This window comes from Nonomuraea sp. NPDC005501 (assembly GCF_040605905.1).
Taxonomy (GTDB): Bacteria; Actinomycetota; Actinomycetes; order Streptosporangiales; family Streptosporangiaceae; genus Nonomuraea.
In genome coordinates this window covers 1-56,240 of record NZ_JBEXDT010000038.1, presented here as the reverse complement: position 1 = coordinate 56,240, position 56,240 = coordinate 1, and the positions used below count along the sequence as shown (strand labels likewise).

Below are 56,240 nucleotides of genomic sequence, written 5' to 3'. Positions count from 1 at the left end.
ATGCCCACCACGGTATCCGGCGGGTGGCCCGGTCGCTCACACGGAGTGGCGTAGGCGCTCCGCGCCCCTCCTCCGCTTAACATATGCGAAACAATCGGGACACCGAGCGGAAACGGCCGCGACCTAGCGTCGGCCTGATAGCCAGGTCCCCAGGGAGGTTCGAGAGTGTTCAACTCCGCCGACGACGTCCTGAAGTTCATCAGCGACGAAGGGGTGCAGTTCGTCGATGTCAGGTTCACCGACCTGCCGGGGACGACGCACCACTTCACCTTCCCGGTAGAGAACTTCAGCGCGAGCGTCTTCACCGACGGGCTCATGTTCGACGGCTCGTCCATCCGCGGCTTCCAGGCCATCCACGAGTCGGACATGCTGCTGCTGCCCGACCCGTCCAGCGCCGTGCTCGACCCGTTCCGCCAGCACAAGACGCTGAACCTCAACTTCTTCGTGCACGACCCGCTGACCGGCGAGGCCTACAGCCGCGACCCGCGCAACGTCGCCCGCAAGGCCGAGGAGTACCTCAAGGGCACCGGCATCGCCGACACGGTCTACTTCGGCCCCGAGGCGGAGTTCTACATCTTCGACGACGTCCGCTTCGAGACGAAGCAGAACGCCGGCTACTACTACATCGACTCCATCGAGGGCGCCTGGAACACCGGCAAGGCCACCGAGGGCGGCAACCTCGGCTACAAGCCGCGCTACAAGGGCGGCTACTTCCCGGTCCCGCCGATGGACCACTTCACCGACCTGCGCTCCGAGATGGTCCGCAACCTCATCGAGTGCGGCATCGACGTCGAGATGCAGCACCACGAGGTGGGCACCGCCGGCCAGGCCGAGATCGACTTCAAGTTCGGCACGCTGCTCAAGACGGCCGACAACCTGATGCTCTACAAGTACATCATCAAGAGCACGGCCCTGGAGTTCGGCCACACGGTCACGTTCATGCCCAAGCCGCTCTACGGTGACAACGGCTCCGGCATGCACTGCCACCAGTCGCTGTGGAAGGACGGCTCGCCGCTGTTCTACGACGAGGTCGGCTACGCCGGCCTGTCCGACACGGCCCGCTACTACATCGGCGGCCTGCTCCGCCACGCGCCGTCGCTGCTGGCCTTCACCAACCCGACGGTCAACTCCTACCACCGCCTGGTGCCCGGCTACGAGGCCCCGGTCAACCTGGTCTACAGCCAGCGCAACCGGTCCGCCTGCGTCCGCATCCCGATCACCGGCTCCAACCCGAAGGCCAAGCGCATCGAGTTCCGGGTGCCCGACCCGTCGTGCAACCCGTACTTCGCGTTCGCCGCCATGCTCATGGCCGGCCTCGACGGCATCCGCAACAAGATCGAGCCGCCGGAGCCGGTGGACAAGGACCTGTACGAGCTCCCGCCGGAGGAGGCCCGCCAGGTGCCCCAGGTGCCGGGCTCCCTGCCCGAGGTGCTCGCGGCCCTGGAGGCCGACCACGACTACCTCCTGGAGGGCGGCGTGTTCACACCCGACCTCATCGAGACGTGGGTGGCGTACAAGCGGGAGAACGAGGTCGACCCGATCCGCCTGCGCCCGCACCCGCACGAGTTCGAGCTGTACTACGACGTGTGACCGGTTGAGCCCGTGGCAAGGTCCTGAACCTTGCCACGGGGTTTTCGCGTCGCGGCGCCTTCCTAGCGGCCCCCGGTGGCGGGGAGGGAGTCCAGTTCGTCCGCTCGGCGGAGGTCCTTGGGGCGGCCCAGCGCACGGCGCATCCGGATCAGGTCCCGGCGGGAGACGTAGTGAACCTCCAGGCCGCCCGGGTCGACCGCGGTGATCGCGCGATCGAGCAGCTCCCGGACCGGGAGGGTCCCCCAGGGCAGCGCCGGGGTGCAGCAGTCGCCGCCGGCTCCGGGTGAGGTGAACGGGACTTTGGGGCGGAGAAGGGCGTCCGGGCGAGGTGCCACGAGGGTGCCCGACTCGTCGGTGAGCCGGGCGCCGACGGAGTCGAAGGCGGCCGCCAGGGCCGGGGCGTGGGCCGGCGCGCCGTCCCAGAGCAGGTCCAGATCGCCGGTCAGTTCGGCGGACCCATGCATGATGCCGGCGACCTGCCCGATGACCACAGCCCGGACGCCGTTCCGGTGGAAGGCCTCAAGCAGAGGGAAGGGGTCGAACCCCAGGGCGCCGTCCGTGTTGATCGTGCCGAGGACGTCATCAGCGGCCTCGGGGCCCAGGCCGATGGCTGTCCGGTCGCGAGCCAGTTCACGAGTGCGGCGGGCAGCGGTGCGGAGCCGTTCCAGCGGTTCGTCGATCATCTGATCCATGCAACACCGGCTGCGCCCCCGGCGCACGCGGATTCTCCTAGCGGTGGGAGCGGATGCCGGTGAGGCGGCGCAGCACGTCCCACCAGAACGGGGCGCCGAACAGCAACGCCACGTACGTCATGAGGTAGCCCGGCCAGTGGCTGGGCGTGGTGAGCCGGTCCCACCAGGTGCCGCCGTTCCAGTGGACGGCAGGGTCGCCCTCCTCGGGGATCGACAGGCTGACCAGGGCGTGGTCGAAGACCTTGACCAGGGCCGGCTGGCTGAGGGTGTCGGTGATGCAGGGCACCGGGTTCGAGCGCTCGCACTGCGCCTTGAGCTCGCCGTACGCGTCGGGACCGGACTCGGCCACGGCCGTCACGGAGGCGCGGAAGGCGTTGTCGCGCAGCAGCGTCTTGGCGTACTCCAGCCCGTCCATGGTGAACACCAGCGTCACCAGCAGGCCGAGCGCGGCCACCACCCACTTGACGTAGCGCCGGTACAGCATCGACAGCCGCTGCATCTCGCCGTCGAACCAGTTCTCCACCCCGGCCCGGAACCGCTCCATGTCGCGCTGCGCGCTCTCCCACACGCCCTTGAGGTGGCCGTGGAGCGGGCTGCCCATGGCCTTCAGCTTCTCCAGCAGCCCCTCAACGCCGCCGTCCTCGGCCGCCGCCAGCTCCATCAGCGCGGCGGCGAAGCGGCCCGGCGGCAGGTTGGCGATGCTGGTGCGGCCCTGCTTGGGATGGTCGATCTCGCGGACCCGCTGGTAGAGAAGGTTGATCATGGCGTCCTCGGCCTTGGTCTCCTTCGCGGGCAGCTCGCCGGCCTCGGCCGGCGCGGGCTGGTCGCTGTGCACCGGACGCGGGTCCCGGGTGAACGGCAGCACGGCGAACACCTCCCGCACGCTGGCGGGCAGCCAGCTCCTGCCGTCCTTGTCGCTGCCGTCCATGGTGTCGCGCAGGTACGCCCACAGGAACTTGCTGCGGATGGCGAGCAGGCGGACGAACGCCTCGTTCAGCCCGCTGACGAGCAGCGACAGCAGCAGGAACGACAGCACGAGACCTAAGGCCAGATCCACGTAGATCGACAGCAAAACGATCACCCCGCGCCTTGATACACCCGCTCGGGCGCGGGACGCAACGGCTCACATCTCCGGGGAACGGGCTCAGGAGCCGTAGAAGACGCGTTCCACCACCTGGCGAGCACGGCGGGTGACGCGGCGGTAGTCGTCGAGAAAGTCCTCGGAGCCCTCCGGCGGGTAGCCGAGCGTGCGGGCCAGCCGCATCCGCTCGCGGGCGTCGGCCGGGACGCTGTCGCCGGGCCGCCCCTTGACCAGCATGATGGCGTCGCGGATACGGGAGGCGCACTGCCACGCCTCGGCCAGCACCTCCTCGTCGGCCTCCGTCAGCAGCCCTTCGGCGACGGCCGCGCGCAGCGCCTCCAGGGTGCGGGTGGTGCGCAGGGACGTGGCGGCGCCGGCGTAGCGGAGCTGGAGGAGCTGGGCGACCCACTCGACGTCGGACAGGCCGCCGGGGCCGAGCTTGGTGTGCAGGGCGGGGTCGGCGCCGCGCGGCAGCCGCTCCGCCTCCATCCGGGCCTTCAGGCGCCGGATCTCGCGTACGGCCTCCTCGCGCAGGCCACCGGCCGGGTAGCGCAGCTCGTCGGCCATCGCGGTGAACTCCGCGCCCAGCGCGGCGTCGCCGGCGCAGAAGCGGGCCCGCAGCAGCGCCTGCGCCTCCCACGGCGAGGACCAGCGCGCGTAGTAGGCGCGGTAGGAGGCGAGCGTGCGCACCAGCGGCCCCTGCCGGCCCTCGGGCCGCAGGTCCGGGTCGATGGGCAGCGGCGGGTCGGGAGCGGGCAGGCTGAGCAGGCGGCGCAGCTCGTTGGCGATGGCGAAGGCGGCGTCGCCGGCCTCCCGCTCGCCGGCGCCGGGGTGCGGGTCGTGGACGAACATGACGTCGGCGTCGCTCGCGTACGACGACTCCATGCCGCCGAGCCGGCCCATGGCGATGAGGGCGAACCGGGTGGGCGGCTCCGCTCCCCGGTCGGCGCGGACCTTGGCGACGGCCGCGTCGAGGGCGGCCTGGAGCGTCACGTCGTTGAGCGCCGACAGCGCGACGCCGACCTCCTCGATGCCGGCCAGGCCGAACAGGTCGGCGACGGCCGTGCGGAACAGCTCCCTGCGCCGCAGGGCGCGCACGGCGGCGACGGCGCTCGCCGGGTCGGCCGCGTGCCGCGTCACGGCGGCGGACGCCTCGGCCCGCAGCGCCTCGGGGGCGCGCAGCGCGAGGTCCTCGTCCGAGCCGAGCAGCGCCACGGCGTCGGGGGCGTGCATGAGCAGCCCGGTGGCGTAGCGGCTGGCGCCGAGCACGCGGGCCATGCGGGCGGCCACGGCGGTCTCGTCACGCAGCAGCCGGAGGTACCACGGCGTGGTGCCGAGCTTGTCGCTGACCTGCCGGAAGCCGAGCAGCCCCGCGTCGGGGTCGGGCGTGTCGGCGAACCAGCCGAGCATGACCGGCAGCAGGGTGCGCTGGATCGCGGCCCGCCGCGACACCCCCGAGGTGAGCGCGGCGATGTGGCGCAGCGCGCCGTCGGGGTCGACGTAGCCGAGGGCCCGCAGCCGGGCCGAGGCCGCCGCGGTGGACAGCCGGGCCTCGGTGTCGGGCAGCCGGGCCACGGCCTGGAGCAGCGGCCGGTAGAACAGCTTCTCGTGCAGCCGCCGCGCCTCCCGCGCGTGGCGGCGCCAGCGGGCGGTGAACTCCCCCACCGGGTCGGCCTGCATGCCGAGCGCGCGGCCCAGCCGGCGCAGGTCGGCGGAGTCGGTGGGCAGCACGTGCGTGCGGCGCATCCGGTGGAGCTGGAGCAGGTGCTCGACCTGGCGCAGGAACGTGTACGCCTCGGCCAGGCCGCGTGAGTCGTCGCGGCCGACGTAACCGCCCCGGGACAGCGCGGCCAGGGCCGGCAGGGTGGCGCGGCGGCGCAGCAGCGGGTCGAGCCGCCCGTGGACGAGCTGGAGGAGTTGCACGGCGAACTCGATGTCGCGCAGCCCGCCCGGCCCCAGCTTGATCTGCCGCTCCCCCTCCGCGCGCACGTGCTCCTCGACGCGGCGGCGCATGGCCTGGACGTCCTCGACGAAGTGGTCGCGGGTGGCGGCCGACCAGACCAGGTCGTTGACCGCCTCGACGTAGGAGGCGCCGAGCTCCATGTCGCCGGCGACGGGACGGGCCTTGAGCAGCGCCTGGAACTCCCAGGTCTTGGCCCACCGGCCGTAGTAGGCCAGATGGCTGGCCAGGGTGCGCACCAGCGGCCCGTTGCGGCCCTCGGGGCGCAGGCCCGCGTCGACCTCCCACAGCGCCCCCTCGGAGGTGGCCGCCGAGCAGGCGCGCATCATGGTCTGGGCCAGCCGCGTCGCGGCGCGCAGCGCCTTGGTCTCGTCGGCGCCGTCGCGCGGCTCGGCCACGAAGATCACGTCGACGTCGCTGATGTAGTTGAGCTCCCGCGCGCCGGCCTTGCCCATGCCGATCACCGCCAGCCGTACGTCCTCGGCGTCGACCTCCGCGCGGGCGATGGCCAGGGCCGCCTCCAGCGCGGCGCCCGCGAGGTCGGACAGCTCGGCGGTCACCTCGCTGAGCGTGGCCTGGCCGGTCAGGTCGCGCGCGGCCAGGCCCAGGAGCCGGCCACGGTAGGCGACGCGCAGCGCGACCAGCGCACCGGGGTCGGCCGGGTCGCCCGGGTGATGGCGGCCGCCTGAGGAGGAGGCGGGCGTGGCCGCGCGGGGCAGCGGGTCGCCCGGGTCGGCGCCGACGGCGCGCAGCAGGTCGGCGCGGGAGTCACCCGGCTCGGTGGAGGCCAGCAGCGCGAGGTGGCCGGGGTGGCGGACCAGGTGGTCGCCCAGGGCGGCGCTCACGCCGAGGACGGCCAGCGCGCGCTCGCGCAGCCGCTCGTCGCCGCGCAGGGCCGCGGCCGCTTCGGGGGCCCGCTCGGCCAGCCGCGTCAGCGACAGCAGCGCGAGGTCGGGGTCCGCGACCTCGACCAGCCCGTCGAGCAGGTCGTCCAGCTCGCCCCCGGCCTGTTCCAGGAGCCGCGCGGCGGTCGCTCCGTCGGCGAACCCGAGCTTGGCGAGCCTGGCGGCGGTGGACTCGATCCTGGGCACCCCTCCATCTTGACAGGCCGGCGCGCGAGGGACATAAAGTGGAACGCAACGTTGCGTTGTGTTTCGGCGTTGTGTTTCGGCGATGGGGGAGGACGGACAGATGAGGTCTCATGCGCATGGCGGCGCCGTCGGGGTGACGGCGCCCACCTGGACGGCTCCGGTCCCGGGGGCGGGTGCGGTGTCGAAGGTGGTGTCGGAGGCGGGTGCGGTCTCCGGGCGGGCTTCGGCGGGTGCGGCGGCTCCGGGGGTGGTGCCGGCGGTGGTGACGTGGGGGCTGCTGGCGGCCTGGGCCGTGCACGACGCCGAGGAGCTGGTCACGATGCCCGGCTGGGCCGGGCGGGCCGGCCCCAGGCTCCGGCGGCTCTTCCCGGGCGTCCCGTGGGAACGGCTGGACGTGTCACGGGCGCACACGACCGTGGCGATCGGGCTCATGGGCGGGGCCGTGGCGGCGCTGTCGGCCGCGGGGGCGCGCACCGGTGGGCGGAGTCCGGCGTTCCAGGCGGCGTTGACGGCCTTCGGGCTGCACGGCGTCGTCCATCTGGCGCAGGCGGCGGTCACCCGCGGCTACACGCCCGGCGCGGTGACCGCGCCGCTCGTCGTGATCCCGTTCACGGTGTGGGCGCGGCGACGGCTGCGCGAGGCCGGGGTGCCGGCCCCGCCCCGCGGCTCGTCGGCCGTGGGCGCGCTGGCCGTACCGCTGCTGCTGGCGGGCGTCCACGCGGCGGCCCGCGCCGTCACCCGCCGCCGGGACCGGGGCGGCCGGCCCACCTCGCGGTCCCGCGACCGCTGGTACTGAGAACGGGTTCAGGCGCCTCGTTCAGGCGCCTCTGACGACGGACGCGAACGCCTCCGCCATGGGGCGCCAGACCGACACCAGCTTGTCCTCCGCCGCCCGGACCGCCGCGACCAGCTCCTCCGCCCCCTCCGGCGGCGACGACCCGGCCCACGACGCGAAGATGTCGGGTGTGGCCTCCGGGTGGAACTGCACCGCCCAGGCCCTCTCCCCCAGCCGGTACGCCTGGTTGGGGTACCGGGAGCCGGTCATGAGCGGCACCGCCCCGTCCGGCAGCCGCGACATCACGTCCTGGTGGTACTGGATCGCGACCGCCGTGCCGATCCCGGCCATCAGCCGGTCCGAGGCGGCCTCGGGCAGCGCGGTCACCTCGCAGAGCCCCACCTCCAGCCCTTCGCCGCCGCGCTCGACGGTCCCGCCGCAGGCCACCGTCATGAGCTGGGCCCCGAGGCAGATGCCGAGAGTGGGAGTGCCGTCGAGCACGGAGCGGCGCAGCAGCTCGCGGGTGGCCGGCAGCCAGGGACAGCGCTCGTCCTCCCAGGCGGCGGCCTCGCCGCCGAGCACGACCAGCCCGTCGGCGGCCCGCTCGGGCACCTCCTCGCCCCGGTACGGCCGGACGACGTCGCAGGCCGGGCCGAGCCACCCGGCCAGGTAGCCGAGCCCCGCCTCGGCCTCGTGCTCGATCACGGTGATCCGCATACCGCGTAATTTATCCAGCTTTGTCGCCCAAAGTCTCCTCATCGGTGCCGTACGGGAGGAGACGACAGGTCCCCGGGCGTACCGGACCGAGCGATCTGTCCCTAGGATCCCGTCCATGAGGGTGGACGAGGTCGGCGGACTGCGGCTCGCCAGGTTCGGGGACGGTCCGCGGGTGGTCATCGCGGTGCACGGGATCACCGCGTCGCTCATGGCGTGGGCGGCGGTGGGGCGGCGGCTGCCGGACGGCTGGTCGCTGGTGGCGATGGACCTGCGCGGCCGGGGGCACAGCGCCGGGCTGCCCGGGCCGTACGGGCTGCCGAGGCACGCCGAGGACGTGCTGCGCGTCGCCGACCACGTGGGCGCGGACAGCGGCGCGGTTCTGACCGGGCACTCCATGGGCGCGTACGTGGCGGCACTGGCGGCGGCCCGGCGGGACTTCGCCCGGGTCGTGCTGGTGGACGGCGGCCTGCCGCTGCCGCTCCCGGCCGGCACCGACCCGGACGCGGCGTTGGCGGCCACGCTCGGCCCCGGGCTCGCCCGGCTGTCCCGCACCTTCGCCACGCCCGAGGACTACGTGGCCTTCTTCCGGTCGCACCCGGCCTTCGTGAACGCCTGGAACGACGACGTCGAGGCGTACGTCCGCTACGACCTGACCGGGCCGCCGGGGGCGCTGCGCTCACGCGCCGCCCGGGAGGCGGTGCGCGAGGACGGCCGCTGGCTGCTGACGGAGGCGGAGGAGATCGGCGCCGCGCTGACCTCGATCACGGCCCCCGTCTCGCTGCTGCGGGCGCCGCGCGGGCTGCTCGACCAGGAGACGGGCATGCTGCCGGACGAGCTGGCCGCCGCCTGGACGGCCCGGCTGCCGCGCCTGGAGGACGAGGTGGTGGCCGACTGCAACCACTACACGATCCTGTTCGACGAGCGCTGCGCTTCGCTGGTCGCCGCCCGCCTCACCGGCTGAGCCCCGCACGGGTCCAGGGATGCGAACGGCCCCGGAACCTCGTGGGTTCCGGGGCCGGGAGCCGACGTCGTCAGGGCGTCAGCGGGGAGCGATCCAGGTGGCGCGGGCGGCGGCGACCAGCGTGCCGTCCACTTCGTAGATCGCGCTCTCGCCGAACAGCTTGCGACCCTCACGGCCGGTGGCGCGGGCCACGGCGGAGTAGGCGCCGCCCGGGTACACGCGCCGGTGGATCTGCAGGGTCAGCCGGCCGAGCAGCGCCGACTCGCCGGGCTGGAAGTGCGCCCAGCCCGTGATGCAGTCGAGCACCGCGCCCACGATCGAGCCGGGAACGCCGTCCTCGTCGACCACCGTGTGCGGAACCCGCCAGCCGGCGGCGACCACGTCCTTGCCCTCGACCGGACCCGGGAAGACGCGCAGGCCGTCGCCGGGCTCACGCAGACCGCACGCGAAGCACTCGGGGAAGGCGTGACCCTTCCAGCCCGCGAAGCCGGCCTCGGCCCGCGCCGCGTCCTTGAACGGGACGAACTCGGGGGCGTCGAGGTCCTGCGCGACCGGGATGGCCTCGACGAGCAGCCGGTCGCCGTCGGAGAGGGTGACGGTGTTGGCGACGTGCTCCAGCCGCAGCTCGGTTTCCAGCGGGGTGGGGGCATGGAGGGTGACTTCGACGGCTGAGCGGTTGTCGTTGAACGCGTCCGCCATGGTCCCGGCTATCCAGCCGCCGTTGGCGACGCCCACCGGTCCCCGGAAACGCTCGGGAACGGTCAACACGGTCTGCAGGGCAGCCGTCGTCATGCCTCACCCTCCCATATCGCTCTGACAAGCGAAAATCCGAAATTTCAAATAAAGCAGGCCGATATTACCGGAGATCCGGACGGCCTGTGTCGGCAGGGATGGCTGTCCACCAGCCTGCACCAGGATCTAACACACCGGACCCACCAGAACCTTCCCGCTCAGCCGTACCGAAGCGCGACGCGCCCGCGGCGCGACTCCTGGGAGGGCTCCTGGGGGTGGCGGAACAGCCGTACCCGTAAGATACGGGCGCTAAATTGCACGCATGTGTCTTCGGCGTGAGAAGTGACGCTGATCACTCCGCGAAGCCCGCTCGCATCCGGTCTCTCGCATCCGCTTTCTCGCGTGCCGTGCGGGCACACGGGTGGAGACGCGTGACGGCCGGGCGGCGTAACGTCACAGGCGTGAGCCCCCACCTCGCTCCCCCCTCGACCCTGCGACCCTTTCCCGCGCTCGCCGCCCCTTCACGTCCAGCCCCCTCGTTCACCGCACCCCCGCCCGCCCGGTGCCGTGCGTCGGTGGGAGTGGCCGGTGAACGGGCTCGGCCCTCGCGCGGTCCTGGTGCAGGCGCGTCAGGCCGGTGCCGGCCACCGCGGTGACCGCGCCGTTCGGTTGCACTGGTCATGGTCACGCGCGCAGCGCGGAACCACCACCGACCACGATGTTCTCGCCGGTCACGTAGGCCGCTGCGGGCGAGGCGAGGAAGGCGACGACCTGCGCGACCTCCTCGCTGGTGTCGAGCCGGCCGAGCGGGATGCGCTCGGCCATCATCGCGTTGGCCGCCTCCACGGAGGTCCCGAGCTTCGCCCAGATGCCCGTGGCGATCGCTCCCGGGCCGAGATGGACGCGTTCTGGCGCATCGACCCGCGCCCCGACGGCGGGCCTGCACCGTCCGGCCCGACGGCTGAGACGCTTGAGGACAAGCTGGAACTGGTGGCCGGTGGGGACGCGCTGACCATGGCTCCAGCGGGCTCGGCGCACGCGTCCCGGTCCGATCTCACGTTCGTTCCCGTAGACGGCGTGGAGCCCTGTGCCGTCGTCGTTGCCGCCCGGGCGGATGACGCCAGGCCTGTCGTCAAACGGTTCCGTTCGGCCGCTGCCGCGCTGCTGCGGCCCGCGTGACGCCCGGGGGATCCGGGCGGTGATCCCGAACAAGGTCGACCAACTCGCCCATCGCCGAGCAGGCGGGTCGCGCGGTGGTCGGCCGCCGGTGTTCGACCCGACCGCTACCCGGCCCGGCATGCCGTTGAGTGCGGCATCAACCTGCTGAAACAGCACCGCGCGATGGCCACCCGCCATGACAAGCCCGCCGTCCGCTTCTTCCACGCTCCACGGACTCGGCTCACGATGGTGCTGAGGACGGTTGAGCTGCTCGCCGGTCTCCAGGTCGGCCACCATGCGGTTGGCGATCGCCTTCGCGGGTACGGGCCGAAAGTGAGCGATCCGGGCCAGGGGGAGCCGAATTCGTCCGGTGGCCATAAGACGATGGTCATTGGCCTGCTCGCGCCCCCCGGGCCGACGTACGGACTCGCCGAGCACGTCATGAACGATCTGCCCGGCTTGCTGAACGCCAACTATCCGGGGTTCACCTGGAAGACCGAGCTGAGATTGGAGAGGCTGGCGGGACCGGCGGGGGCCAACGAGGATCTCGTACAGATCGCACGCAGGCGGCTGCTCGATGAAGGCTGGACGCTCTGCATCTGTCTCACCGACCTCCCCCTGCACGTGGGGCGCCGTCCCGTGACCGCGCACGCCAGCGTCTCCCAGGGCGTCGGACTCGTTTCGGTACCGGCGCTGGGCGCGGTCGCGCTCGAGGGCAACCTCCAGCGTGCCGTGCTCAGCCTCATCGAGGGGTTGCTCGGAGGGGACGAGGCTGTCCGCAAGCGTGTCGCCAAACGCCGCGGATGGCGCTGGCGGGTGAGAGAGCGCCTGGAGGAGATCGCCTCCCCGGTGGGGCGCGCCGACCTGGAAGGCGAGCGGACGCTCCGGTTCGTGACGGCGATGACGCCGGGCAACCTGCGCCTGCTCCTGGGCATGGTCCGGATGAACCGTCCTTGGCGGCTGATCGTCGGTCTTTCGCGCGCCCTGGTGGCCGCGCTGACCACGATCGCGTTCGTGGTCACCTCCCCGGGCATCTGGAAGATCATGAACGGCCTGGGGTACGGGCACCTGCTGGTGCTGACGGTGGGCTCCGCGGCGATCATCTGCGGGTCGCTCGTGATGGCGCACAGGCTGTGGGAGCAGCTGCCCAGGGGCGACGTGCGTCCAGAGGTACGGGAACGGGTCCTGCTGTTCAACCTCACCACGGCGCTGACGATCTTCATCGGAGTGGTCACGCTCTACGCGGCGGAACTGGTGATCTCCTACGTCGCCAGTCTGGTCCTCATCACCCCGACGGTCCTCGAAGGCGAGATCCGCCGTGCGGGCGGATTGGGCGACTACGCGCGCCTTGCCTGGCTGGCCGCCTCGCTTGCCACGATCGGCGGCGCGTTCGGCGCCATACTGGAGAACGACGCCGCCGTGCGTGAAGCGGCCTACGGATATCGCCCGGACGAGCAGATCGAAGTCGACAGCCGTAACGGGTGAGGCGCCCGCCGGGGGTCGAAGGGGGCGGAGCCCCCTGGGGAGCACGCCTGAGCGTCCCCACGCGCGGAGCGCGCCCCCCTCGTGAAGGCCTTGCTTCTCGGGCCTACAGCACCGGCAGGTAGCGGCCCAGCTCGAACTCCGTGACCTGGCGCCGGAAGTCGCGCCACTCCGCCCGCTTGTTGCGCAGGAAGAAGTCGAAGACGTGCTCCCCGAGCGTCTCGGCGACCAGCTCGCTCTGCTCCATGACGGCGATGGCCTCGTCGAGCGACTGCGGCAGCGGCCGGATGCCGAGGGCGCGGCGCTCGGCGCTGGTGAGGGTCCAGACGTTGTCCTCGGCGGCGGGCGGGAGCTCGTACCCCTGCTCGATGCCCTTGAGGCCGGCGGCGAGGACGAGGGCGAAGGCGAGGTACGGGTTGCAGGCGGAGTCCAGCGAGCGGAACTCGATCCGCGTCGAGCCGCCCTTGTGCGGCTTGTACATGGGCACCCGGACCAGGGCCGAGCGGTTGTTGTGGCCCCAGCAGATGTAGGAGGGGGCCTCGCCGCCCTGGCCGGCGATGGCCTCGGCGCCGCCCCAGAGCCGCTTGTACGAGTTGACCCACTGGTTGGTGATGGCGGTGATCTCGGCGGCGTGCCTGAGCAGGCCGGCGATGAACGAGCGGCCCACCTTGGACAGCTGGTAGTCGGCGCCGGCCTCGTAGAAGGCGTTGCGGTCGCCCTCGAACAGCGACATGTGGGTGTGCATGCCGGAGCCGGGGTGCTCGGTGAACGGCTTGGGCATGAAGGACGCCCAGATGCCCTGCTCCAGCGCCACCTCCTTCATGACCAGGCGGAACGTCATGATGTTGTCGGCCGTGGTGAGCGCGTCGGCGTAGCGCAGGTCGATCTCCTGCTGGCCGGGGGCGCCCTCGTGGTGGCTGAACTCGACGGAGATGCCCATCGACTCCAGCATCATGATCGCCTGGCGGCGGAAGTCGTGGCCGGAGCTGTGCGGGGTGTGGTCGAAGTAGCCGCCGGAGTCGATGGGCTCGGGCCGCCGGCCGGGCTCGGGGCGGCTCTTGAGCAGGAAGAACTCGATCTCGGGGTGGGTGTAGAAGGTGAACCCCATGTCGGCGCACTTGGCGAGCGTGCGCTTGAGCACCCACCGCGGGTCGGCGTGGGAGGGCGAGCCGTCGGGCATGAGGATGTCGCAGAAGATGCGGCCCGCGCCGGGCGTCTCGCTGCGCCACGGCAGGATCTGGAACGTCGCCGGGTCGGGCTTGGCCAGCATGTCGGCCTCGTACACGCGGGCGAAGCCCTCGATGGCCGACCCGTCGAAGCCGATGCCCTCGGCGAAGGCGCCCTCGAGCTCGGCCGGCGCGATGGCCACGGACTTGAGGAAGCCGAGGACGTCGGTGAACCAGAGCCGGATGAACCGGATGTCGCGTTCCTCGAGTGTGCGGAGCACGAACTCCTGCTGGCGGTCCAAGGCATCCCCTCATGAAGACAGTCAGTCATCGTGTCCCTACCAGCATGCCGTGTCCGTGTTTCGCACACGTTACGTGGGGTGCCGGTGCGAGCCTCGCTGACAAACCGGCCGCCCCGACCTACTGTGATCACGCAGTCGGTCTCGGGGGAGGCATGGGTGGCCATCGACCTGCTCAATCACAAGCTGGATCGGGCGTTCGACCACATCGACGCGGGCGGCGCCGGCTCGGTCGAGCGCGAGGACCTGCTGGGGCTGGGGGCGCGTGTCCTGGTGGGTTTCGGCGAGTCGCCGACGTCGGTCACCGGCAGCGGGCTCGTCGACGGATTCGACGCGATCTGGGCGGCACTCGCGGACGCGCTCGGCCGCGACCGCGAGTCCCGGCTGTCGCGGGAGGACTTCCGGGAGGGCATGCGCGGGGCGTTCGTGTCGGGTGACCGGTACGAGCCGGTGTTCCGGCCGGCGACGGTGGCCGTGGCTGCGCTGTGCGACCCGGACTGCGACGGGCTGGTCGGGCGGCGCGAGTTCCGGACGATGCTCGGCGCGTTCGGCACCGCGTACGACGACGTGGACGTGGCCTTCGACCGGCTCGACCGGACGGGACGCGGGACGCTGACGGTGGACGAGCTGGTCGCGGCGGCCCGGCAGTACTACACGGGCGAGGACCCCGGCGCGGCCGGCAACTGGCTGTTCGGGCCTTTGTGAGCATCCCCGTGATCGCGACCGTGCGGACCGCGCTGCGCTCCGTGCTGCACTGGAAGCCGCTGGCGCCCGCCCCGCGCGCCGGTGAACCGGAGGCTCCCGGTGCGGGCGAGCAGCCCTGGACGGGCGGCGGCCCCGCGGCGCTGATGGCGCTGACGGAGCGGGTCCCGGCACTGGCCGCGCCGTGCCGGATGCACCCGGCCGTGTACGCGATCGAGGCGGCCGTGGCCGACTGGGCCAGGCGCACCGGGCTGGAGGCGGACCCGGGCGTGGGGTTCCACCGGATCGCCGGGCGGGCGCTGGCCGAGTTCGACGCCGCCGCGGCGGCGCTGTTCGCGCAGTGGCTGACGTGGCTGTTCCACCTGGACGACGAGATGGACGAGGGGCCGGGCCGGCTGGAGATCTTCCAGGGGCTGCTGGAGGGCCGTTCCGCGCATCCGCTGGAGGCGGCGTTCGCGGACCTGTGGCGGGTGACGAGCGTGCGGATGAGCGACCAGTGGCGGGCCAGGTTCGCCGCGAACCTGGCCCGCCACCACGACGCCTGCCGCGCGCAGGCGGCCAACCGCGCGGCGGGCCTCGTGCCGACGCTGCGGCAGTACCCGGCGCTGCGCCGCGCGACCGTCGGCCCGTACGTCTTCGACCTGGTCGAGCCGTGCCTGCGGGTGGAGGCGCCGGCGTGGCTGCACGGCTGCGAGGCGTGGCGGGAGCTGGTGGACGCCTGCAACGACGTGACGGCGTGGTGCAACGACGTGGCGTCCCGGGCGAAGGAGCGTGGCGACGGGCACAACCTGGTGGTGGTCGCGGCGCGCGAGCTGGGGCTGGCGGAGCCGGAGGCGGTGGCCTGGGTGCTCGACCGGATCGCCGAGCGCTGCCAGGACATGAACCGGGCGGCGCGGCGGCTGCCGCTCGACGAGCTGGGGCCGCGCGTGGCGCGCGACGTCAGCAAGGTCGCCTGCGCGTATCTGGCGGCGCCGCGCGCGCACATCGACTGGCTGGTGGAGTCCACCCGGTACGCGCGCCCGTGAACACCCGGGTCAGGGGGCGTGGAGGGCGAGGGCGTCGCCCGTCGGGGTGCGCCGGTAGACGACCTCCTTGCCGACGCGCAGGCCCATGGCCAGCCCGCTGTCGCTGAGCACGCCGAGGTGCTGGCTGACCGCGCCCCGGGTGATCGCCATCCGGTCGGCCAGCGCCGACGTGGTGGCCGGCTCGGCCAGCGCGAGCAGGATCCGCGCCCGGCTGCGCCCGATGAGCGCGGCGAGCGCGCCGGGCGCGGGCGGCGGTCCCTGCTCCCACAGCGTGCCGACGCCGGACACCGGGTAGACGAGCATCGACTGGTACGGCTCGGACATGACGGCCGTGGCGGGCCAGAAGAACGCGCTGGGTACCAGCAGCAGCCCGTCGCCGTGCAGCCCGCCGATCGAGCAGGTCCAGGGCCGCTCGACGACGAGCCGCTCCCCCGTCCACGACACGGCCGGGTCCAGCCCGGCGAACAGCTCGCGCGCGCCGCCCGTGGCCAGCAGCCGCGACCTGCGCAGCACGTCCCGCTCCAGCAGCGCGTACACGCGCGGCCAGAACTCCGCCAGGCACGTCTCCCAGTACGCCTCCAGCGCGTCGGCCACGCGGGCCACCCCGGCCGCCGGGTCGGCGCGGAACCGCTCGATCACCGCCCGGTCGGAGCCCACGACCCGGGCGGCCTCGGCCCGCGCCCGCTCCGGCGGGGTCCGCCGTACCGTCTCCAGCTCGGTGGCGAGGTCGGGCAGCGGCGTGTCGGGCGGTGGGGTGACGAAGTCGACGAGGTAGCCGTCCGGGGGCACGAGCGCGAACAGCTCCTCCATGTCCAGCCCGGCCAGGCGAGGACGCACGCACTTGATCCACGGCAGGTGCAGCGACTGCCGGGCCGGATCGCGCAGCGTCCGGAGGCTGGCGACCAGCTCCCACAACGGCGAGAACGCGAACCTGATGCGTGCCACGTCCTCCGGTTTCAGCACCCATGTCACCGCCACACGTTTTAGTGTGCCCTAAATCGTTCGCCGATCGCGGCCGGAATCATCACTCTTTGATCCGTGAGTACGCCCCTGATGGACAAGCCCGGTTTCCTGCGGTCCGCGCTCGGCGGGCTGCCGCGCCCGTTCTGGGCCCTGTGGAGCGGCACGCTGGTGAACCGCCTGGGCACGATGGTCATGCCGTTCACCGGCGTCTACCTGACGCAGGAGCGCGGCATGCCCGTGGCGGCGGCCGGGGCCGTGATGGCGGTGTTCGGCGCCGGGTCGCTGCTGTCGCAGCCGCTGGCCGGCGTGCTGGCCGACCGGATCGGCCGCCGGGCCACGCTGGCGGGCGGCATGCTGGCCACCGCCGCCGTGATGCTGTGGCTCGGGGCGAGCACCTCACTCACCACGATCACGGCCGCGATGTTCCTGCTCGGCCTGGTGATCGACGTCTACCGGCCCGCCTCCAGCGCGCTGGTCGCCGACCTCGTCTCGCCGGAGGAGCGCCCGCGCGCCTACGGGCTGCTGTTCTGGGCGATCAACCTCGGGTACGCCCTCGGCATGACCGTGGGCGGGCGGCTGGCGGGGATGGGGTTCTCCTGGCTGTTCTGGATCGACGCGGCCACCTGCGTGGCGTTCGCGGTGCTGGTGTGGCGGGCCGTCCCGGAGACCCGCCCGGAGGCTCAGGAGTCGGCGGGCGGGTTCGGGGTGGTGCTGCGCGACCGGGTGATGGTCGGGTTCACGCTGGTCATGCTGGGCAATGCGCTCATGTACTCCCAGACGGTGACGATGCTGCCGGTCGCGATGACCAAGGCCGTGGGCATGCCGACCGGCGACTACGGGCTGGCCATGGCGCTGAACGGGGTGCTCATCGTCGTCGTGCAGCCCGTGGTGTCCGGATGGCTGGGCCGCCGGGACCCGTCGCGGACGATGGCGCTGGGGCTGGCCGTCATGGCGGCCGGGTTCGGGCTGACCGCGTTCGTCACCACCGTCACGGGGCTGGCGCTGACCATCGTCGTGTGGACGGTCGGGGAGATCATCACGGCCGGCATCGCCGGAACGGTCGTGGCCCGGCTGGCGCCCGCCCACCTGCGCGGCCGGTACGCGGGACTGTCGGGGTTCGCCTGGTCGGCGTCCTCGGTGCTGGCCCCGCTCCTCGGCGGGACCCTGCTGGGGGTCGGGCCGGAGGCGCTGTGGTTCACGATCGGCGGGCTGGGACTGGTGTCGGCGGCCGGCATGCTCGCCCTCGGCCCCGCCGTCCGCCGCCGCTGACCTCCACCCGGCGTTGAGCGGCTGTTGATCGGATGGTGGCATCCGCCCGATATTTTCCTCCCCGAGCGAAGTCCACGGGGTCGAAAGGACGGGTGGGATGCGCCACGCCGGACGGGCGCGAGGGGTGGCGATCGGCCTCGCCGCGCTGGCCGTCGTCTTCGAGCTGACCGACATCTGGGTGACCGCCCAGCTCCCGCAGCCGTCGTACACGCCGCTGCCGTTCGCCCCCGAGGACGTCGCGGGCACGGCGTTCTCGCTGTTCGGCGCGGTTCTCGTGCACGGCAGGCCGCGCCTGGTCATCGGGTGGCTGCTGGTGGTGGGCGGGCTGGGCTCGGCGGCCAACATCCTGGCCGCGAACCTCAACCTGCTCATCGACGGCCCGCCGCTGCACTGGCCGATCGTGAACGTCACCTGGCAGGTCGGCCAGCTGACCCTCGGCGTCCTCCTGCCGCTCCTCTACCCGACCGGGAGGCTGCCGGCCAGGAGGTGGGGGTGGGTGGCCGGTCTGGCCCTGGCCGGCGTCGCCCTTGACTGGGCCGCCGTGTCCGTCCGCAGCCATCCCCTGCGGGAGGCGGCCCACTGGACGGTCGCCGCCGCCATGGGGCTGGCGTTCGTGTCGCTGGCCGTGCGGTTCGCCAGGGGTGACGCGGTCGAACGGCGGCAGTTGCTGTGGCTGCTGGTGACGCTGCCCGGGCTGCTCGTCCCGTGGATGCTCGGCGACCCGTTCTGGTGGCTGGCGTCGCTGGGGATCCCGCTCATCCCGGCGGCGATCGCGGTCGCGATCCTGCGATACCGGCTGTTCGACATCGACACGCTGATCAGCAGGGCCCTGGTCGGCACCGGCCTGCTGGTCATGGTCGGCGGCGTCTACCTGGCGGCCGGGGCGGCGTCGAGCCTGTTGCTGTCGGGGGTGGACCGGGTGGCGGGGCTCGTGGCGGCGCTGTTCGCCGGGGCGTTCTTCCAGCCGATGCACCGGCTGTTCCAGCGCGGTGTGGACCGCCTGCTCTACGGCAGCACCGGCGACCCGGACGCGCTGGCCGAGCGGCTCAAGCTCCACCTCCAGCTCGCCGACCCCGGCCACGGGCTGCTGGCGACGCTGGAGGTGCTGCGCGAAGGGCTGTCCGTGACGGGCGTCGCGGTCGAGGTCGACGACGTCACGACCGTGGCGGGCACGCTCGGCGTCCCGGCCCGCACGGTGCCGCTCATCCGGCACGGCACGCCGGTGGGGCTGCTGCTGGTGGGGCCGACGGAGCGGCGGCGGTTCCCGGCCGCGCACGACGAGCGAGTGCTCGCGACGATCGCGCCGTTCATCTCGGACGCCGCCCATGCCGTACGGATGACGGCCGCGCTCCGGCACTCGCGTGAGCGGATCATCACGGCCCGCGAGGAGGAGCGCCGGCGGCTGCGCCGCGACCTGCACGACGGCCTCGGGCAGTCGCTCAGCGGCATGGCGATGTCGATCAACGCGGCCCGGCTGACCCTGCGCGACTCGCCCGAGCGCGCCGAGCGGCTGCTCACCGACCTGCGCGCCGGCATGGACACGGTCACCTGTGACATCAGGCAGCTCGTGTACGGCCTGCGCCCGCCCGCGCTGGACGAGCTGGGCCTGGCGGGAGCCGTCGAGGAGCTTGCCGGGGCGCCGGTCGAGACGTCAGGCGAGCTGACCGGGTTGCCGGCGGCCGTGGAGGTGGCGGCGTACCGCATCGTGCAGGAGGCCCTGACGAACGCGCGCAAGCACTCCGGCGCCACCCGGATCGACGTCACGCTGCGGCGCCTCACCGGGGAGGCCGCGGGAGGCGGCCTCACGCGGGAGGCCGCGGGCAGCGGGCGGGGCGCCGTGCTGCGGGTGGGCGTCGCCGACGATGGGTGTGGCGTCCCGCCGGACGCGCGGGCCGGCGTGGGGCTGTCGTCGATGCGCGAGCGGGCCGCCGAGCTGGGCGGCACCTGCGTCGTACGGCCGCGCGAGGGCGGCGGCACCGTCGTCCAGGCGGACCTCCCGCTGTGAAGCACCTCGCCGCCCTGCTGCGAAGCGCTGTAGGAAAACGCCATATCTCCCGACATCCAACGGCTCTACGCTTACCTCTGCCATGCTGACATTCACCGCGCTGGGACCGTTCCATGCCTGGTCCGACGGCGTCCCCCTCGATCTCGGCGGCCGGCGGCAACGAGCGGTGCTCGCGCGCCTGCTCGTGGCCGGGGGTCGCGCCGTGCCCGTGACCACGCTCATCGACGAGCTCTGGCCGGGAGACCCGCCCGCGCAGGCGCTGTCGACCATCCAGGGGTACGTCTCGCGGCTGCGCCGCGCGCTCGAACCCGGCCGCGCCCCACGCGAGGAGGCCGGGGTGCTGGTGTCGGCCGCCCCCGGCTACGCGCTGCGCGCCGGCGGCGAGCAGGTGGACGCCTGGCGGTTCGAGGGCCTCGTCCGGTCGGACGGCGATCCGGCGCGGGTGTGGACGGCCATGGAGGAGGCCCTCGCGCTGTGGCGGGGGCCCGCGCTGGCGGAGTTCGCCGATCTGACGTGGGCGGTCACGGAGGCGGGACGGCTGGAGGAGCTGCGGCTGATCGCGGTGGAGCGGCGCGCCGGCGCGGGGCTCGCGCTCGGCCGGGCGACGGCGCTGGTGGCCGACCTGGAGGCGCACGCCTCGGCGTACCCGCTGCGCGAGGAGGCGTGGCGGCTGCTGGCGCTGGCCCTGTACCGGACCGGCCGGCAGGGCGACGCGCTCGGCGCGCTGCGGCGGGCGCGGTCGATCTGGCGGGACGAGCTGGGGCTGGATCTGACCAGCGGGCTGCAGCGCCTGGAGGGCGACATGCTCGCCCAGCGTCTGGAGGAGCCGTCCGCGTCCCCGGCTTCCCCGGTTTCCCCGGGGTCCGCGCTGCGGGTGCTGGTGGCCGACGACCAGGCGCTGGTACGGGCCGGGCTGCGTACCGTCCTGAGCGACGAGGCCGGGCTGGAGCCGGCCGGTGAGGCGGCGGACGGCGAGGAGGCGATCGCGCTCGCCCGGGAGACCCGCCCCGACGTGGTGCTGCTCGACATCCAGATGCCGCGCCTGGACGGACTGGCCGCCGCGCGCCGGATCCTGGCGGACGAGCGCCCGCCCAAGGTGATCGTGATGACCACGTTCGGCAGCGACGAGAACCTGTACGCGGCGCTGCGGGCGGGCGTGAGCGGGTTCGTGCTGAAGACGTCCCCGCCGGAGCAGTTCGTGGCCGCGATCCGGGCCGCGGCGGCCGGCGACGCGCTGATCGACCCGGCGGTGACGACGCGGATCATCGCCGGGTTCGCGGGCCGTACGGACCCGGGCTCTCCCCCGGCGCTGGCCGGGCTGTCCGACGACCGGATCGACGTGCTCAAGCTCGTGGCCCGCGGCCTGACGAACCAGCAGATCGCGCGGACCCTCGCCCTGGCCGAGCCGGCCGTGGCGGCCGAGGTGGCGGCGCTGCTCGATCATCTCGGGCTCATCGACCGGGCGCAGCTCGTCGTGGCCGCCTACGAGTCCGGCCTGGTCACCCCCGGGACGGCCGTCGGAAGATAGCCCGCTTCTCGTCGCTGGGACGATAAAAATCACGGCGTATTAGGCTGGTCGCGTGGCTCAACTGCGCATCGCCCTCGCACAGACCAACCCCACCGTAGGCGACCTCACCGGCAACGCCGACAAGCTCGTGGCGTGGACGCGGGACGCCGCCGACCGCGGCGCCCATCTCGTGGTGTTCACCGAGATGTTCCTCACCGGCTATCCGGTCGAGGACCTGGTGCTCCGCACGTCGTTCGTGGACGCCAGCGTCAGGACGCTCCAGGAGACGGCCGTGCGGCTGCGCGACGAGGGGCTCGGCGAGCTGCCCGTGGTCGTCGGGCACGTCGACCGGGCCGGCCTGGCGCCCCGTGTCGGCCAGCCCAAGGGCGCCCCGCTCGACGCCGCCGCCCTCCTCCACCGGGGGGAGGTGGTGACCCGCACGGCCAAGCACCACCTGCCCAACTACGGCGTGTTCGACGAGTACCGCTACTTCGTCCGCGGCGACCGGCTGCCGGTCTTCCGGCTGCACGGCGTCGACGTCGCCATCGCCGTGTGCGAGGACCTGTGGCAGGAGGGCGGCCCCGTGTCCGTCGTCGGCCGGGCCGGCGCCGGGCTGCTCGTCGTGCCGAACGCCTCGCCGTACGAGAAGGAGAAGGACGACGTCCGGCTGGAGCTGTGCGCGCGGCGGGCACGCGAGGCCGGCTGCGCGCTCGTGTACGCCAACCAGGTCGGCGGGCAGGACGAGCTGGTCTTCGACGGCGACTCGCTGGTGGTGGACGCCTCCGGCGAGCTGGTCGCGCGGGCCGGGCAGTTCCGGGAGGAGCTGCTCACCGTGGACCTCGACCTGCCGGTGTCCACGGACGAGCCGGGCCGGTTCCCGTACGACGCGGGCGACGGGTCCACGATCACCGTGGAGCGGCTGGTGCTGTCGTCCGAGCCCGTCCCGCCGTACGAGCCGCAGCCCCCGGTCGTCGCCGAGCGGCTCGACCTGCACGCCGAGGTGTACTCGGCGCTGGTGCTGGCCGTGCGCGACTACGTCGCCAAGAACGGCTTCCAGTCGGTCATCCTGGGCCTGTCCGGCGGCATCGACTCGGCGCTGACCGCCACCATCGCCTCCGACGCGATCGGCCCCGACCGGGTCAACGTGGTGCTCATGCCGTCCCGCTACTCCTCCGACCACTCGCTCGGCGACGCCGAGGAGCTGGTACGCCGCCAGGGGGTCAGCGCCCGCGTCGCTCCCATCGCCGACATCGTGGACGCGTTCGAGAAGGAGATCGAGCTGTCCGGCCTGTCCGCCGAGAACCTCCAGGCGCGCGTCCGCGGCATGATCCTCATGGGTCTGTCCAACGAGCACGGCCACCTGGTGCTCACCACGGGCAACAAGAGCGAGCTGGCCACCGGCTACTCCACCCTCTACGGCGACTCGGCGGGCGGCTTCGCGCCGATCAAGGACGTGCCGAAGACGATGGTGTGGGAGCTCGCCCGGTGGCGCAACCAGCACACCGACCCGTCGTTCCTGCTGCGCGCCGACCGTCCCGTGCCGGAGAACTCCATCACCAAGGAGCCCAGCGCCGAGCTGCGCCCCGACCAGCGCGACACGGACTCGCTCCCGCCGTACGAGGTGCTGGACCGGCTGCTGGACGACTACGTGGAGAAGGACATGGGCTCCCGGGAGCTCATCGACGCGGGCCACGACCCTGATCTGGTGGCGCGGATCATCCGGCTGGTGGACCTGGCCGAGTACAAGAGGCGCCAGTACCCGCCGGGGCCGAAGATCACCCCGAAGAACTTCGGCCGCGACCGCCGCCTGCCCATCACCAACCGCTGGCGCGAGACCACCTGACCTGCGTCCCAGGAGCCGTCCTTCGACATACGGCGCCGCCTGCCCAGCGGGCGGTCGCGCCCCTGGTGAGAGGCTTCCCGTGCAACAGTTTCCCCACCCCGTTCCTCTGAGATGTGAAGGAACGACGAAGGGCGACGACTGTTGGATGCTGATCCCCGTTTCGCGGAGTTCGTCGCCGAACGCGGCGAAGCGCTCCTGCGCTACGGCTACATGCTGGCCGGCAATCCGCACGACGCGGCCGACCTGGTCCAGGAGGCGCTTCTGAAGCTGCGCGCCGCCTGGCCCCGGCTGCGGAGCAAGGAGAACCCCGAGAGCTACGCACACACCACGATGGCCAGGCTGCACGAAGCCCGAGGACGAGAGCGGCTTCGCCAACGGTCTCGCCGTGGGGAACGGGCACGTCGCCTGGTGGACCGGCAGCAAGAACCGCGTCGCCAGCCTGTGAACCGTACCCGTGGAGGGCGGGAAGCCGCGGCTCGTCGGCACCCAGAGCATCAAGAAGGGCGACGGCAGCGGGATCGACATGCTGGCGGTGGCCGGCGAAAGGATCGTGTTCTCGCTCTACACCGGCGGGGTCTACTCCGTCCCCCTCGCGGGCGGGACGGCGGAATTGGTCAAGGGAGGGGCCGGGATGCACCTGCTCGCCTGGCCGTGGATCGGCACGCCCGGGAAGGGAGGGGAGCCCCATGGCACCGTGTACTCCCGGATCGTGAACGTCGAGACCGGCGAGACCAGGACGGCTGTCACCGAGCCCGGCGAGAAGATCCAGATCTGCGGCGTGACGATCTGCCTCGGTCGGACCGCCGATGACAAGAGCTTCGCCCGGCACCGGGACGGTTCAGCGTACAAGGCTCTGCCCAGCGGGTCGGCCATGCTGAACCCGCCGACGCAGGACCGTTTCTTCGCCTCGGTGTACGGCGACCGCGGCCCTGAGGGCGTGGGGCTCTACGATGTGGACACCGGCACATCGGGCGACCTCGGCTTCCGGGGTGAGGGCCAGAGCATCGGCCTGCCGGCCACGGATCCGACCGGCCGGCTCCTCAGCTACACCGTGGGCGACCGGCTCTACCTGATCGACCTCGACAGGATCCGGTGACCGTTGACGCTGCGATTCGACAACGCCCAAGGTCTCAAGGCGCGTTCAGCGCGACCAACGGCCTGCGGCCGGGTGTGGGGAGGAGAACGCGGCGTGAAGTTGACCGGGCGCCGGCCGGGTGATGGAATCCGGTCTCAGCGTCGCGTGTACCCGGCAAGCAGATCGCCGAGGGCATGGAGGCGCCGGACCATGGGACATCCATGCGACCCACCACCACACCCGGCGACCGCCTCGCGGCGTTCGGGGACCAGCTGATCGACGTTCACCGCCGGCTCCGTGCCGAACTGGCCCGGTTGCGCCGGGACCTCGACGCCCATCTCGATGGCCGGGCCGCGCGGCCGAAGGAGCTCCAGGCCCACTGCCTGGCCTTCTGCTCGGCCCTCGAACGCCACCACACCGGCGAGGACGCCGTGGCCTTCCCCGCCCTCGCCGAGCACGTACCGGAGCTGCGGCCCGTCCTGGAGGAGCTGGCGCGCGACCATCGCCAGGTCAGCGACATGCTGCGGACGCTCCAGGACCTCCTCGACGGCCTCGCCACGACCGGCGCCGCGGAGGCCCGGCGCGTGCGCGGCGAGCTCGACGGCCTCGCGGCCCTGGTCGAGTCGCACTTCACCTACGAGGAACGGAAGATCGTCGCCGCCCTCGACACCCTGCGGGCACCCGCCTGGGCGGCGTCACCGCCTGACTTCCTCCTGCGGCCCTGAGGCGGCCCCGGCGGCGGATCAGGAGCCGGTGACGCGGGCACTGCGGCCACAGGACGCGGCAGACCCCGAGGTGGCGCTCCTGCAGCCCTTCCGCCGCCGGCCGGAGAGCGTCCCGCCGGTCCTGGGCCGACAGGGGCGTGCCGCTGTTCCGGTACCTGCCGTCGCGCGGGCCGACGAGGTCAGAGCTCCGTCGAGGCCGCGGCGATGACGCCGCGGACCGCCCGGGTGATGCGCTCGGCGGCCGTCGCGGGGTCGGGGCGGCCCGTGTCGAGCCAGGCGATGACGCCCTCGACGGCCACGGCGAAGGCCAGCCGCGCCGCCCAGGCGGCCCAGCCGGGGTCGGGGACCCGCTCGCGGAGCTGCCGGTGCCCGAGGTCGACGGACGTGGCCATGAAGGAGTCGAGGACGTCGCGGAACTCCGGCTCGCGGGCGGCGTAGCGGAACAGCAGCCGGAACCCGTCGGGGTCGGCGTCCGCGGCGCGGACGAGAGCGGGGATCCGCGCGTGGAGCGAGGCGGCCCTCGACACCACCGACCACGCCCGCTCGGCAGCCGGGCTGGCCGAGCTCTACCGGTACGGCTTGGAGCTCGTACGACGCAAGCGGCGCGAACCGGCGGACGACGTGATCTCGCGCCTGTGCGAGTGGCCCGACGCCGACGACGAGGTCGCCAGGCGGTCCATGATGCTGCTGTTCGCCGGCCACGAGACGACGGTCGCCCAGATCGGCCTCGGGGCGGCCCTCCTGCTCGCGGACCACGACCGGTGGCGTGCCCTGGCGGACGACCCCGGCCTCGTGGACGGCGCCGTCGAGGAGGTCCTGCGGGCGGCGCCGGCGGGGGCCACCACCGGCGTCCCGAGGTACGCGCGGACCGCCTTCGAACTCGGCGGCGCCGCGGTCAAGGCCGGCGATCTCGTCCCGCTGGACACGGACGCCGCCAACCACGACCCGGCGACGTTCGAGCGGCCCGGCACCTTCGACGCCACACGGCGGGGGCCGGGGCATCTCTCCTTCGGGCACGGGGCGCGCTACTGCATCGGCGCGCCTCTCGCCCGTATCGAACTCCGCACCGCCTTCTCGCAGCTGATCCAGAAATTTCCGGACATGCGGCTTGCGGTGCCCGTCGAACGGCTCCGGCCCCGGACCGGACAGCTCACCGGCGGACTCGTGGAGCTTCCGGTCACCTGGTGAGCGCCGCAACCTTTCGCCCCGGCCACTCCCGCGAAGGCAACCGATGCCCGATCCTCCCCGAAAGGACGGTAACGAGAAAATCGGGGGGAACTCATGGACATCGGCTACATCCTCATCCTCGCCATCGGTGTGCTGGTCGTCGCCGGGATGGGCGTTCTGCTCGTCCGGACGGTGCTCAAGCAGGTCAGCGAGGAGCAGTGGAACGTGCGCATCCGCTGACGGGCGACCGCCGCCCCGGCTGTGGCGGGTGATCGGGACGCTCGACGCCGCGGGCGCTGCGGGCTGCTGCTCCACAGCGGCGTCCTCGTGCTCATGGGTGGGCTCGTAACGCTGTACGCGCTGACCTGAGCCCGGTCCGCCTCCTGCGGGGCGGCGGACCGTCACCGACGCCCCGCTCCGCGACGCGACGGCCGCCCCGGGCGGGAGCCGGGACGGCCGTGACAGAAGGGAACAGGAAGGGAGCAGGGAGGGAAGGGCGGTCAGCGGCTGGTAAGGCCGCTCAGGACCTGGTCGACGACCCGGGTGGAAAAGTCGTCGGTGACGTCGCCGTTGCCCCACTTGGTGTGCCAGAGCATGGCGCCCGACAGGGTCGCGAGCGCCACCTCCACGTCGACGTCGGGCCTGAGCTCGCCGGAGTCGATGCCACGCTGGACCACGTCGCGCACCGCCTGCTTGCGCGGCTCGATGGCGATCTTCACGAACCGTTCCATGAGCCGCGGGTAGCGGTCGGCGTCGCTCATGGCGATGTTGATGATGCAGCGGGTGCGGGACTTGCGCTTCTCGTCCTGCATGGCCGACAGGAGGGTCACCAGGTCGTCGTGGACCGAGACGCCCGCGACCGGCGGCGGTGGGGCCTTGAGGGTGGCGAGGGCGTCGACGACCAGGTCCTCCTTGTTGGACCAGCGCCGGTAGATGGTCGTCTTGCCGACTCCGGCCCGTGAGGCGATCGCCTCGATGGACAGCTCGGCCACGCCCATGCCCTCCGCGATCAGGTCGAGGGTCGCCTCGACGATCGCCTTCTCGGCCTTCTCGCTGCGGGGGCGGCCCGCCGGACGGGCGGCCGCCGCCGTTCCCTGCGCCATCTCCTGCATCGTCATCGCGGCCTCACACTACCGCTGGTTCCTTCGCCTCCGCCTGCTGCACGGGGGCGGGCTTGCCGGGCATCCACTTCGCGACCACGGCGACACCGAGCAGCGCGATGGCCGCCGACACCAGGGCGGTGATGTGCATGCCGTGGATGAAGGCGTCGTAGGCCGGCTCCATCAGGCCCTGGCCGCGGGCGCCGAGCGCGTGGGAGACGGCGTCCGTCGCCATGAGGGACTCACCGGCGGCGTGCCGCACGGCCTCGGGCAGGCCGGTCAGGTGCGGGGCGATCTCGCCGCGGTAGCTGGAGGACAGCACCGAGCCGAGGACGGCCACGCCGAGCGCGCCGGCCACCTGGCGGACGGTGTTGCTCATGGCCGAGCCGACGCCGGCCTTCTCCCTGGGCAGCGACTCCATGATCGCGGTGGTGGCGGGCGGCATGATGTTGGCCATCGCGGCGCCCTGGATGAAGAAGATCACCTCGATGAGCAGGATGGGCGTGTTCTGGTCGAGGAACGCGTAGCTCACCAGGACCAGGGTGATCACGGCCATGCTGACGCCGGAGGCGAGCTTGCCGCCGAAGCGCTGGTTCACGCGCTGGCTGAGCGGGGCGAAGATGAGCTGCGCCGCCGCGAACGGGATCATCAGCGCTCCCGCCTGGACCGGGCTGAAGCCGAGCACGATCTGCAGGTAGAAGGTCAGGAAGAACATCCCGCCCATCATCGCGAAGAAGACGATGCCCATCATGCCGATGGCCGAGCTGAAGCGGACGTTGCCGAAGTTGCGGACGTCGAAGACGGGGTTGTCGATGCGCCGCTCCCACCAGGCGAACACGGCGAGCACCGCGACGCCGCCCAGGGCGGGGAGGTAGACGGCCGGGTCGGTGACGGTGGCCAGCTCGCCGCCGCGGATGATGCCGTAGACGACCGCGACGAGACCGATGATGGACAGCAGCACGCCGACCGGGTCGAGCTTGGACGGCTTGGGGTCACGCGACTCGGGCACGATGACGCCGATGAGGATCATGCTGATGATCACGATCGGCACATTGACGAGGAAGACCGAGCCCCACCAGAACTTCTCGATCAGCAGGCCGCCGGTGATCGGGCCGATGGCCACGGCCAGCCCGACGCCGCCCGCCCAGATGCCGATCGCCTTGCCGCGCTCGGCGGGCGGGAAGACGTTGGAGATGATGGCCAGGGTGGCCGGCATGATGGCCGCGCCGCCGATGCCCATCGCCGCACGGGCCAGGATCAGCTGGGTGGGATCCTGGGAGTAGGCACTGGCCAGCGAGGACAGGCCGAACAGCAGCATGCCGACGAAGAGCATCCGCTTGCGGCCGGTGCGGTCACCGATCACGCCGAAGGTGAACAGCAGTCCGGCGAACACCAGGGTGTAGGAGTTGATCGCCCACTCCAGCTCGCTCTGCGTCGCGCCCAGACCGTGGACGGGGTCGGCGATGGTCTTCATCGCCACGTTGAGAATGGTGTTGTCGAGCACGACCGCCAAGAGGCTGAAGACCAGCACACCGAGGATCGTCCACCGGCGCGGATGGCCTGCGTGGGTTTCCATGCGAACTCCTCATTTCGATACGTCAAAGTTTCGCAACGCCACCGTATCGCATGATATTCCGATACGCGACGGTGTCGTTTCGAAACTGGTTCGGTCGAGCTCGTGAACGGAACCCGAACAGCAGCCGCCCCGTCAGCGCGTGGAGACGGCCGCCGGCTCCTCCGCGGCGGCCGACGCGGCGCTCACCGCGCGCCCGCGCCAGAACGGCACCGCGACGGCCACCATGGCCACGCACACCATGCCGGCCACGGCGAAGGCCCAGGCCGGGCCGTGCTCGTCGATGATCGCGCCGGCGACGGGCGCGGACACCGCCCCGCCGACCAGCAGGGCGGTGCCGTGCAGGCCCATCGCCTCACCCCGCGCCCCGGCGGGCACCCGCCCGCTCACGGCCTCGACCGTGGACGACAGCGACGGCGCGCACAGCAGGCCGGCGGGCAGCAGCGCCAGCACCAGCCAGCGCCAGTCGGCCCCGGCCAGGCCCACGGGCGCGGTCAGCAGCCCCATCAGCGCGATGAGCACCAGGGGCGAGAACCCCCGGCTCAGCCCGCCGTACACGAACCCGCCCACCAGCGAGTAGACGCACCACACGGCGACGGCGAGGCCCACCCACGCCGTCTCCCCGGCGTTCTTCATGGTGCCGATCAGGGCCAGCTCGCTCGCCGTCAGCACGAACGTGGCCGCGGCGGCGGTGCCGAGCAGCGCGACCAGGCCGGGCGTGAGCCACCGCCGGCGCGGCACGCGGGCCTCCGGCCTCGCGAGCTCCTCGGCCGAGCGGGTCGGCGGATTCAGCGCGATCAGCCCCAGGCCGGCGGCCGTCATGCCACCCGCGATGATCGCCATGGTGGGGCCGCTGCCCAGCGTGGTGACGCCGGCCACGGCGAGCGCGGGACCCGTCATGTACGACAGCTCGACGATCATCGAGTCGAGCGAGAAGCCCATGCGGCGCTGCTCCAGCGGCACCATGGCCGCCAGGCACTGCCTGATCACGCTGAACACCGGCAGCGCCAGCAGGCCCGCGAGCGCCGCCGCGGCCACCAGCGCCGGGAACGGCAGCGCCCACGCGCACGCCCAGAACGCGGCCTGCGCCCCCGTCGTGACGGCCAGCACCGGGCGCAGCCCATGCTTGTCCACGAGCCTGCCGGACAGCGGCGAGCCGACCGCCATGCCGACCGTGCTGGCCATGGTGACCAGCCCGGCCTGCCCGAAGCCGAGCTTCATGCTCTCGACCACGTGCAGCGTCAGCGCCATGCCGGTCGCGGTCGACGGCACGCGGGCCAGCAGTCCTACGAGGAGCAGGACGGGAACGCCGGGCAGCCGCAGCAGACGCCGGTAAGGTTCGAGAGCCATGGTGATTGCTTACCTCCGCACCCATTGTGGCAAGCGGCACCGACAGTCTCGCCACAGGTTTTCGCGGATGGCATCATCGAAGGGTCCGGGTACGCCGCTGGGGCGCCTCGAGACCTTTCTGGAGCGTTCGACATGTCTTCTTCCACCCTGCCCCCACCCCCTCCCACCACCCTGTACGGGGGCGCCACCGGGCGCCGCGTCACCGTCCGCGACCTGGCGGCGGCCAAGGAGCGCCACGAGCGGTGGCCGATGCTCACGGCCTACGACGCCATGACGGCACGGGTGTTCGACGAGGCGGGCGTGCCGGTCCTGCTCGTCGGCGACTCGGCGGCCATGGTCGTGTACGGCTACGACTCCACGGTCCCCGTCACCGTGGACGACCTGCTGCCGCTGACGGCCGGCGTCGTGCGCGGCTCCTCGCGCGCGCTCGTGGTCGCCGACCTGCCGTTCGGCTCCTACCAGGCGTCTCCGGCGCAGGCCCTGGAGTCGGCGGCCCGCTTCCTGAAGGAGGCCGGCGCCCACGCCGTCAAGCTGGAGGGCGGACACCGGGTGCTGCCCCAGGTGGAGACGCTGGTGTCGGCCGGGGTCCCGGTCATGGGCCACCTCGGGCTGACGCCGCAGTCGGTCAACGTCTTCGGCGGCTACCGCGTCCAGGGGCGCGGCGAGTCGGGCGAGGAGCTGATGAAGGACGCCAAGGACCTGGAGCGGGCGGGCGCGTTCGCGGTGGTGCTGGAGTGCGTGCCGGCCGAGCTGGCCGAACGCGTGACGACGTCGCTGTCGATCCCCACGATCGGCATCGGCGCGGGGCCGGCCACGGACGCGCAGGTGCTCGTCTGGCAGGACCTCATGGGGCTGACGCCGCGCCCGGCGAAGTTCGTCAAGACGTACGCGGACCTGGCCGGCGACCTCGACCGCGCGGCCCGCGCCTTCGCCGAGGACGTCGTCACCGGCGCCTTCCCGGCCCGCGAGCACACCTACCGCTGACCCGCCGTCCCCGCCGCGGCTTCCCGCCGCGGCGGGGTCACGCCGCGTTCACGGTGGCCGGGTCAGCGCGGGAGCGGCGGTGTCACTCCGCGTTCACTGTGGCCGGGTCAGCGCGGGGGCCGCGGTGTCACTCCGCGTTCAGGGTGGCCGGGTCGGTGTTGGAGCCGCAGACGACGACGGCGACCCGCTCGCCGGGTGCCGGTGTGTACGCGCCCGACAACAGCGCCGCGTACGCGGTGGCGCCCGCGGGCTCGGCCACCACCCGGTGGCGCTCCCACAGCGTGCGCCGGGCCGCGACGATGGCCTCGTCCGGCACGAGCACGCTGCGCACGCCCGCCCGCGAGCAGACGCCGAAGGCCAGGTCGCCGATCCTGCTGGCGCCGAGGGCGTCGGCCGCCACGCCGCTCACCGGCACCTGCACCGGCTTCCCGGCCCGCAGCGCCTCGTGCAGGGTGGGGATGAGCTCCGGCTCCACGGCGACGATCCGCGGCCCCGTCGTCCCGTCGCCGGGCGCCCCGGCGTCCGGCGACGCCACGTCCAGGGCCCCCGCGGTCAGGGACCCTGTGTTCAAGGACCCCGCGGTCAGGGCTCCTGTGTTCACGGCCCCTGCGGTCAGGGCTCCTGCGTTCAAAGCTCCAGCGCCGAGGGTGACGCCGGCGATCAGGCCGCCGCCGCCCACCGCCACGACGATTGTGTCCACCCCCGGCACCTGCTCCGCCAGCTCCAGCCCGACGGTGCCCTGGCCGGCGATCACCTCGGGCTGGTCGTAGGCGTGGACCGCGAGCGCGCCCGTCTCGGCGGCGCGCTTGGCCGCGGCCTCGGCGGCCTCCGCGTAGATGGCCCCGGTCTGCCGGATCTCCGCGCCCAGGGTCCGCAGACCGGCCACCTTGACCGGGTTCGTCACCTCGGGCACGAAGATCTCGGCCCGGACGCCGAGCGCGCGGGCCGCGTGGGCCACGGCAAGGCCGTGGTTGCCGCCGCTGGCCGCGATCACGCCCGCCGGCGGCAGCTCCCCCGCGGACAGGATCCGGTTGAACGCCCCGCGTACCTTAAACGACCCCGAGTGCTGGAGCTGCTCCAGCTTGAGGAACAGCCCCGGCGACACCTCCAGGACCGGCGTGCGCAGCACGTGCCCCGCGATGCGGCGGGCCGCGCCCGTCACGTCCTCGTACGTCACCGTCATGGGGCCGTCCTTCCGTCGTACACGCTCTGGGTCCCGGTCTAGTCTGCCAACGCCTGCTCGATGTCGGCCCAGAGGTCCTCCGGGTGCTCGATGCCGACCGCGAGACGTACCGTGCCCTCGTCGATGCCGTGCCTGGCCAGCTCATCGGCGCTGAGCGAGCGGTGCGAGGTGGTCGCGGGGTGCATGGTGAGCGTCTCGACGCCGCCCAGCGACGGCGCCAGCAGCGCGAGCCGTACGGACTTCATGAACCTCTCCCCCGCCGCGCGGCCTCCCACGAGGTCGAAGGAGAACACGCCGCCGAAGTCCGGCAGCAGCTTGCCGGCGAGCTCGTACGACGGGTGCGACGGCAGCCCCGGCCAGTGGACGGCGGCGACGGCGGGGTGCTCGGCCAGCCGGGTGGCGAGCAGGCGGGTGTTGGAGCAGTGGCGCTCCATGCGCAGGCCCAGCGTCTGCAGGCCGCGCAGCGTCAGCCACGCCGCGAAGGGGTCCGCCGAGGCGCCGAGCGCGGTGGAGAAGTGCCAGACCTTGTCGTACAGCTCTCGGTCGCGGAAGACGGCCAGGCCGCCGACGACGTCGGTGTGCCCCGACAGGTACTTGGTGGTGGAGTGGACGACGACGTCGGCGCCGTGCTCGATCGGGCGGCAGAGCACCGGCGAGGCGAACGTGTTGTCCACCACCGAGACCAGCCCCAGCTCGCGGGCCGTCGCGCACATCCCGGGCAGGTCGGCGACGAGGACCATCGGGTTGGAGATCGTCTCCAGGTACAGCAGCCTGGTCTCGGGGCGCACCGCCCGGCGGACCGCGTCCGGGTCGGCCTCGGAGACGTGGGTGACATCGACGCGGAAGCGGGCGGCGAGCTCGTTGAGTATCGCGGCCGTCCCGCCGTACAGGGACTTCTGCGCGATCACGTGGTCGCCGGGCTTGAGCAGGGCGAACAGCACGGTGTTGATGGCGCCCATGCCGGACCCGGTGGCGAACGCCCCGGCGCCGCCCTCCAGGCCGGACACGGCGTCCTCGAGGGCGCGCACGGTGGGGTTGGTGTAGCGGCCGTACACGAACGGGCCGTCGGGGCGGCCCATCGCGTCGGCCATCACCGCCGGGTCGTCGAAGACGAACCCGGACGTCTGGTAGATCGGCATCGTGATCGGCCGGCTGTGCTCGACGGGCGGCTGCGGCAGGTGGACGACGCGGGTCTCGGGACGGAGTTCGGTCATGTCGTCAAGGATGTCCGGAAGAGGTGGCTTTTGTCAGATCCAATGACACAGAATTGGTCCATGAATGGGGCCAATGTGAGCAAGGCCACGGCGGAGCTGAAGGCCGCGGCCGTCCTGGGGGCCACGGCGGGCCTGGATGATCTGGTCGACATGCTCGGCCGGTGGGCGTCCGGTCGCGGGCCGCTGTACCTGCTGCTGGCCGGCCGGCTCCGCGCCCTCATCGACGACGGGGTGCTGGCGCCCGGCACGCCGCTGCCGGCGGACCGGACGCTCGCGCGGCGGCTGGCCGTCGGCAGGGGGACGGTCGTGGCGGCGTACGACCTGCTCCAGCAGGAGGGACGGGTGACGCGCCGGCAGGGCAGCGGCACCCGGGTGGCGCCGCTGGAGCTGCCCGCCTCCCGCACCGCCGACAGCGTGCGCGCGAACCCCCTCCTGCTGCACATCCTGCACCCCCCGGACGGGGTGAGCCTGCTCACCTGCGCCGCGCCCGACCGGCCGCCCGCGGCGTTGGCGGAGGCGTACGAGGAGGCGATCGGGCGGTTGGCCCGGGTCCGCGACCTGGGATACCAGCCGGCGGGCAACCCGGAGCTGCGCGAGGCCGTGGCCGCCTACTACCGCGACCGGGGCCTGCCCACGACGGCGGACGAGATCCTGGTCACGACGGGCGCGCAGCAGGCGCTGACGCTGCTGGCGGGGCTGCTGCTGTCGCCGGGCGACACCGTGCTGACCCAGTCCCCCACGTACCCGGGGGCGCTGGAGGTGTTCCGGCACGCCGCCACGGTGGTGCGGCCTGTGGCCCTCGGCGCCTTCGACGCCTCGGTGCCCGGCGCGGTGCCCGGCCTGGCCTCGGCCCTGCGGGAGCGGCCGTCGCTCGTCTACACCGTCCCCACCGCCGGCAACCCCACCGGCGCCACCATGGCCACCGGTGACCGCAGGCGGCTAGCCCGGCTGGCCGGCGAGCACGACGTGCCGCTCATCGACGACGAGGTCTGCGCCGAGCTGTGCTTCTCGGGCGAGACCCCGCCGCCCGTCGCTTCGTACACCCGGGGAGAGCAGGTCATCACCATCGCCTCGCTGAGCAAGCTGGTGTGGGGCGGCCTCCGGGTCGGCTGGGTGCGCGCCCCGGCCCCGCTGGTGTCGCGGCTGGCCCGGCTGCGCGCCGTGCACGACCTGGGCGGCGAGGTGGTCAGCCAGATCGCCGCCGCGGCGCTGCTGCGGCGGCTGCCGGAGATCCGCTCCGAGCGGGTGCGCGAGCTGCGGGCCGGCCACGACCTGCTCTGCGCGGAGCTGGCCGCGCGCCTGCCGTCGTGGTCGTTCGAGCGGGCGAGCGGCGGGCAGACGATCTGGGTCCGGATCCCGCGCGGCGACGTCGATTCCTACGCGCAGGTGGCGCTCCGGCATGGCGTGGCGGTGCCGCCGGGACGCTCGTTCGACCCGCTCGGCGGCCACGCCGACCACATGCGGCTGCACTTCCTGTTCCCGCCGGACGAGCTGTCGCGGGCGGTCGCCGGCCTGGCGGCGGCGTGGGACGCCTACGACGGCAGCCGCCGCCCGGCCCACCGCCACCCGCTCGTCGTCTGACCCCGGATTCCAGCAGCCCGTACGGTGACCGTACGGGCTGCGCTGTGAGCTGACAGCGCGCCCCGCCGCTCCCGGCCGCTGTCACCCTGGGAGCATGACGACGACCTTCGTACTCGTGCACAGCCCGTCCATGGGCCCCTCCACCTGGGCGCCCGTCGCCGCGGCGCTGGAGCGGCGCGGGCACGGCGCCGTGGTGCCCGACCTGACGCGGGTCGCCCGGACCGGGTCGCCGACCTGGCCCCGGGTGGTGGAGACCGTGCGGGACGCCGCTCCCGAGACACCGCTCGTGCTGGTGGCGCACAGCAACGCGGGCCTGTTCGCCCCGGTGGTCAAGGAGGGGCTGGGCGACCGGGTGGTGGCGTGCGTGCTCGCCGACGCCCACGTGCCGCCCCGCAAGGGGCTGGTGCGGGCGGCCGAGGAGGCGGACCTGGAGTTCCTGCGCGGGCTGGCCGGCGATGACGGAATGCTGCCGCGGTGGACCGACTGGTGGAGCGAGGACGTCGTCGCCGGGATGCTGCCCGACGCGGCGACGCGGGCCCGGGTGGTGGAGGAGCAGCCGCGGCTGCCGCTCGCCTACTACACCGAGGCGATCCCGGTCCCGGCCGGCTGGGACGAGGTCAGGTGCTCGTACCTCTGGTACGGCCCGCCGTACGACGTGATGGCCGAGGAGGCGGCGCGGCGCGGCTGGCCCGTGACCAGGATCCCCGGCGCGCACCTGCACCAGGTGGTGGAGCCGGAGGCCGTCGCCGACGCGCTGCTGACGTTGTCGCGCAAGTCGTGAATTCTTCACCGCCGCGCTCCTGAACACCCCGGAATAGTCGCCGGTATGACGGCCATTCGTGCCGGCAAGACCACGACCGTGGAGTGGGGCGGGCTGACGGGGCTGGAGCAGCGGGCCGCGTACGCCGGCGGGACGCTGCTCGCCGCGCGCACCCCCGGGCGGCTTCCGCCTGACGATGGAGGTGCCCGGGAGGCCGCAGCCCTTACGCCGACGTCAGGGCTGCGGCGGCGGAGGCCCGGGTCAGCTCATGTCTGGAACGGCGGGCTTGTCGTTCGTCCACCCGGCCTTGATCGTCTTGATGCCGGACTTGCCGAGCATCGCCTTGCCGCCGTTGTCGAGGTCGGTGTATTCGGCCAGCAGTGTCATGGCCGAGGTGTCCACGAGGAGCTGCTGTTTGAGCACCGAGCCCTTGCGCGACGAGACGGGCAGGGCGAGCTTCTGGCCGGAGCGGCCCAGCGGGTCCTTGCTCCGGCCGAGGTCGCTGACGCCCTTGGTGGTCTTGAGGACCTGGTAGGCGGCGGCCCTGACCTTGTCGGGTACGGGGTTGGCGTACAGGAGCTCGGCCGCCCGCTGAGCGACGTATCGGTCGAGGTTGACCAACCAGTCGTTCTTCGTGGCCTGCGGGGCGGTGGTCTTGGCTTCTTCGGCGGCCTCGTCGATCCAGGTGCTGACCTCGGCGGTCAGCTGCTTCCTGAGCGCCTCAGCCTCCGTCGGCAGCGCCTGGAGCTGCTGGTACGTAACGTACTTCTCGCCCAGCCGGAACCCAACGGGCCGCTCCTTGGTCGCCCTCACCGAGCCCTTGCCGGGCTGGGCGGACAGGTGGATCTTCATGCCCTCCGTGCGGTAGTCCCACGTGGTCGGCGACCCGTCGGCGCGCCAGGCCGCCTCGTCCTTCTTGGTCGCGGGCTCGGCTCCCAGCTCACGGAGGCCGCTCCAACTCCTTCCCTCTGGCGACAGCCACTCGGTGCTGACGCTGCGCTGGGTCAGGTGGTAGCCGTTGCCGACCGCGCGAGGGTGGGTCCTGGTGTAGGTCGTCTCGACCCGCCAGTACGCCCCCTTCGGCGCGTCGGCGGACGCCGGAGCAGAGGCCACACCGGCGAACAGCAGCCAAGCGGCAACGGTAAGAGCGAATCTCATTTCTTCTCCTTCAACGGGTTGGAATCCGCCCAGCGGCTGTCCTGGATCGCGGTGTACGTCAGGAGCAAGCCGTCCGCAGCGGAACGGATTTCGATGGAAAGGGGCCTGCCGGAGGCGGGGTCGATCACCAGCCGGGTCCTGGTCGCCCCCCTATAGTTCGGGGGCGCGAACTCGCTTGACTGGTACTCGATCGCCTGCCCGGCGCGGCCCAGCGCGTCGGTCACCTGCCCGACGGCGGTGACCCCGGGCGCGGAGGCGAGCAGCCGGTACGCGGCGGCCCTGGTCTCGCTGGTCACCGGTGCGAAGAACAGCAGCCGTGCCGCGGTGTCGATGGTCGTGCGGTCGTCGGCGGCGATGAGCGCCTTCAGCCCTTCAGGGGTGTCGGGCACCTCGCTCATTTTGGTCAGCGGCTTGCCCGCCATGAGAATGCGAAAGTCCCAGTCCTCGGTCGACCAGGTCCGCTGCTCACCGGGTTCGGACCGTACGACACCGGAGCGTCCGGTTTCCGCAGGCTTGTCGTATGTCCAGGACGTCGGCGAGCCGTCGGCGACCCAGGCCGTCTCGTCCTGGGGCGTCACGGGTTTGATCCCCTGAGGGGTGTGGCGGTACCAGGTGCGCCCTTCGGGGTCCGCGGGGATCCAGGTCTCGACCGACTCGCTCTCGCGCAGGACGTACCGTCCGCCGGGCTCGTGGAACTGCCGGCCGTTAACCTCCGTGCTGCTCCACCACGCGCCTTCGTCGGGCATGGCGGCCACCGAGGCGGCCGCGATCAGCAGGAACCGCTTGCCGTCCGCCTGGGCGGCCGCGCTATGAGGGGCGGGGACGCCGGCGGGCGTGATGTGCGCGATGACGATCGCTGCCGCTGCGGCGGCCCCGGCCAGGCCGAGCGCCAGCGCACTCCATCTGGCGGCCCTGCGGCCACGCCGTACCCGCTCCTGGGAGAAGGCGACGGCCAGCCGTTCGCGCCCGGCCCGCTCGACCTCGGGCGACAACGGCGGTGCGGGCAGCAGGTCCCGCACCGCCTGGTAATCATCCATCAGGGCCTCCAAACAAGGGATTGACGCCGCCCAGGGCGGCACGAAGCTTCCTGCGCACCCGAGACAGGCGGGATCCGACGGTGCCGTAGGGGATGTCGAGCGCCTGGGCCACCTCTTCATGGCTCAGCTCGGCCAGTGCGCTCAACAGCAGCACGTCTCTGTCGCCGTCGGACAGCGCGCGCAGTCCGGCCGCGAGCCGCCCCTGTGTGCTCACGGCGTCCATGCGGGCGATCACGCGATCCTCGTGGCCGTGCTCGCGGTCGTCGTCCGCGCCAGCGCTGCGCTGCAGCGCCGCCAGCCGTCGGGTTTCGGCGCGCCGGTGTAGCGCGATCACGTTGCCGGCAAAGCCGTAGAGCCAGGGACGGACCGCGCCACGCTGGGGATCGAACGTCTCACGTTTCCTGAACGCGGCCAGGAACACCTCGGCCGTGAGATCGTCCGCGGCCTGCCGGTCGAGTCGCCTGCCCAGGTAGGCGTGGATCTCGCTCACGTACCGGTCGTAGATCTCGCCGAACCGTTCGGGTGTCCGGCGCGACAGCTCCACCAGGGCCTCGTCGCTGACCGTCTCCGGCGGATCGTCGAGGCCCGGAGCCGTCATCTTGGCAGTCACACCCCTACTCAACCGATGGGGCCTTCCGCTTTCACGGCCCGTGAAAGTCGCCGCCGCTTCCGGTGGAGTACAGGTGATCCGCCGTTCGAGGCGGACTACAGGGACACTGGCTGGAAGAGGATATGAGAAGCAGATTTTCGCTACTTACTGGGGTCATGGTGCTGGCGCTCACCGCGCCGGGGGCGGCGGCGGCCGAGGAGGGGCCCGCGCCGCCCGCCACTCCTGTCACGGTCACCCTGATCACCGGAGACCGAGTGACACTGACCGGACCGGACGGCGGCTTCCTGGTAGAGCGGGGCGCAGGCCGTGCCGAGATCTCCTTCGTCATCGACAAGCAGGACGGGCGGCTTCGGGTGTTACCCAGCGACGCGGCCGTGCTGGTGCGCCGGGGACGGCTCGATCCGCGACTGTTCGACGTGTCGACGCTCGTCACGTTGGGCTACGACGACCGTCGCGGAGACCTGCCGCTCATCGTGACCGGCTCGGGGCCGGCGCTGGCCGGCGGGTTACGCTCGGCGATGACCGCGGGCGGCGCCCGGGTGACGCGGGAGCTGAGAGCGGTGTCCGGCCTGGCCGTACGGGCCGCGAAGCAGGACCGGGCCCGGTTCTGGAGCGGCGTCGCCGGCGATGGGCAGGCCCTGTCCGGCGGCGTGGGGAAGATCTGGCTGGACGGTCTGCGCAAGCCGACGCTGGACACCAGCGTCAAGCAGATCGGCGCACCCGCCGCGTGGGAGCGGGGCTACACCGGCGCCGGGGTGAAGGTGGCGGTGCTCGACACCGGCGTGGACGCCACGCACCCCGACCTGGCCGGCCGGGTGAGCGCGCAGGCCGACTTCACCGGATCCTCCGACGCCGCCGACCGCAACGGGCACGGCACCCACATCGCCTCCACCATCGCCGGCAGCGGCGCCGCCTCTGGTGGGACGTACAAGGGGGTCGCGCCCGCTGTCAGCATCCTGGCCGGGAAGGTCTGCGTGACCCTCTGCGAGGAGTCGGCGATCCTTGCGGGCATGCAGTGGGCCGGCGAGCAGGGCGCGAAGGTGGTCAACCTGAGCCTGGGCGGCGCCGACACCCCCGAGATCGATCCACTGGAGTCGGCGGTGGCGACGCTCACCCAGCGCTACGGCATGCTGTTCGTGGTCGCCGCGGGCAACAGCGGCAACGAGCGCTCGGTGGAGTCGCCGGCCAGCGCCGACGCGGCCCTGGCCGTGGGTGCCGTCACCAAGTCCGACGAGCTGGCCGATTTCTCCAGCAGAGGGCCACGCGCCGCCGACTCGGCGCTCAAGCCGGAGATCACCGCGCCCGGGGTGGACATCGTCGCCGCCCGCGCCAAGGACGCGCCGTTCGGCGAGGGCTCCTACGTCGCGATGTCGGGCACCTCGATGTCCACTCCGCACGTCGCCGGGGCTGCCGCGATCCTGGCCGGGCAGCACCCGGACTGGAGCCCGGGCACGCTCAAGGCGGCGTTGATGGGATCGGCGTCGCCCAACCCCGCGGTGGCCGTCTTCGACCAGGGCGCGGGCCGGGTCGACGTGGGACGGGCCACGGCCCAGGCGGTCACTGCCGAGCCGGGCGGCGTCGGCTTCGGCGTGCAGCAGTGGCCGCACGACGACGACAAGCCCCTCACACGGCAGGTCACCTACCGCAACCACAGAGCCGTGCCGGTGACGCTCAACGTGTCCGTGGAGAGCCAGGGCGACGCGAAGCCGTTCACGGTGAATCCCACGACTGTGACGGTGCCCGCGGGCGGGCAGGCCGACGTCTCGGTCACCGCCGACACCGCGGCGGCCCCGGTGGGATACCTCGGCGGCTACCTCGTCGCCGCCGGCGGCGACGTCCGAGTGAGCACGCCGCTGGCGGTGGAGAACGAGAGGGAGACCTACGCGCTGACCCTCGAACACACCGGCCGCGACGGCAGCCCGACCGCCGACTACCTCACCACGCTGCACCGGACCGACTCCTCCGGCATCGTCAAAAACATCACCGTGCAAGACTCCCGCGACGGCGCCGTCACGCTCCGCCTGCCCAAGGGCGGCTGGATGATCAGGAGCACCTTGTTCGACAGCGACCACGCCACCCAGCTGATCCACCCCGGCCTCGACCTTGCCGAGAACCAAACCCTCGACCTGGACGCCCGCCTGGGCAAACCGATCTCGGTCACCGTGCCCGACCCGTCGGCCGCCCAGGTCGACGCCCAGGTCACCTTCAGCGACGGAACGTTCTCCTATCCCCTCGTCTCGGAACGGTTCGAGAACCTGACGACCGCGCAGCTCGGCCCCGACCGGGCCTACGACGGGTCACTGACCCAGATCACCGGCACGTGGGCACCGCCCGGCGGCTCCCGCGTCTACCGGCTCGCATGGTTTCACGAGGGCGGCATGGTCACCGGGTTCCGCCGCGAAGTGGCCGTCCGTGACCTGGCGGCCATCCACACCACCTATGCCGCCCACCTGACCGGCGGCAGGGGGCGCGCCGCCGCAGCCGCCCAGCCGCCCGGCGGCCCGATCACCGACCTCCTGACCGAGACGACCTTCACCACGCCATCCGTGCGCACCGAATACGTCAACGCCGACGGCGGAACGAAGTGGCGCCGCTACTTCTGGGAGGACGGCTCCGAAGGCGGTGAGACCGCCTTCGAGTCAAGCCTCACCGGCTACACACCCGGCCGCGCCTACCGGGAATCGTGGAACCTGGGCGTCTTCTCTCCCGTCCTGGCGAGGGGCGAGGACCCCGGCGTGCTGACCCGCTCCGGGGACTCGATCCGGGCGAATGTGCCCATGTACGGCGACGGCGCCGGTCACGTCGGCTGGGCCGCGACCACCCGGGCGCGTGTCGCGCTCTACCGCGACGGCGTCCTGTTCGCCGAACGGTCCGAACTGGGAGGGAAGGGGTTCCGCGTCCCACCGGACGCGGCGAACTACCGGCTGGTCGTGGAGACCGAGCGGGGCGCACCCGCGACCCTGTCCACCCGTACCTCGGCCGCCTGGACATTCCGCTCCGACCACACCGAGGACGACAACCCGCTGCCGGTCTCCGTCGTCCGCTTCACCCCCGCGCTGGATGCCCGTAACACCGCACCCAGCGGCGAAACCTACCGGGTACCGGTCCGCGTGGAACGACAGCAGGGCTCGACCGCCGGTGAGGTGCGCGAGCTCACCGTGGAGGTCTCCGTCGACGACGGCGCCACCTGGAGCCCGGCCCAAATCCACAAGGGCCAGGTCACGGTGAACCACCCGGCCGCGGAGGGGTTCGTCTCCCTGCGCGCCAAAGCCGCCGACACCGCGGGCAACACCGTCGAGCAGACCGTCATCCGGGCCTACCGGATCGCACCCCGGAACTGACCGCGGGCCAGCGCCATCACGAAGACGGGCGCCCGCAACAAGATCGACGCCATCCGCATCGCGGAGGACGCCGGCTGGCTGTGACGCCCGGGGAGTCCGGCACCCCGGTAGGGCTCAGACGTCGGTGATGCGGATTCCGGCGTGGGCCTTGTAGCGGCGGTTGACCGAGATGAGGTTGGCCGTCAGCGCCTCGATCTGGTGCGCGTTGCGCAGCCGCCCGCCGTACACGCCGCGCACGCCCGGGATCACGTCCGCGAGCGCCTGCACCAGGTCGGTGGCCTCCCGGTCGTCGCCGAGGACGAGCACGTCGAGGTCCACCTTCTCCACGGCCGGGTCCAGCAGCACGACGGCCGACACGTGGTGGAAGGCGGCCACGACGCGGCTGTCCGGCAGGACGGCGGCGGCCTGCTGCGCGGCGCTGCCCTCCTCGACGGGCAGCGCGTAGGCGCCCTGCTTGTCGAAGCCGAGCGGGTTCACGCAGTCGACCACGATCTTCCCGGCCAGCTCGCCGCGCAGCGACTCCAGCAACGCCCGGTGCCCCTCGTACGGCACGGCCACGATCACGATGCCGGCCTCGGCGGCGACGTCCGCGTTCGCCGCGCCCCGGACGTTCGGGCCGATGGAGGCGGCCGCCTCCTGGGCGCGCTCGGCGCTCCGGGAGCCGATCAGCACCTCGTGCCCCGCCAGCGCGAAGCGCCGCGCCAGCCCCTTGCCCTGGTCGCCCGTGCCGCCCAGGATCGCGATGGAAAGCCCGCTCACGTCAGTCATACCCTCGATCATGCCAGCCCCTCCGCACCGGTCCGGCGCGGCCCCACCCGGGACGAAAAGGCTCACCCTGGACGAGAAGGGCCCGGCCGCCGAGTGGTTCTCTTCTAGTGGTCGTCGCAACACCGCAGATGAGAGGATGCGATGGACTTCGAGATCCGAGGACCGGGAACGCGCTCCGGGCCGCAGGGCGCTTTCCCGCGAACGGGCGGCATACTTGCGGCTCGTGCAGCAGGGCTTGAGCAACCAGGAGGCATGCCGGATCGTCGGCTGAACGCCCGGACCTCGCAAGACGCTCGACTGGGACACCCCGGCTGAACGCCTCGCAAAGCAACCGGCACCACTTGTGGATCTTGCCCGCCGGTGGCGCCGGCGGTAGCTCCGGAGCCCGTTCACCGTCCGTGCAATCAATCATGAACCGGGCCGGGTGGGAGTGCGCGGATCTGCCGATGAGCGCGCACCCCTGGCTTCCGGTGCGACGTCACGTGACGAGCACGGCGGTGAGCATCGAGAGATACGACTCATGGGCGAGACGCAGGCTGTCAAGATCGGACGTCTCGAACCACGCCACAGCGTCGTGCTCGTCCGGCGCGGCGTTGACGGGTGTTCCGGTCCACCTGTCGACCAACCAGATCTGCATGTCGAACGTCGCGGTCCGGATTTCATGCATCGGCGGGCTGGACGGCTCCGATACCGTGATTCCCAACTCCTCCCGAAGCTCGCGGACAAGGCTCTCTTTCGGATCCTCCCCCTCCTCAACATGACCGCCCGGCAGGTCCCACACGTCGGGATACCAACGGCGTCCGGCGCTTCGATGACACAGCAACACCCGATCGCCGTCGCGAAGAACGGCCGCCACAATCCGGACCGGACCGGAGTCGTCAGCAGAGATCGTCATCGGCACATTCTGACCCATGCGGATCTGCCGCAGACAAGGCGCGTCCCGCCTCCGACACCCGTCACCGTGCGTGCGGAGTCACGAACAAAGCCGCGTGAGGCTGGAGTGCCTGTTCCTGCAACCCTTGATCACGGCGTCGTCTGCGCCAGTTCCTCAAGCTGTTGGACGACCTTGTCGATCGGCGCAGAAGCGTCAATCTCGACAGTGGAGGTGGCCCTGAGCAGCGGCTCCACGTTGGCCAGATCGCGCAGGACGGCCTCACGTTCCTCAGGGCGCTTGCCGAAGGGGTTGTTGGTGCGCGTCGCGATGCGGCCAAGCATGATCTCAGCGGGAGCGCTGAGGAGGACGACGTGGTCGAATTGCGGGTAGAACCGACCCTGATGGGACTTGCAACCGGCCACGAAGAGGGCGCCCTCACCATGGTTGGCGAGCAGGTCGCTGATGGCTGGCTCCCGCCACACCCAATCAGTGGATCCGTCCGACAGGATCACCCAGTGGCTCCACTGGTCGGTGTCAGTATCGACGGCGCGATGACCCCGGGCCGCCAGCATCTCCAACGCCGTGGACTTTCCGGTGCCAGACATCCCCGTGACCAAGATCTTCGCCATCAGCCGAGACTACCGAACCGCCCTAGTCTCGACTGGCTTCATGTCACCCATGTTGGCGATCTGCTGGGGTCCGGCTATGGGTTTCCGTAGTCCCCCGCAATGCGGGACTACGGAAACCCACCTGCATCGCTATGCTGGCCGCCGCCAGTAAGTGATCATCGTGTTGCGACGGCCTCTCGAATCCACCGTGGGACGTGCGGGCCCTGGCAGGTCGCGGGTGGTCAGCAGTTGCCGGTGGCGGGCAGGCCGATCAGCCGGAGCGCCAGCCACTCGATCGCCAGCGGGCCGCCCTCGACCGCCCCCAGGACGTGGGAGCCGGCGGGCAGCGAGGTCCAGCGGACGGTGGCGCCGGCCCGGCAGTACTCGGAGCGCAGCGTCGCGCCGACGGCCTGCGGGATGATCTCGTCGCCCCGGGCGTGGTAGAGGAACAGCGGCGCCTTCGGCGCGACCGCGCCGAGGCGGTTCTCGTTGAGGCGGACCCGCCACTTGGGCAGGTCGAGCAGGTCGACCGGGCTCAGGTCGGAGAAGCTCAGCCCGGCCAGCTTGTCCAGCTCGCCCACGCAGTCGTCGGCCGCGTCGCCCAGCAGCGCCCGGCCGCGGTCGTTGAGGTCGGCTTCGAGGTCCAGCTCGGGGTAGGCGGCGTCGAGTCCGACCCCGGCCGCCGCGGCCAGGCCGAAGTTCGCGTCGCCGTCCAGGTGGGCGGCCACCGCCCGCAGGTCGGCCGGGACGCCGCCGGCCGCCACACCCTTGAGCCGCAGGTCGGGCGCGTACGAGGGCTGGAGCTGCGCCGCCCAGCCGGCGGACGCGCCGCCCTGCGAGTAGCCCATGACGGCGACCGGGGCGCGGTCGGACAGGCCCGCGCCGGACACCCGCGTCGCCGCCCTGACGGAGTCGAGCACGGCGTGGCCCTGCGAGACGCCCACCATGTACGTGTGCTGCCCCGGCGTGCCGAGACCCTCGTAGTCGGTGATCGCCACCGCGAACCCCTTGAGCAGGAACAGGCTCACCAACGCCAGCTCGGCCTCACGGCCCTGGCTCATGCTGACGGAGGGGGCGCACTGGTCGCCGAGGCCGTGGGTGCCGGTGGCGTAGCCGACGATGGGCCGCCTGCCCAGGGCGTACGCCGCCTTGGGGACGAGGAGCGTGCCGGACACCGTGTTGATCTGCCCGGTGGCGGAGGTGGAGTGGTAGAGCAGGTGCCACGCGTCGACCGGGACCTCGAGAAGCTTCCCGGGCAGGAGGTAGACGGTGGTCGGCTCGGCGGAGACCACGTCACCGGGCGCGGCCGCGTGGGCCGGCGTGGCGACGAGTGATGCGATCAATAACACGATCATGGACATGCTGACGCGGACACGTAAGGTCATGTGCCGGCCCTCTCCGTGGGGGATCGCTGTTCGGGACGGCGGCGCCGCGAGCCGATCGTTACCCGGCGGTAACCACCTGTCAAGGCCCGAAATGACACCGAAACGGCACTGAAGTCAGGCAGGGAGGGCGGCGAACCGGGCGGACGGGGCGACGAGGCGGCGGCGGTCATGCACTATGGGGCGATGGACTCTGGTTCGGTGGACTTCCTCCGCGAGCTCCTCGCCGAGACCGGATGGGTGGAGCGCACCCGCGAGTTCGGCCTCGCGCTGCGGGCGACCCGCTCCCCCGGCGGACTGCTCCTCGTGGGCACACCCGAGGACGAGCCGTGGCACCTGACGGCGCACCTGGCCGACGAGGCGCGGCTGTCGGGCCTGCCGCAGCTCGCCCCCACCCTCGTCCGCTGGTCGCCGCCGCCGGGCGCGCCCGAGCACCTGCGGGTCGGCCTCGACCGCGTGCGGCAGGCGGGCCGCGGCGAGACGCTGTTCGTGGTGGCGGAGGGGCAGGCCCCGGTCCCGCTGCTCGAACGCGTGGACGACGCCCGCCGTGTCGGCGCGACGATCCTCGCGCTGGAGGGCGCCCATCCGGAGGTGGCGGGGCTCGCGCACGACGCGATCGCCGTGCCGCCGGAGGGGCTGGTCACCTTCGACGGCGCCCAGCACCTGGTGAGCGCCGCCGCCGGCGAGCTGCCCGGCAACCCGGGGCTGCGCGAGCGGCTGGCCCGCCTGCTGGAGAAGGTCACCGGCCCCAGGGTGACCGACTGACGGGTTCGTCGCCGCTGAAACTTTCAGGGCGTCAGCGCCTCACCCCTCTCCCTCCGCCGCCCGCCCTGACCTGGGAGGACCCACCGGTTCCGCCGGAAGGCGGCGGGCCTGTCGCCGCCGCCGGGGAGCGGCCGGCCACCGTCGCTTCCCACCCCGACCGGGCTGTGCTTGACTCGACCGCACCGAGGGAAAGCGCTTACCAAAACTCTCGGAGCGGGCCCGCACTCATCTTCGATGGGAGTTCGACGTGCGTGAAAAGGAACGATTCGGCATGAGACTGGCGGTCGGGCTGGCCGCGGGGCTCCTGGCCGCCGGAGGGCTGGTGGCGGTGTCCGTCACACCGGCCTCGGCGGCGCCGGCCAACGGCGACTACACGCTGGTCAACGCCGGCAGCGGGCTGTGCGCCGCGGTGCCCGGCCAGAGCACCGGCGACGGCGTGCAGCTCGTGCAGAGCACCTGCGCCGGCGGCGCCGGACAGGTCTTCACGGTCACCGCCTCGGGCGGGGGCTACCAGCTCAAGGCGCGGCACAGCGGCAAGTGCGCGGGCGTCCGCGACGCCTCCACCAGCGCGGGCAAGGCGGTCCAGCAGGAGGGTTGCACCGGGGCGGCCTCACAGACGTGGCAGCTCACCACGTCCGGGTCCGGCTACCGGGTGGTCAACGGCAACGGCGGCAAGTGCCTCAACGTCAAGGACAACTCCACCGCGGCCGACGCCCTCCTGCAGCAGAACTCCTGCGACAGCGTGGCCACCAAGCAGTGGACGCTGCGGCCGGCCGACGGCTCCTCCCCCGACCCCACCCCGACGGTCACCCCCACGGTCACACCGACCAGCGGAGGCGGCGACGGCAGCGGACCGTGGCCGACCGCCCAGGGCAGCGTCAAGATGAACGCGACGCAGAGCGTCGGCAGCTTCTTCGACGGCGGCATGAAGAGCTACTACGGCATCGGCGACGGCGGCCAGAGCGAGAGCCAGGACCCGATGTTCGAGGTGGCGAACGGCGGCACGATCCAGAACGTCATCATCGACGCCCCGGCCGGCGACGGCATCCACTGCCTGGGCTCCTGCACCATCCGCAACGTGTGGTGGAACGACGTCGGCGAGGACGCCGCCACGTTCCTGAGCTCCAGCTCCTCGGCGACCTACCTGGTCGACGGCGGCGGCGCCAAGTCGGCGTCGGACAAGGTCTTCCAGCACAACGGAGCCGGCACGGTGACCATCAGGAACTTCCAGGTCCAGAGCGCCGGCAAGCTCTACCGGGCGTGCGGCAACTGCTCGACCTCCTACCAGCGCCACGTGGTGATGAACGGCGTCACCGCCCGCAGCACCTCGGCCCTGGCCGGGATCAACACCAACTGGGGCGACACCGCGCGGTTCAGCAGGATCACCGTGTACGGCACCAGCACCAGTATCTGCGACAAGTACAAGGGCGTGCCCAAGGGCAGCGAGCCCACCAAGATCGGGTCCGGAGCCGACGGCACGAACTGCATCTACTCCGCGTCCGACATCACCTACAAGTAACCGCTCCTGACGGATGCGGCGGGCTCAGACCGGCTGGAGGTGGGCCTTCAGGCTCGCCTCCAGCGCGGCCGTGGCGTCCTCGATCGCCCCGATCACCACCGCCTGCACCGGATCGGGCTCGCCCGACCGCGTGCGGCTGACCCGGGTCACGGCGTCGAGCCGCCGCGCCCCCACCTCCCGCAGCTCGCTCACCCGGACCTCGCCCTCCGGCACGTCGAGCAGGGCCAGGGTGGGCACGATCGCCACCCCGTGCCCGGCCGCCACCAGCGCCAGCGCCGGGCCGAACTCCGTGATGACGTGGACCTTGCGCGGCTCGAAGCCGTGCAGCCCGGCGAGCCGGTCCAGCGCCTGGCCGCACGCCTGGTCCGGCTCGCCGGCCACCCACGGCACGTCCGCCAGGTCCGCCATGGAGCGCGGCGGGCTGGTCCAGCCGGGGGGCACCACGATGCGGTACTCGTCGACGTAGAGGGCGCGGGTGGCCAGAGACGGCTGCGACAGAACGGGCAGGCTCATGTCCTGCTCGGTGATGAGGACGTCCACGGCGCCCAGCCGCAGCTCCTGGAGGGCGGGCTGGCCGTACACCTCGTGGATGATCGGCGTGATGCGCGGATGGCGGGCCGCCAGGTCGCGCAGGGCGGGCACCAGCATGTGCTTGATCACCGTGGGGAACGCGGCGATGCGCACGGGCCCCGCCAGCCGCTCGGTGAACCGCGTGAGCTCCCGCCGGGCCTCGGCCAGCTCGTCCTCGACGCGCTCGGCGTAGCCGGCGAGCACCCGGCCGGCCGGGGTGAGCGACACGCGCCGCTGGGAGCGGTCGATGAGGGCCAGGCCCACCTCGCGTTCGAGCTGGGCGAGCTGCTGGGAGACTGCGGAGGGCGTCAGGAACAGGGCCTCGGCGGCACGCATGACCCCGCCGCGGCGGGCCACCTCGTGCAGGACACGGAGGCGCCGGGGGTCGATGTCCATACAGGAGAGCTTACTTGGCGCTGTAGATACCTTTAATTGCACTTTATGGCAATTAATTCAGACAATGGGTGCATGGATTTCCTGTTCGAGGTGGCCGGCTGGCTCGGCGCGGGCCTCCTCCTGCTCGGGTACGGCCTGGTCTCCGCCGGCCGCATGCCCGCCGGCGGCGCCGCGTACCAGGTCGTGAACCTCACCGGCTCGCTCGCGCTGATGGCCAACAGCGCCCGCAACGACGCCTGGCCCTCGGCCGGCCTCAACCTCGTCTGGGCCGTGATCGGCGCGGTCGCGCTGGTCAGGCTCGTCCGGATCGGGGCGGCGGCGTGATCGTCGAGTTGAGTCACCGCATCGTCGAGGGCATGGTCACCTACCCGGGGGTGCCGGGCCCGGTGCTCGGCACGCACCTGAGCCGGGAGGCGTCACGCGAGGTGTACGCCCCGGGCACCGAGTTCCACATCGGGACGATCACCCTGGCCGCCAACACCGGCACCTACCTCGACACGCCCCACCACCGCTACGCCGGCGGCCCCGACCTGTCCCAGGTGCCGCTGAGCAGCCTGGCCGACCTGCCCGGGGTCGTGGTCCGGGCGCGCGGCACCGGCAGCCGGGAGATCACCGTCGACCCGGACCTCGACGTGCGGGGCCGGGCCGTGCTCATCCACACCGGCTGGGACCGCCACTTCGGCACGGACGCCTACCTCCACGGGCACCCCTACCTCGCCCCGGAGTCGGCGCGGCTGCTCGCCGAGCGGGGCGCGGCGCTCGTCGGCATCGACTCGCTCAACATCGACGACACCCCGCCGCGCGGCGAGCGACCCGCGCACACGATCCTGCTCGCGGCCGGGATACCGCTCGTGGAGCACCTCACGGGCCTGGAGGCGCTGCCCGAGGAGGGTTTCAGGTTCCACGCCGCGCCGCCGATGGTGGCGGGCATGGGCACCTTCCCCGTACGGGCCTACGCGGTCGTCCCCTGAGGGAGCGGGTCCGGCCGGCTCAGTCGTCGTCCTGGTCGGCCTCTTCCCATGCCTTGTTACGGTCCGCCGCGCGCTGCAGGGCGCCGGCGGCCTCCTGCTCGCTCGCGTAGGGACCCATCCGGTCCTTGTTGGGGCAGCCGTTCTCCGGCTCGACCCGCATGTGCTTGAGGCAGAACCACCACTGGCCATCGCTCACGAGGGCTATTCTGCCCCGTAGACTCGTCTTTCATGACGACACTGCTCCAGCCAGGGCGAGTCTCGCCCATGCGAAAGGTCCCCGCCCACATCGAGCGGCCGGAGTACGTCGGAAAGAAGCGCCCCAAGACCGGCGAGGCCGACGTCAAGACCCCCGAGATGATCGAGCGCATGCGCGTGGCGGGCCGGATCGCCGCGCAGGCCCTCGAAGAGGTCGGCAGGAACGTGCGGCCGGGAGTCACCACCGACGAGCTCGACCGGATCGGGCACGAGTTCCTGCTGGACCACGACGCCTATCCGAGCACGCTCGGCTACAAGGGCTACCCCAAGTCGCTGTGCACGTCGATCAACGAGGTCATCTGCCACGGCATCCCCGACGACACCGTGCTGCGCGAGGGCGACATCGTCAACGTCGACATCACCGCCTTCATCGGCGGCGTCCACGGCGACACCGACGCCACGTACCTGGTGGGCGAGGTCGACGAGGAGTCGCGGCTGCTGGTGGAGCGCACCCGCGAGGCGACGATGCGGGCCATCAAGGCCGTCGCCCCGGGCCGGCAGCTCAACGTGGTGGGCCGGGTCATCGAGGCGTACGCCAAGCGGTTCGGCTACGGCGTGGTGCGCGACTTCACGGGTCACGGCATCGGCACGACGTTCCACTCGGGGCTGGTGGTGCCGCACTACGACGACCCGTCGCTGCGGGTGGAGCTGGTGCCGGGCATGACGTTCACGATCGAGCCGATGCTGACGCTGGGCACGATCGAGTACGACATCTGGCCCGACGGGTGGACGGCGGTGACCAGGGACCGCAAGCGCACGGCCCAGTTCGAGCACACGATCGTGGTGACCGAGACGGGCAGCGAGATCCTCACCACCCCCTAGAGCTCCAGCGGTAGATCGTGACCACCGTTCCGGTGCGGTGCGTCGCCGCTGGTGGTGGCCGCCCGCCGCGGGATGATTCCCTCCAGCAGGAGGTCGGTATCCCGGCGGCAGGTCGTGACCTTGCCGCCGGGCTGCCGGAACATGCGGACGGCCACCGTGAGTGGGGCCTCGCCCCCGGGCGCGGGCGCTGGTGCGGGGATCGCCGGCGGACCCGCGGTCAGCGCCGGGGCACCGCCGCGGTGACGGTGGTGCCCTCGCCCTTCACACTGCTGACCGACAGGTTGCCGCCGACCCCGGCGAAGGCGGCCCGCATCCGGGCGATGCCGCGCCCCGCCTTGTCCTGCGGGAAGCCGCGGCCGTGATCGCTCACGGTCATGCGCAGGCCGCCGGTGCCCGCGGTGACGGCCACCGACACGACGCTCGCGCCGCTGTGCCCCTCCACGTTGGCCAGCGCCTCACGCAGCGCCTCCAGGACGGCCTGGGCGACGGGGGCCGGCACGTCGGCGGCGGGCAGGGCCCAGATCTCCACGCGGATGCCGGTGCGCTCCGACCACTGCGTCAACTGGCTCTCAAGGGTCTCGGCGAGGCCCCGCCCCTCACGCATGCGCGTTTCTTCCACCTCTGCTCGCCTTCCTGGGCATCCCGGACTCCTGGCCGGACCCCACACCGGCGTCACGCGCCGGATGTGCGACCCCCCTCAAGGTCTCGCACATCCCTGCGGGAAGGTGATGCCCATCTCCCCGTACGGCAAGGCTACCTGGCGGGTGGGAGGCGTACGGCGGGAGGATAGATCCCCCTGCCCGTACGGCTACGCGCCCCCGCGTGGTCAGTCGGGCTGGTCGGCCTTGTCCGCCTTGTCGGCGCGGTCGAGGCGGGCCAGGTAGGCGTTGTAGGCGTCGAGCTCCGGGTCGCGCACGCCGCGGTCGGCCCGCCGGTCGCCGCGGCGCGCCTTGCGGTCCTCGTCGCCGTACCACTGCACGGCGATGGCCAGCAGCACGATGAGGGTGGGGATCTCGCCGAAGCCCCAGGCGATCGCGCCGCCGTCACGCTGCTCGTCGATGAGCGGACCGCCCCAGGTGCGGCTGAGCTGCTCGTACCAGTCGGAGGCGATGACCGTGCCGGTCATCATGAGCGCGACGCCGAAGAACGCGTGGAACGGCATCGTGACGAACAGCGTCAGCAGCTTGCCCACGTACGGCAGGCGGTGCGGAGCCGGGTCGACGCCGATGATGACCCAGAAGAACAGCGACCCGCTGAGCAGGAAGTGCAGGGTCATCGTGATGTGCCCGAGGTGCTCCTCCATGGCCGAGGCGAACAGCGGCGTGAAGTACAGCGCGTACGTCGAGACGATGAACAGGGCGGTGGCGATGCCCGGGTGGCCGACCACCTTCACGAAGCGGCTGTGCAGGATCGTGGTCAGCCACTCGCGCGGTCCGCGGTCGCCGCGCCGGGCGGCCGGCTTGAGCGCGCGCAGGGCGAGCGTGACCGGGGCGCCCAGCACGAGGAAGATCGGCACGATCATGGCCAGGATCATGTGCTCGATCATGTGCACGTCGAACATGACCTTGGCGTAGCGAGCCAGGCCGCTCTGCGTGGCGATGACGAGGATCGCCACCCCGACGAACCAGGAGGCGGTGCGGCCCCACGGCCAGGCGTCGCCCCGCCGCAGGAGCCGGATCACCCCGGCCGCGTACAGACCGGCCAGGACCGCGGCCACGAGCGCGAAGAACAGGTCGAACCACCACAGCGCGGCCAGGTTGGCCGGCGAGATCGGCGGCGGCATCGGGAAGCCGAGCAGCTCGAAGGCCCGGTCGGCGGGGAGGCTGACCTCCGGCGGGCGGGTGCGCGACAGCGCGACGGCGAGGCCGACGGTGGCCGCCATGAGCAGCGCCTCGCCCGCCGCCAGCCGGGTGAAGGCGCCGGGCCGGCCGCCCTGCAGGGCGGAGACGGTGCGCTCCCGGTGCCACCAGCCGGCGTAGCCGAGCAGCACGAACGCGACGATCTTCGCCACGACCAGCACACCGTACGACGACGTCCACAGGTCGGAGACGTCGGAGAGCCGGGCGACGACGCTGAACACCCCGGACACGCCCACGCCGATGTAGCACCACAGGGCCATCCGGGAGAAGCGGGCGGCGGCGATGTCGAGCCGCGGCTCGCGGCGGGCGGCGTGCACGGCGAGGACCACGAGGCCGCCGACCCACAGCGCGAGTACCAGCAGGTGCAGCGACAGGGCGGAGGTGGCCAGGTTGTGGTTCGGCGAGGAGGAGGCGTGCCCGGTGAGGGCCGGCGGCAGCAGCGTGGCCAGCGCGAACGCCAGCAGCCCGGCCGCGGAGCCGGCGGTGATGGCGCCCCGGGAGAACAGCGAGATGGCCACCGCGAACAGGATGACCAGCGTCAGCGCGATGCCCTGGCTGGTCTGGGTGGCGTAGGAGCTGAGGTAGTTGCCGGTGGAGACGGCCTGGAGGACGGGCTGCCCCCAGGAGTCGGAGACCTCGAAGACCAGGGTGAGGAAGGCGCTGCCGGCCCAGGTCAGAGCGGCCCAGGAGGAGGCCCGGACGTAGCCGGTGGCGGTCGTGCCGAGCATGCCCTTGTCGTTGGGCAGCAGCGCGGTGGCCGCCAGGAGCAGGCCCACGGTGAGGACTCCGGCGGCGTCCATCGCCAGCTTGGCCAGCGGCAGTCCCCAGCGGGTGAGCACGCCGGCGTCGGGCAGGCCGGCGATGATCCGGGGGAAGGCCGCGCCTCCGACGATCATGGCGATCACCAGGGCGGCGACCGCCGCTGCCGCCGCCGCGAGCGCGAGCCGCGCGGCCCTCGTCACGGCCGCTTCTTGCGCATGCTGATGAGGAAGCCGACGCCGATCCCGGCGAGCGCGCCGACGACGACCAGCAGCCAGACGGGGAACGTGGCCGAGGAGGCGCCCTGCGCGGCCTGCGCCGTCGCCGCGGCGGGGGCCGAGGCCGCGGAGGAGGCGGGGGCCGCGGAGGGCGGCTGCGACGGCGTGGCGACCGGCTGGGCCGCCGCCGTCTCGGACGCCTGCGCCTCAGGCTTGGGAGCGCCCTTCACGGTGAACGGGATCTCGCCCTCGATGGGGTGGCCGTCGGAGGAGACGACGCGGTAGGCGATGGTGTACGCGCCGTCGGCCAGCGTCTCCTTGAGCCGCTGGAGGACCGCCGGCCCGTCGGCTTCGGCCGCCCCCGCCTGGTGCTGGGCGCCGTCGGCTCCCCGGACGATCACGAACGGCATCCGCACCCCGGCGCTGAACACCAGCTTCACCTGCTCGACGGTCTTGACCGTGGAGCCCTTGGCCGGGTCGCTGCTCTTGAGCGAGTCGTGCGCCAGGGCGGGCCCGGCGGTGCCGAGCAGGAACAGGGCGGCGAGGAACGCGGCGACTGCCGCGATCAGAGGTCTCTTCATGGCACCTCCAGGCTACCGACGCCACCGCCCGGTCCCTACCTCGGTTACAGCCCCGCGCAGGCGAGCGCTCGCCGGTAGGCCTCGACGCTGCCGTCGGCGTCGCCCAGCAGCTCCATGGTCTCCGCCGCGGCGTACCAGGTGCCGGCGACGCGACGGGAGTCGGGCAGCGGCGTGAGCCAGTCGCGCACCGCATTGAGCTCGCGCTCGGCGTCGGAGACGCGACCGAGCCCGCCGTAGGCGCGGCTCAGCAGCAGGTGCGCCTCGGCCTCCTGCGCCCCCGCGGTCGTCGGCATCAGCTCCTGCCCGGAGCTGCCGTGCCGGACGGCCTGCTCGTAGTTGCCCGCCATGACCTCGGCGCGGGCCAGCTCGACCTGGGCGTTGGCCCGGTCGAGCGTGCTCGCGGAGGTCTGCGCGAGCTCGTCCTCGGCCCGCAGCAGTATCGCGCGGACCTCGTCGAGGGCCTCCGGGTGGACGCGCAGCTTCAGGGCCGCGTAGGCGACGCGGGTGCGGGCGAGGCTGCGCGGCTGGCCGGTCTCCGACTGGATGGCCAGGGCGCGCTCCAGGAAGGCCAGGGACTCCTCACCGTGGCCGGAGCTCTCGGCCACGACCGCGGCGTTCCAGTTGGCGGCGATGACCGCCCTGGGCGTGCCGAGCATGTCGGCGGCGTTGAGCAGCTCGGCGGCGAACTGGCGGGCGCGCAGCAGGTCGCCGCTGTAGAAGTAGGCCGACAGCAGCGTGGCGCCGAGCTCCACCATGCCGTCGGTCCAGGCCGGGCGGGCCGGGCCGCCGAGGACGGCCTCCCCGACCTTGATCGCTTCGCTGAGCCGGTCGCTCTGCCGGTAGACGCGGCACAGGGCGACCGCGATCTCGATCCGCCGGTCGGGGCTGACGTCCTCGTCCTGCAGCCGGCCGAGCATGGAGATCGCCTCCTCCAGCTCTCCGCACGCCTCCAGCGCCAGCGCCAGCCCGAACTGGGTGTCTTGACGCAGTCCCGTGAGACCTGCGAGGTTGTGGTTGGCCAGCAGCTCGGCGAAACGGGTGCGGGCCTCCCGCACCTCACCGTTCTCGAGAGCCATCCTCGCGTAGCCGAGCGCGAGCTCGATGTCCTCCATCTGCTCGGCGGTCACGCCGTTGAGGAGATAGGACAGCGAACAGTCCAGTTTCTGGGCCAGGAGCTCCAGGACGGCAGGCGTCGGAGTACGCTTGCCACTTTCGATCAGGGAGACGTAGCTGTCCGACAACTCCGGATGCGCGAGCTGCGCCTGGGACAGACCCCGCTGCCGCCTCACCGTCTTGATACGGAGTCCGATCAGGTCAGATGTGGTCACAGGTCCCGCTCCCTGAGAGGATGATGTCCGAGCAACCCATAGGCGAGGGAGAACCCCCATGCGCACGCGCATTGCCCTGTCCGTACTCGTTGCGTTGTTGACGGCAGGTGTGGCCGTCGCAGGCAATGCTACGGCCGCGACAGCCGACTCGTCTCCATCCCAGTCGGACCAAATCATGGCGAAGTTTGACATTCCTATGTGCTGCTGACCGCAGCAAACGCTGAATCGGTGCCGGAGCCGCACCACGGTGTGGGCATGGCCGGTGCCGCCTTCCGCACGGCGGCATCGGCAGGTATGTCCCCCCATCAGGCGCCTCCGGCACGGCGCCGCCTCATCACCCGGCCCGTAGCGCCAGGAAGAAGTCGACCCGGTCGGCCATCGACGACAGGTCACGGCCGGTGAGCTCCTCCACCCGCCCGATCCGGTAACGCACCGTGTTGACGTGCACGTGCAGCCTCTCTCCGCAGGCGTTCCACGAGCCCGCGCAGTCCAGGAACGTGCCGAGCGTCCGCACCAGGTCCGACTGGTGCCGCCGGTCATAGGCGATCAGCGGCCCCAGCAACCGGTCGGCGAACGAGCGCCGCACGTCGCCCGGCACCGTGGCCAGCAGCAGCGCGTGCGTGTAGATCTCGTCGCTGGTCACCACCCCGCCCGAGCGGGCCTCCGCCAGCCGCCTGGCGTGCGCGGCC

General features: G+C 72.4%; 52 protein-coding genes and 1 pseudogene (1 of these 53 running past the window's edge). 24 read left to right on the top strand and 29 right to left on the bottom strand.

Annotated features, from left to right (window positions below):
* Positions 1–2, bottom strand: partial view of an RDD family protein gene (locus ABZS51_RS20015; protein ID WP_355442893.1) — a 2-nt sliver only. Its footprint begins 460 nt before the window's first position; a 2-nt sliver of its 462-nt coding sequence is all that appears in the window; only part of the start codon is in view: it crosses the left edge, with 2 bases visible at positions 1–2; its stop codon lies off the left edge, out of view.
* A 163-nt stretch (positions 3–165) separates the two neighbouring features.
* On the opposite strand from ABZS51_RS20015, the gene glnA (ABZS51_RS20010) reads away from it, so the two are divergent.
* Entirely contained in the window at positions 166–1,590 is a 1,425-nt protein-coding gene (gene glnA / locus ABZS51_RS20010; RefSeq protein WP_310715152.1) for a type I glutamate--ammonia ligase, read from the top strand.
* 62 nt (positions 1,591–1,652) lie between these two features.
* On the opposite strand, the gene ABZS51_RS20005 is transcribed toward glnA (ABZS51_RS20010), so the two are convergent.
* The 3 genes from ABZS51_RS20005 to ABZS51_RS19995 form a co-directional block, all read right to left on the bottom strand.
* Complete coding sequence (locus tag ABZS51_RS20005) at positions 1,653–2,273, bottom strand: hypothetical protein (RefSeq protein ID WP_355442890.1); 621 nt, start codon at positions 2,271–2,273, stop codon at positions 1,653–1,655.
* Positions 2,274–2,319: 46 nt separating this feature from the next.
* Positions 2,320–3,363 (bottom strand): hypothetical protein, encoded by a 1,044-nt coding sequence (locus tag ABZS51_RS20000; RefSeq protein ID WP_355442887.1) that lies wholly within the window; start codon positions 3,361–3,363, stop codon positions 2,320–2,322.
* 63 nt (positions 3,364–3,426) lie between these two features.
* Positions 3,427–6,414 carry a bifunctional [glutamine synthetase] adenylyltransferase/[glutamine synthetase]-adenylyl-L-tyrosine phosphorylase gene (locus tag ABZS51_RS19995; protein ID WP_355442884.1) on the bottom strand — a complete coding sequence of 996 codons (2,988 nt, stop codon included), beginning with the start codon at positions 6,412–6,414 and terminating at the stop codon, positions 3,427–3,429.
* 100 nt (positions 6,415–6,514) lie between these two features.
* Between ABZS51_RS19995 and ABZS51_RS19990 the strand changes: the two genes are divergently transcribed.
* Positions 6,515–7,210 (top strand): HXXEE domain-containing protein, encoded by a 696-nt coding sequence (locus ABZS51_RS19990; protein WP_355442881.1) that lies wholly within the window; start codon positions 6,515–6,517, stop codon positions 7,208–7,210.
* A 21-nt stretch (positions 7,211–7,231) separates the two neighbouring features.
* Here ABZS51_RS19990 and ABZS51_RS19985 read toward each other — a convergent pair whose 3' ends face one another.
* Positions 7,232–7,906 (bottom strand): type 1 glutamine amidotransferase, encoded by a 675-nt coding sequence (locus ABZS51_RS19985; protein WP_355442878.1) that lies wholly within the window; start codon positions 7,904–7,906, stop codon positions 7,232–7,234.
* 115 nt (positions 7,907–8,021) lie between these two features.
* Between ABZS51_RS19985 and ABZS51_RS19980 the strand changes: the two genes are divergently transcribed.
* Positions 8,022–8,867, top strand: a complete 846-nt coding sequence (locus ABZS51_RS19980; protein WP_355442875.1) for an alpha/beta hydrolase — start codon at positions 8,022–8,024, stop codon at positions 8,865–8,867.
* A gap of 78 nt (positions 8,868–8,945) precedes the next feature.
* On the opposite strand, the gene ABZS51_RS19975 is transcribed toward ABZS51_RS19980, so the two are convergent.
* A complete protein-coding gene (locus tag ABZS51_RS19975; RefSeq protein ID WP_355442872.1) occupies positions 8,946–9,659 on the bottom strand; it encodes a hypothetical protein in 714 nt (237 codons plus the stop codon).
* Between the two features lie 624 nt (positions 9,660–10,283).
* Complete coding sequence (locus tag ABZS51_RS19970) at positions 10,284–11,054, bottom strand: SDR family oxidoreductase (RefSeq protein WP_355442869.1); 771 nt, start codon at positions 11,052–11,054, stop codon at positions 10,284–10,286.
* A gap of 36 nt (positions 11,055–11,090) precedes the next feature.
* Between ABZS51_RS19970 and ABZS51_RS19965 the strand changes: the two genes are divergently transcribed.
* Positions 11,091–12,242 (top strand): hypothetical protein, encoded by a 1,152-nt coding sequence (locus ABZS51_RS19965; RefSeq protein WP_355442866.1) that lies wholly within the window; start codon positions 11,091–11,093, stop codon positions 12,240–12,242.
* Between the two features lie 103 nt (positions 12,243–12,345).
* On the opposite strand, the gene glnA (ABZS51_RS19960) is transcribed toward ABZS51_RS19965, so the two are convergent.
* Positions 12,346–13,707: a type I glutamate--ammonia ligase gene (gene glnA / locus ABZS51_RS19960; RefSeq protein WP_355442863.1), complete on the bottom strand. Its 1,362-nt coding sequence runs from the start codon at positions 13,705–13,707 to the stop codon at positions 12,346–12,348.
* A gap of 156 nt (positions 13,708–13,863) precedes the next feature.
* On the opposite strand from glnA (ABZS51_RS19960), the gene ABZS51_RS19955 reads away from it, so the two are divergent.
* On the top strand, positions 13,864–14,409 hold the full coding sequence (locus ABZS51_RS19955) for an EF-hand domain-containing protein (protein ID WP_355442860.1): 546 nt from the start codon (positions 13,864–13,866) through the stop codon (positions 14,407–14,409).
* Between the two features lie 8 nt (positions 14,410–14,417).
* On the top strand, positions 14,418–15,431 hold the full coding sequence (locus ABZS51_RS19950; RefSeq protein ID WP_355442857.1) for a terpene synthase family protein: 1,014 nt from the start codon (positions 14,418–14,420) through the stop codon (positions 15,429–15,431).
* Between the two features lie 9 nt (positions 15,432–15,440).
* On the opposite strand, the gene ABZS51_RS19945 is transcribed toward ABZS51_RS19950, so the two are convergent.
* Positions 15,441–16,409: a DUF5937 family protein gene (locus ABZS51_RS19945; protein ID WP_355442854.1), complete on the bottom strand. Its 969-nt coding sequence runs from the start codon at positions 16,407–16,409 to the stop codon at positions 15,441–15,443.
* A gap of 60 nt (positions 16,410–16,469) precedes the next feature.
* On the opposite strand from ABZS51_RS19945, the gene ABZS51_RS19940 reads away from it, so the two are divergent.
* The 7 genes and pseudogenes from ABZS51_RS19940 to ABZS51_RS19910 all read left to right on the top strand — a co-directional run bounded on the left by ABZS51_RS19940 (position 16,470) and on the right by ABZS51_RS19910 (position 24,818).
* Positions 16,470–17,663, top strand: coding sequence for an MFS transporter (locus tag ABZS51_RS19940; protein WP_355442850.1), 1,194 nt, complete (start codon positions 16,470–16,472; stop codon positions 17,661–17,663).
* A 97-nt stretch (positions 17,664–17,760) separates the two neighbouring features.
* Positions 17,761–19,668 carry a histidine kinase gene (locus ABZS51_RS19935; protein ID WP_355442847.1) on the top strand — a complete coding sequence of 636 codons (1,908 nt, stop codon included), beginning with the start codon at positions 17,761–17,763 and terminating at the stop codon, positions 19,666–19,668.
* A gap of 82 nt (positions 19,669–19,750) precedes the next feature.
* Positions 19,751–21,196: a BTAD domain-containing putative transcriptional regulator gene (locus ABZS51_RS19930; protein WP_355442844.1), complete on the top strand. Its 1,446-nt coding sequence runs from the start codon at positions 19,751–19,753 to the stop codon at positions 21,194–21,196.
* Between the two features lie 52 nt (positions 21,197–21,248).
* Positions 21,249–23,018 (top strand): NAD+ synthase, encoded by a 1,770-nt coding sequence (locus tag ABZS51_RS19925; RefSeq protein WP_355442841.1) that lies wholly within the window; start codon positions 21,249–21,251, stop codon positions 23,016–23,018.
* Positions 23,019–23,159: 141 nt separating this feature from the next.
* Positions 23,160–23,345: pseudogene (locus ABZS51_RS19920) on the top strand (sigma factor); the annotation flags it as partial.
* 127 nt (positions 23,346–23,472) lie between these two features.
* A complete protein-coding gene (locus ABZS51_RS19915; RefSeq protein ID WP_355442935.1) occupies positions 23,473–24,114 on the top strand; it encodes a hypothetical protein in 642 nt (213 codons plus the stop codon).
* A 200-nt stretch (positions 24,115–24,314) separates the two neighbouring features.
* Positions 24,315–24,818 (top strand): hemerythrin domain-containing protein, encoded by a 504-nt coding sequence (locus ABZS51_RS19910; RefSeq protein ID WP_355442838.1) that lies wholly within the window; start codon positions 24,315–24,317, stop codon positions 24,816–24,818.
* Between the two features lie 179 nt (positions 24,819–24,997).
* On the opposite strand, the gene ABZS51_RS19905 is transcribed toward ABZS51_RS19910, so the two are convergent.
* Entirely contained in the window at positions 24,998–25,348 is a 351-nt protein-coding gene (locus ABZS51_RS19905; protein ID WP_355442835.1) for a hypothetical protein, read from the bottom strand.
* 49 nt (positions 25,349–25,397) lie between these two features.
* Between ABZS51_RS19905 and ABZS51_RS19900 the strand changes: the two genes are divergently transcribed.
* Positions 25,398–26,006, top strand: coding sequence for a cytochrome P450 (locus ABZS51_RS19900; RefSeq protein WP_355442832.1), 609 nt, complete (start codon positions 25,398–25,400; stop codon positions 26,004–26,006).
* Between the two features lie 93 nt (positions 26,007–26,099).
* Positions 26,100–26,225 carry a hypothetical protein gene (locus ABZS51_RS19895; protein WP_355442829.1) on the top strand — a complete coding sequence of 42 codons (126 nt, stop codon included), beginning with the start codon at positions 26,100–26,102 and terminating at the stop codon, positions 26,223–26,225.
* A gap of 260 nt (positions 26,226–26,485) precedes the next feature.
* Here the strand turns inward: ABZS51_RS19895 and ABZS51_RS19890 are convergent, their stop codons facing one another.
* The 3 genes from ABZS51_RS19890 to ABZS51_RS19880 form a co-directional block, all read right to left on the bottom strand.
* Positions 26,486–27,103, bottom strand: a complete 618-nt coding sequence (locus ABZS51_RS19890) for a TetR/AcrR family transcriptional regulator (protein WP_355442826.1) — start codon at positions 27,101–27,103, stop codon at positions 26,486–26,488.
* A 7-nt stretch (positions 27,104–27,110) separates the two neighbouring features.
* The gene (locus ABZS51_RS19885) at positions 27,111–28,661 is read right to left on the bottom strand and encodes an MFS transporter (protein WP_310715201.1); all 1,551 of its coding nucleotides are present in this window, start codon (positions 28,659–28,661) and stop codon (positions 27,111–27,113) included.
* 132 nt (positions 28,662–28,793) lie between these two features.
* A complete protein-coding gene (locus ABZS51_RS19880) occupies positions 28,794–30,008 on the bottom strand; it encodes an MFS transporter (RefSeq protein WP_355442823.1) in 1,215 nt (404 codons plus the stop codon).
* Positions 30,009–30,140: 132 nt separating this feature from the next.
* Here ABZS51_RS19880 and panB point away from each other — a divergent pair, with 132 nt between their 5' ends.
* Complete coding sequence (panB, locus tag ABZS51_RS19875) at positions 30,141–30,992, top strand: 3-methyl-2-oxobutanoate hydroxymethyltransferase (RefSeq protein WP_310715206.1); 852 nt, start codon at positions 30,141–30,143, stop codon at positions 30,990–30,992.
* Between the two features lie 127 nt (positions 30,993–31,119).
* Here panB and ABZS51_RS19870 read toward each other — a convergent pair whose 3' ends face one another.
* Both ABZS51_RS19870 and ABZS51_RS19865 read right to left on the bottom strand, forming a co-directional pair.
* Complete coding sequence (locus ABZS51_RS19870) at positions 31,120–32,175, bottom strand: threonine/serine dehydratase (protein WP_355442820.1); 1,056 nt, start codon at positions 32,173–32,175, stop codon at positions 31,120–31,122.
* 38 nt (positions 32,176–32,213) lie between these two features.
* Complete coding sequence (locus tag ABZS51_RS19865) at positions 32,214–33,389, bottom strand: aminotransferase class I/II-fold pyridoxal phosphate-dependent enzyme (protein WP_355442817.1); 1,176 nt, start codon at positions 33,387–33,389, stop codon at positions 32,214–32,216.
* A 60-nt stretch (positions 33,390–33,449) separates the two neighbouring features.
* On the opposite strand from ABZS51_RS19865, the gene ABZS51_RS19860 reads away from it, so the two are divergent.
* Complete coding sequence (locus ABZS51_RS19860) at positions 33,450–34,970, top strand: PLP-dependent aminotransferase family protein (RefSeq protein ID WP_355442814.1); 1,521 nt, start codon at positions 33,450–33,452, stop codon at positions 34,968–34,970.
* Positions 34,971–35,064: 94 nt separating this feature from the next.
* Positions 35,065–35,751, top strand: a complete 687-nt coding sequence (locus ABZS51_RS19855) for an alpha/beta hydrolase (protein ID WP_355442811.1) — start codon at positions 35,065–35,067, stop codon at positions 35,749–35,751.
* Positions 35,752–35,991: 240 nt separating this feature from the next.
* Here the strand turns inward: ABZS51_RS19855 and ABZS51_RS19850 are convergent, their stop codons facing one another.
* From ABZS51_RS19850 to ABZS51_RS19840, 3 genes are read right to left on the bottom strand one after another with little or no spacing between them, the layout of a single operon-like run.
* On the bottom strand, positions 35,992–36,888 hold the full coding sequence (locus ABZS51_RS19850; RefSeq protein WP_355442809.1) for a hypothetical protein: 897 nt from the start codon (positions 36,886–36,888) through the stop codon (positions 35,992–35,994).
* Positions 36,885–37,925 carry a CU044_5270 family protein gene (locus tag ABZS51_RS19845; protein WP_355442807.1) on the bottom strand — a complete coding sequence of 347 codons (1,041 nt, stop codon included), beginning with the start codon at positions 37,923–37,925 and terminating at the stop codon, positions 36,885–36,887. The genes ABZS51_RS19850 and ABZS51_RS19845 overlap by 4 nt, the downstream gene beginning before the upstream one ends.
* The gene (locus tag ABZS51_RS19840) at positions 37,918–38,535 is read right to left on the bottom strand and encodes an RNA polymerase sigma factor (protein WP_355442805.1); all 618 of its coding nucleotides are present in this window, start codon (positions 38,533–38,535) and stop codon (positions 37,918–37,920) included. The genes ABZS51_RS19845 and ABZS51_RS19840 overlap by 8 nt, the downstream gene beginning before the upstream one ends.
* A 122-nt stretch (positions 38,536–38,657) precedes the next feature.
* On the opposite strand from ABZS51_RS19840, the gene ABZS51_RS19835 reads away from it, so the two are divergent.
* Complete coding sequence (locus tag ABZS51_RS19835; RefSeq protein WP_355442802.1) at positions 38,658–41,876, top strand: S8 family serine peptidase; 3,219 nt, start codon at positions 38,658–38,660, stop codon at positions 41,874–41,876.
* A 114-nt stretch (positions 41,877–41,990) separates the two neighbouring features.
* On the opposite strand, the gene npdG is transcribed toward ABZS51_RS19835, so the two are convergent.
* The 4 genes from npdG to ABZS51_RS19815 form a co-directional block, all read right to left on the bottom strand.
* Entirely contained in the window at positions 41,991–42,644 is a 654-nt protein-coding gene (npdG, locus tag ABZS51_RS19830; protein WP_355442799.1) for an NADPH-dependent F420 reductase, read from the bottom strand.
* 478 nt (positions 42,645–43,122) lie between these two features.
* A complete protein-coding gene (locus ABZS51_RS19825; RefSeq protein WP_355442796.1) occupies positions 43,123–43,539 on the bottom strand; it encodes an NUDIX domain-containing protein in 417 nt (138 codons plus the stop codon).
* Positions 43,540–43,667: 128 nt separating this feature from the next.
* The gene (locus ABZS51_RS19820) at positions 43,668–44,147 is read right to left on the bottom strand and encodes an AAA family ATPase (protein WP_355442793.1); all 480 of its coding nucleotides are present in this window, start codon (positions 44,145–44,147) and stop codon (positions 43,668–43,670) included.
* Between the two features lie 221 nt (positions 44,148–44,368).
* Complete coding sequence (locus ABZS51_RS19815) at positions 44,369–45,469, bottom strand: lipase family protein (protein ID WP_355442790.1); 1,101 nt, start codon at positions 45,467–45,469, stop codon at positions 44,369–44,371.
* Positions 45,470–45,694: 225 nt separating this feature from the next.
* Between ABZS51_RS19815 and ABZS51_RS19810 the strand changes: the two genes are divergently transcribed.
* Both ABZS51_RS19810 and ABZS51_RS19805 read left to right on the top strand, forming a co-directional pair.
* Complete coding sequence (locus ABZS51_RS19810; RefSeq protein ID WP_310715225.1) at positions 45,695–46,273, top strand: hypothetical protein; 579 nt, start codon at positions 45,695–45,697, stop codon at positions 46,271–46,273.
* A 271-nt stretch (positions 46,274–46,544) separates the two neighbouring features.
* A complete protein-coding gene (locus ABZS51_RS19805) occupies positions 46,545–47,792 on the top strand; it encodes a pectate lyase (RefSeq protein WP_355442787.1) in 1,248 nt (415 codons plus the stop codon).
* Between the two features lie 24 nt (positions 47,793–47,816).
* On the opposite strand, the gene ABZS51_RS19800 is transcribed toward ABZS51_RS19805, so the two are convergent.
* Positions 47,817–48,758: a LysR family transcriptional regulator gene (locus ABZS51_RS19800; protein WP_355442784.1), complete on the bottom strand. Its 942-nt coding sequence runs from the start codon at positions 48,756–48,758 to the stop codon at positions 47,817–47,819.
* A 72-nt stretch (positions 48,759–48,830) separates the two neighbouring features.
* Here ABZS51_RS19800 and ABZS51_RS19795 point away from each other — a divergent pair, with 72 nt between their 5' ends.
* Both ABZS51_RS19795 and ABZS51_RS19790 read left to right on the top strand, forming a co-directional pair.
* A complete protein-coding gene (locus tag ABZS51_RS19795; protein WP_310715231.1) occupies positions 48,831–49,082 on the top strand; it encodes a hypothetical protein in 252 nt (83 codons plus the stop codon).
* Complete coding sequence (locus ABZS51_RS19790) at positions 49,079–49,729, top strand: cyclase family protein (RefSeq protein ID WP_355442780.1); 651 nt, start codon at positions 49,079–49,081, stop codon at positions 49,727–49,729. Before ABZS51_RS19795 ends, ABZS51_RS19790 begins: the two co-directional genes overlap by 4 nt.
* Positions 49,730–49,748: 19 nt before the next feature.
* Here the strand turns inward: ABZS51_RS19790 and ABZS51_RS19785 are convergent, their stop codons facing one another.
* Positions 49,749–49,925 (bottom strand): hypothetical protein, encoded by a 177-nt coding sequence (locus tag ABZS51_RS19785; protein ID WP_310715235.1) that lies wholly within the window; start codon positions 49,923–49,925, stop codon positions 49,749–49,751.
* Between the two features lie 32 nt (positions 49,926–49,957).
* Here ABZS51_RS19785 and map point away from each other — a divergent pair, with 32 nt between their 5' ends.
* On the top strand, positions 49,958–50,806 hold the full coding sequence (gene map / locus ABZS51_RS19780; RefSeq protein ID WP_355442776.1) for a type I methionyl aminopeptidase: 849 nt from the start codon (positions 49,958–49,960) through the stop codon (positions 50,804–50,806).
* Between the two features lie 217 nt (positions 50,807–51,023).
* Here the strand turns inward: map and ABZS51_RS19775 are convergent, their stop codons facing one another.
* The 5 genes from ABZS51_RS19775 to ABZS51_RS19755 form a co-directional block, all read right to left on the bottom strand.
* Complete coding sequence (locus ABZS51_RS19775; RefSeq protein ID WP_355442773.1) at positions 51,024–51,410, bottom strand: ATP-binding protein; 387 nt, start codon at positions 51,408–51,410, stop codon at positions 51,024–51,026.
* Between the two features lie 222 nt (positions 51,411–51,632).
* The gene (locus ABZS51_RS19770; RefSeq protein ID WP_355442770.1) at positions 51,633–53,627 is read right to left on the bottom strand and encodes a cytochrome c oxidase assembly protein; all 1,995 of its coding nucleotides are present in this window, start codon (positions 53,625–53,627) and stop codon (positions 51,633–51,635) included.
* A complete protein-coding gene (locus tag ABZS51_RS19765) occupies positions 53,624–54,223 on the bottom strand; it encodes a copper resistance CopC family protein (protein ID WP_355442767.1) in 600 nt (199 codons plus the stop codon). Before ABZS51_RS19765 ends, ABZS51_RS19770 begins: the two co-directional genes overlap by 4 nt.
* Before the next feature lie 44 nt (positions 54,224–54,267).
* On the bottom strand, positions 54,268–55,551 hold the full coding sequence (locus ABZS51_RS19760; protein WP_355442764.1) for a helix-turn-helix transcriptional regulator: 1,284 nt from the start codon (positions 55,549–55,551) through the stop codon (positions 54,268–54,270).
* 334 nt (positions 55,552–55,885) lie between these two features.
* On the bottom strand, positions 55,886–56,240 hold a 355-nt coding region (locus ABZS51_RS19755; RefSeq protein WP_355442761.1), incomplete at its 5' end, for a helix-turn-helix domain-containing protein.

What these genes read in the sequence shown, in the direction of transcription:
- ABZS51_RS20005 (WP_355442890.1), bottom strand. Translation starts at nt 2,273, where the DNA reads ATGATCGACGAACCGCTGGAACGGCTCCGCACCGCTGCCCGCCGCACT.
- ABZS51_RS19990 (WP_355442881.1), top strand. Translation starts at nt 6,515, where the DNA reads ATGAGGTCTCATGCGCATGGCGGCGCCGTCGGGGTGACGGCGCCCACC.
- ABZS51_RS19985 (WP_355442878.1), bottom strand. Translation starts at nt 7,906, where the DNA reads ATGCGGATCACCGTGATCGAGCACGAGGCCGAGGCGGGGCTCGGCTAC.
- ABZS51_RS19980 (WP_355442875.1), top strand. Translation starts at nt 8,022, where the DNA reads ATGAGGGTGGACGAGGTCGGCGGACTGCGGCTCGCCAGGTTCGGGGAC.
- ABZS51_RS19975 (WP_355442872.1), bottom strand. Translation starts at nt 9,659, where the DNA reads ATGACGACGGCTGCCCTGCAGACCGTGTTGACCGTTCCCGAGCGTTTC.
- ABZS51_RS19970 (WP_355442869.1), bottom strand. Translation starts at nt 11,054, where the DNA reads ATGGTGGCCGACCTGGAGACCGGCGAGCAGCTCAACCGTCCTCAGCAC.
- ABZS51_RS19935 (WP_355442847.1), top strand. Translation starts at nt 17,761, where the DNA reads ATGCGCCACGCCGGACGGGCGCGAGGGGTGGCGATCGGCCTCGCCGCG.
- ABZS51_RS19930 (WP_355442844.1), top strand. Translation starts at nt 19,751, where the DNA reads ATGCTGACATTCACCGCGCTGGGACCGTTCCATGCCTGGTCCGACGGC.
- ABZS51_RS19910 (WP_355442838.1), top strand. Translation starts at nt 24,315, where the DNA reads ATGCGACCCACCACCACACCCGGCGACCGCCTCGCGGCGTTCGGGGAC.
- ABZS51_RS19895 (WP_355442829.1), top strand. Translation starts at nt 26,100, where the DNA reads ATGGACATCGGCTACATCCTCATCCTCGCCATCGGTGTGCTGGTCGTC.
- ABZS51_RS19890 (WP_355442826.1), bottom strand. Translation starts at nt 27,103, where the DNA reads ATGACGATGCAGGAGATGGCGCAGGGAACGGCGGCGGCCGCCCGTCCG.
- ABZS51_RS19885 (WP_310715201.1), bottom strand. Translation starts at nt 28,661, where the DNA reads ATGGAAACCCACGCAGGCCATCCGCGCCGGTGGACGATCCTCGGTGTG.
- ABZS51_RS19880 (WP_355442823.1), bottom strand. Translation starts at nt 30,008, where the DNA reads ATGGCTCTCGAACCTTACCGGCGTCTGCTGCGGCTGCCCGGCGTTCCC.
- panB (WP_310715206.1), top strand. Translation starts at nt 30,141, where the DNA reads ATGTCTTCTTCCACCCTGCCCCCACCCCCTCCCACCACCCTGTACGGG.
- ABZS51_RS19870 (WP_355442820.1), bottom strand. Translation starts at nt 32,175, where the DNA reads ATGACGGTGACGTACGAGGACGTGACGGGCGCGGCCCGCCGCATCGCG.
- ABZS51_RS19865 (WP_355442817.1), bottom strand. Translation starts at nt 33,389, where the DNA reads ATGACCGAACTCCGTCCCGAGACCCGCGTCGTCCACCTGCCGCAGCCG.
- ABZS51_RS19860 (WP_355442814.1), top strand. Translation starts at nt 33,450, where the DNA reads ATGAATGGGGCCAATGTGAGCAAGGCCACGGCGGAGCTGAAGGCCGCG.
- ABZS51_RS19855 (WP_355442811.1), top strand. Translation starts at nt 35,065, where the DNA reads ATGACGACGACCTTCGTACTCGTGCACAGCCCGTCCATGGGCCCCTCC.
- ABZS51_RS19850 (WP_355442809.1), bottom strand. Translation starts at nt 36,888, where the DNA reads ATGAGATTCGCTCTTACCGTTGCCGCTTGGCTGCTGTTCGCCGGTGTG.
- ABZS51_RS19845 (WP_355442807.1), bottom strand. Translation starts at nt 37,925, where the DNA reads ATGGATGATTACCAGGCGGTGCGGGACCTGCTGCCCGCACCGCCGTTG.
- ABZS51_RS19835 (WP_355442802.1), top strand. Translation starts at nt 38,658, where the DNA reads ATGAGAAGCAGATTTTCGCTACTTACTGGGGTCATGGTGCTGGCGCTC.
- npdG (WP_355442799.1), bottom strand. Translation starts at nt 42,644, where the DNA reads ATGACTGACGTGAGCGGGCTTTCCATCGCGATCCTGGGCGGCACGGGC.
- ABZS51_RS19825 (WP_355442796.1), bottom strand. Translation starts at nt 43,539, where the DNA reads ATGACGATCTCTGCTGACGACTCCGGTCCGGTCCGGATTGTGGCGGCC.
- ABZS51_RS19820 (WP_355442793.1), bottom strand. Translation starts at nt 44,147, where the DNA reads ATGGCGAAGATCTTGGTCACGGGGATGTCTGGCACCGGAAAGTCCACG.
- ABZS51_RS19810 (WP_310715225.1), top strand. Translation starts at nt 45,695, where the DNA reads ATGGACTCTGGTTCGGTGGACTTCCTCCGCGAGCTCCTCGCCGAGACC.
- ABZS51_RS19805 (WP_355442787.1), top strand. Translation starts at nt 46,545, where the DNA reads ATGAGACTGGCGGTCGGGCTGGCCGCGGGGCTCCTGGCCGCCGGAGGG.
- ABZS51_RS19800 (WP_355442784.1), bottom strand. Translation starts at nt 48,758, where the DNA reads ATGGACATCGACCCCCGGCGCCTCCGTGTCCTGCACGAGGTGGCCCGC.
- ABZS51_RS19795 (WP_310715231.1), top strand. Translation starts at nt 48,831, where the DNA reads ATGGATTTCCTGTTCGAGGTGGCCGGCTGGCTCGGCGCGGGCCTCCTC.
- map (WP_355442776.1), top strand. Translation starts at nt 49,958, where the DNA reads ATGACGACACTGCTCCAGCCAGGGCGAGTCTCGCCCATGCGAAAGGTC.
- ABZS51_RS19775 (WP_355442773.1), bottom strand. Translation starts at nt 51,410, where the DNA reads ATGCGTGAGGGGCGGGGCCTCGCCGAGACCCTTGAGAGCCAGTTGACG.
- ABZS51_RS19765 (WP_355442767.1), bottom strand. Translation starts at nt 54,223, where the DNA reads ATGAAGAGACCTCTGATCGCGGCAGTCGCCGCGTTCCTCGCCGCCCTG.